Raw genomic sequence first — 55,787 nt, 5'->3', positions numbered from 1 at the left:
CCCGGCGATGATCAAGGCCTTCGTCGTGGACAATGATCGCCTGCGCGTTACCGAAAACCTCGACGACAATGTCGTCTGGGCCGACCTCTTGAGCCCGACAAAGGAAGAAGAGGCCGCCATCGAGAGCTGGCTCGGCGTCGCCATTCCGACCCGCGAGGAGATGGAGGAGATCGAGATTTCGAGCCGCCTCTATGTCGAGGACGGCGCCTATTTCATGACCGCCACGCTGCCGGCCCAGACCGAGATCGACGATCCCCTGATGTCGCCGGTCACCTTCGTGCTCGCCGGCACCAGGCTGATCACCGTGCGCTATCACGAGCCGAAGGCGTTCAAGACCTTTCCGCAGCGCGCCGAGAAGGTGGCGACCGGCTGCACCAGCGGCGACACCATCCTGATCGGCCTGCTGGAGGCGATCGTCGACCGGCTCGCCGATATTCTGGAGCGCGCCGGCCGCGACGTCGAGGCGATCTCGCGCGACATCTTCCAGGCGACCTCGACCAAGGTTTCCAAGCGCAACCGCGACTTCCAGGAACTCTTGAAAGCCATCGGCCGCAAGGAAGATCTTACCTCCTCGATCCGCGACAGCCTGATCTCGCTGCAGCGCCTGGCTGGCTTCTTCGCCCATGCCTCGACCCGCACCAAGATGAGCAAGGACACAAAGGCGCGCATCAAGACGCTGTCGCGCGACGTGCTTTCGCTCGCCGACCATGCCACCTTCCTGTCGCAGAAGATCTCCTTCCTGCTCGACGCCACGCTCGGCATGATCTCGATCGAGCAGAACGCCATCATCAAGATCTTCTCCGTCGCCGCCGTCATCTTCCTGCCGCCGACGCTGGTTGCTTCGATCTACGGCATGAATTTCGACATCATCCCCGAACTCAAATGGCAGCTCGGTTATCCCTTCGCCATTGCCATGATGGTGCTGTCGGCGATCCTGCCCTTCTGGTATTTCCGCCGCCGCGGCTGGCTTTAGGCGCCCCAGGCCCACGCGCCGTCGATGCTGGCGCACCAGAAATTGCTTGACCAAAACCCGTGCGGCCTTCATCCGGGAAACCCCGATCCGTCCTGATCGGTGTTCCGCAACCGGATTTAGACGATGACCGGAAAGACTTGGAGATGACAGGAAAGACCTGGGCCTATGAGGATTTCGTCGAGGGCGCCTCGCTCGACCTCGGCGTGAAGCAGGTGAGCGCCGCCGAGATCATCGAATTCGCCAGTGAATTCGACGCCCAGCCGATGCATCTCGACGAGGAGGCCGGCAAGGCCAGCATTCTGGGCGGTCTGTCGGCTTCGGGCTGGCACACCTGCGCGATGTTCATGCGCATGCTGTGCGATGCCTTCCTGCTCGACTCGACCTCGCAGGGCTCGCCGGGCATCGAACACGTCAAATGGAAGAAGCCGGTTCTGGCCGGCGATACGTTGAGCGGCACGCTCACCGTAGTCGCCAAGCGCCAGTCCAAATCGCGGCCTCAACTCGGGCTTATCACCATGCGCAGCGAACTCTTCAATCAGCGCGGCGAAAGCGTCTTCGAGCTCGAAAACACCGGCATGTTCCTCGCGCGTGACGCCGCAAAAGGCCTGTCATGACCTTGGACGAATACTTCCTGATCGGCGTCACCGTCACGCTCGGTTCGCACACATTCGAACCGGACGACATCAAGGCATTCGCCCGCAAATACGATCCGCAGGTCTTCCATGTCGACGAGGAGGCGGCAAAGACGAGCGTGCTCGGCGGTCTCTGCGCTTCCGGCTGGCACACCGCCGCCACCTGGATGAAGTACAACCTCGAAAAGCGCATGGAGACGGAAGGCGTCCGCTGGACAGGTCCAGGCCCGCAGCCGGAATTCGGCCCCTCCCCGGGCTTCAGGAACCTGAAATGGCTGAAGCCCGTCTATGCCGGCGAGACCGTGACATTCACGCGCACCGCGCTCGCCCATCGCCCGCTCGCCGCGCGCCCCGGCTGGCATTTGCTGACGCTGCTCTGCGAGGCCTCCGATTCGACCGGCGACAAGGTCATCGAGTTCGACAGTGCGGTGCTGGTGAAGGTCGAGTAGTTCGCCCTTTTCAATGCCCCTCGAAGCCGATCAGCGTCCTCACCGGCACGCCGAGCGACTCCAGCTTCTTGCGGCCGCCGAGATCCGGCAGGTCGATGACGAAGCAGGCGGCAAGGATGTCAGCGCCGATCTGCCTGAGCAGCTTGACCGCCGCCTCCGCCGTGCCGCCGGTGGCGATCAAATCGTCGACCAGGATCACCTTTTCGCCCTCGGCAACGCCGTCCTTGTGCATCTCCATCTCGTCCAGCCCATATTCCAGGCTGTAGGCGACGCGTACCGTCTCGTAAGGCAGCTTGCCCTTCTTGCGGATCGGCACGAAGCCCGCCGAAAGCTGGTGGGCGACTGCACCGCCGAGGATGAAGCCGCGCGCCTCGATGCCGGCGATCTTGTCGATCTTCAGCCCGGCATAGGGATGCACCAATTCGTCGATGGCGCGGCGAAAGGCGCGCGCATTGCCGAGCAGCGTGGTGATGTCGCGAAACAATATGCCGGGCTTCGGATAATCGGGAATGGTGCGGATCGCCGAGAGCAGCGTCTCTTCGAGGGAGGATTTCATGGTTCGCACTCCACACTGGCGTAGTCGATGTCTTGCCGCGAAGAGCGAGACCCGTTGGCTTGATCGGGCGTCCGCCCGTTTCGCGCGAGATTATCTGAAACGCAGATTTTCGCGCGTCAATTGTTCGATCGAGGTGCAGCCCATCAGCTTCATGCCGCGTTCGATCTCGACCCGCATCTGTTCGAGCGCGCGTTCGACGCCCGCCTGCCCGGCCGCCGCCAGCGGGAACAGATAGTAGCGACCGACGCCGACGGCCTTGGCGCCGAGCGACAGCGCCTTCAGCACATGCGTGCCGCGCTGCACGCCGCCATCCATGATGACGTCGATCCGGTCGCCGACGGCATCGACGATCTCGGCAAGCTGGTCGAAAGCCGCCCGCGAGCCGTCCAGCTGCCGGCCGCCATGGTTCGACAGGACAATGCCGCTGCAGCCGATCTCGGCGGCGCGCCTGGCATCCTCCACCGACATGACGCCCTTGAGGCAGAACGGCCCCTGCCACAGCCGGACCATCTCGGCGACGTCGTCCCAATTCATCGACGGATCGAGCATCTCGGTGAAGTAGTGGCTGATCGACATGGTGCCGCCGCCCATGTCGACATGCTCGTCGAGCTGCGGCAGCTTGAACCCCTCATGGGTGAAATAGTTGATTGCCCAGGCCGGCTTGACGGCGAACTGCAGCATTCCGGACAGATTGAGCTTGAAAGGAATGGCAAAGCCCGTGCGCTTGTCGCGTTCGCGGTTTCCCCCGGTGATGCTGTCCACGGTCAGCATCATCACCTCGACGCCGATGTCCTTGGCGCGCTGCATCATCGCCCGGTTCAGGCCGCGATCCCGGTGGAAGTAGAACTGGTAGACCTGCGGCCCGCTGCTGATCTTGCGCGCCTCCTCGAGGCTGACCGTGCCGAGCGAGGAGACGCCGAACATCGTGCCGTATTTGGCTGCAGCCTTGGCGACCGCGCACTCGCCCTGATGGTGGAACAGCCGCTGCAAGGCGGTCGGCGAACAATAGACAGGCATTGCCAGCTTCTGTCCCATGACCGTCACCGACATGTCGATCTCGCTCACCCCACGCAAGACGTTGGGAACCAGGTCGCATCTCTCGAAGCTTTCGGTGTTGCGGCGATAGGTGACCTCGTCGTCGGCCGCACCGTCAATGTAGTTGAAGATCGGCCCCGGCAGCCGCTGTTGCGCCATGCGCCGGAAATCGGAAAAATTGTGACAGTCGCGTAGCCGCATCATCGATTTCCAAACATCATGCCGTCAACGATCCTCCCCGTCACAGACGCCGCGTGGCATAGCAATCACATGGCGCCGTGCCAACGGGCTTGTTCAAGCGGCCGGCAACCCCTCGATCGTGAAGCACAGCACGTTTTGAAATGCAAAAGGGCGCCTTGCGGCGCCCTTCGGAACTCGCGGCATGGCGGCTTAGTGCGCCACGCCTTCCCATACCTTGCGCTTGGTCAGATAGACCAGGGCGCCGAACAGCAGCAAGAACACCAGGACGCGGAAGCCGGTCTTCTTGCGGTCTTCCATATGCGGCTCGGCCGCCCACATCAGGAACGCCGACACGTCGCGCGAATACTGGTCGACCGTCTGCGGCGCGCCGTCGTCATAGGTCACCTGGCCGTCGGAGAGCGGCTTGGGCATCTTCAGCGACACGCCGGACAGGAAGTATGGATTGTAGTGCGTGCCCTCGGGGATCACCATGCCGGCCGGCGGCGTCTCGTCGTAGCCGGTCAGCAGCGAATGGATATAGTCGGGGCCGCCCTGCGCATACTGCGTGAAGATGTCGAATACGAAGCGCGGGAAGCCGCGCTCGACGCCGCGCGCCTTGGCCAGCAGCGACATGTCCGGCGGAGCAGCGCCGCCATTGGAGGCAGCAGCGGCCTGCTCGTTGGCGAACGGCGCCGGGAAGTAGTCGGACGGCTTGCCGGGACGGTCGAACATGTCACCGGCGTCGTTGGGGCCGTCATGGATGGTGTATTCGGCGGCAAGCGTCTTCACCTGCGCTTCCGAATAGCCGAGCCCTTCCAGCGTGCGGAACGCCACCAGGTTCATCGAGTGGCAGGCCGCGCAGACTTCCTTGTAGACCTTCAGGCCGCGCTGCAGCTGCGCCTTGTCGTAGGTGCCGAACGGCCCGGCGAAGCTCCAGTCCATCTCCTTCGGCTCATCGATCGGGAAGTGCGTCGGCGCGGCCGCGTTGTGTGCCTCCTCGGCGGCGATCGCCACGGTGCCAACAACCACAAGGCCAAGCAGCGCCAGCGAGGTGAGAATCTTCTTCATGCTAAATCCCCTTAGATTCTCTGCCGCTCAGCCCTTGGTTTCCGGCGCGGCCGTAGCCCCCGCAGGATGATGTCCGCCACCCTTGTTCTTCTCGAGCACCGCCTCGGTGATCGAATTCGGCAGCCTGCGCGGTGTCTCGATCAGCCCGAGCACCGGCAGCGCAACCAGAAAGAAGGCGAAGTAGAACAGCGTCGCCATTTGCGCCATGAAGACATAGCTGCCTTCGGCCGGCTGCGAGCCGAGCCAGCCGAGCAGGACGGCGTCGGCGACGAACAGCCAGAAGAACAATTTGTACCAGGGCCGGTAGACCGCCGAGCGCACCTTGGAGGTGTCGAGCCACGGCACCAGGAACAGCATGACGATGGCGCCGAACATGCACAACACGCCGCCGAGCTTGGAGTTGATCGGACCGATGTTGAAGGTGATGGCGCGCAGGATCGCGTAGAACGGCAGGAAGTACCATTCCGGCACGATATGGGCGGGCGTCTTAAGCGGGTCGGCGATCGTATAGTTGTCCGGATGGCCGAGATAGTTCGGCAGGTAGAAGACGAAATAGGCGAAGAAGAACAGGAACACGATCATGCCGAACGCGTCCTTGATGGTCGCGTAAGGCGTGAAGGCGACGGTGTCGGTCTTAGACTTGACCTCGATGCCGGTCGGGTTCGACTGGCCGACGACGTGCAGCGCCCAGACGTGCAGCACGACGACGCCGGCGATCATGAACGGAAGCAGATAATGCAGCGCGAAGAAGCGGTTGAGCGTCGGATTGTCGACGGCAAACCCGCCAAGCAACAGCTCCTGAATCCAGTTGCCGACCAGCGGGATGGCGCTGAAGAAGCCGGTGATGACGGTGGCGCCCCAGAAGCTCATCTGTCCCCACGGCAGCACGTAGCCCATGAAGCCGGTCGCCATCATCAGCAGGTAGATGATGCAGCCGAGGATCCACAGCAACTCACGCGGGGCCTTGTAGGAGCCGTAGTAGAGGCCGCGGAAGATATGGATGTAGACGGCGACGAAGAAGAACGAGGCGCCGTTGGAATGCAGATAGCGCAGCAGCCATCCCGAATTCACGTCGCGCATGATCTTTTCGACCGAGTCGAAGGCGAGGGTCGTGTCGGCCGTATAGTGCATGGCCAGCACGATACCGGTCAGGATCTGCGAGACCAGCATGATCGACAGGATGCCGCCGAAGGTCCAGGCATAGTTGAGGTTGCGCGGCACCGGATAGGCGACGAAGCTGTCATAGATCAGCCGCGGCAGCGGCATGCGGGCGTCCAACCAGCGTTCGATACCGGTCTTGGGCGTATAGGTCGAGTGTCCCTCGCTCATCGAAATATCCCCTGCCTCAACCGATAAGGATCTTGGTATCGGAAATGAACTTGAATACCGGCACCGCCATGTTCTCCGGTGCCGGACCTTGGCGGATACGGCCGGCGGTGTCGTACACCGAACCGTGGCACGGGCAGAACCAGCCGCCGAAATCGCCTTCCTGGCCGAGCGGGATGCAGCCCAGATGGGTGCAGACCTGCACCATCACCATCCAGGCTTCCTTGCCGGGCATGGTCCGGTTGGCATCAGTCGCCGGGGCATCGGCCGGCAGGTTGGCGTTGCGGGCGATCGGATCCTTGAGCTCGGCGAGGTTGACGGCCTCGCCGTCCTTCATCTCCTGCTCGGTGCGGTTGCGCACCACGACCGGCTTGCCGCGCCATTTGACGATCAGCGACATGCCCGGCGTCAGCGAAGCGACATCGACCTCGACCGAGGCCAGCGCCAACGTCGAGGCATCGGGGCGCATCTGGTCGATGAACGGCCATGCGACGGCGCCCGCGCCGACCACAGCGGCCATGCCGGTGGCGACGTAGAGAAAATCACGACGGTTGGGATCCTGGGTGTCGGTTGCGCTCACGGGTGCCTGATCCTTTCGCCTCGTCCGTGCCGGTGGTCGAGCCTGTTCCCCGCTCATTCACGCCAACCCGACAGCGCATGGCGAACAGGCTAGCGAACTCCTCCGGCATTTGGACTTCGGTTTATGCGTGAAGCCCGTTTTTGTCCAGCGGGGTGGAGGCACAAGGGCAGATTGTCGCGGGGACACGGCGCCGCTTTCCAAAGCACTGTGCCGGCTGACCGCCCGACACAGCGAAACGACCGGAAATCCCGCGCGAAATCCAGGCCCGTGGTCGCCTCGACAGCCGCCGCAGGCCGGGTCTATTCTTCTCCTATGGCGCATATCATAGACCGCGACACATGGGCCGAGGCGCCCGACTGCTGGCAAGGCGAGCTGCAGTGCGGCGCCTTTGGCTCCAACAGCTGCCTGATCTTCAACTATTTGCCTGACGTCGGCGGCGGCCCACGTCTGCACAGCCATCCCTACGCAGAGATCTTCATCATCCGTCAGGGCACCGGACTGTTCACGGTCGGCGACCGGCAGATCGAGGCGTCCGCCGGCCAGATCGTCATCGTGCCGCCGGACACGCCGCACAAATTCACCAATCTCGGCCCGGGCGCGCTCGAGACCACCGATATCCACGAGAACGGCAGCTTCATCACCAAATGGCTGGAGTAGACCATGATCCCGAGCAGAAGGTCAGCGTAGCAAAAAGTGGAGGCCGGTTTTCGGAAAAGATCATGGTCAAACAAAAAGACAGCGCTATTTGGCACCGAGCCTGACCAACACGGCCCTTGGGATATCGTACTCACGGATCACCACGTCGTGCTTGCGCAGGCCGCAGAGTTCGCGCTGGATGAAGTAGCCGTGCACGGCTTCGGCCGCTTCCTTGAGGAGCCTGGGCCGCTGCTCCTTGTCGTCTCCATTCTCACGCAGCTTGGCCAGCGTCTCCTCGACGCGCTGCCCGGCGCGCCCGAGCGCCGCTGCCTTCTCGGCCAGGATTTCATGGCCGAGCGCGTCGAAGGCGGCTTCCCCGGCCGAACTGCCGGTGGACGGCGGGCGCAACGACATCTCAGTCTCCTTTCCTGCCGACCGCGGACTTTGTCTCGAACGTCATACGATGGGTGACGAATTCTTCGCCCTTGACCGGCCCGAAGCCAAGTCCCTCATAGAAAGCGAAGGCTTCCTGCGGCGCCCTTGTGTTCAGCGCGGCGAAATGTCGACGTGCCCTGTCGACAACCGTCTCGACCAGCATTCTGCCGACACCGTTGCGGCGATGCAGCGCGCTGACGAACAGGTGACGGACCCGGCCTTGCTCCCTGCCGTCGAAATAGGGGTCGATGTTCAGCCCACACACACCAACGACTTCGCGGCCATGCCAGACACCAAACAGCGCCTCGCCATGTTTCAGGAACCTGTTGCGGCGGCTTGCCCAGCCATCGGCCAGGCGCACCAGCATCCAGTATCCCTCGAGGCGGCTCTCTTCCATCAATGCGCGGAAGGCTGGCGTCGTCGGCCGCAGCCGCTTCAGCACATAGCCGGTTACCATCGATCCGCCCATGCCCTACTCCGCCGGACGCGTCTCTTCCAGCACGCTTTCCTCGTTGAACAGGAAGCCGCCGGACTGCCGTTTCCACAGCCGTGCATAGAGCCCGTCGAGCGCCACCAGTTCGTCATGCGTGCCTTGCTCGACGATGCGGCCGCCGTCGAGCACCACCAGCCGGTCAAGCGCCGCGATCGTCGACAGCCGGTGGGCGATGGCGATGACCGTCTTGTTCTCCATCAGTCGTGCCAGATTCTCCTGGATCGCCGCCTCGATGTCGGAATCGAGCGCCGAGGTCGCCTCGTCGAGGATCAGGATCGGTGCGTCCTTGAGGAAGACGCGGGCGATCGCCACGCGCTGGCGTTGGCCGCCGGACAGCTTCACGCCGCGCTCGCCAACATAGGCCTCGTAGCCCTTACGGTCTTTGTTGTCGCGCAGGCCGAGGATGAACTCGTGCGCCTCGGCCTTCCTGGCCGCCGCGACCACTTGCGCCTCGGTCGCATCCGGCATGCCGAGCTTGATGTTGTCGCGCAGTGAGCGATGGAAAAGTGCTGTATCCTGGCTGACGACGCCGATATTGGCGCGCAGCGAGTTCTGCGTCACGCCCGATATGTCCTGCCCGTCGATCAGGACCTTGCCGCCCTCGAGGTCGTAGAGGCGCAGGATCAGATTGGCCAAGGTCGTCTTGCCGGCGCCGGACGGCCCGACCAGCCCGACCTTTTCACCCGGCCGCACCACGAGATCGATGCCGTCGAGCACGCCGAACCCTTTGCCGTAGTGGAAAGTGACGTTCTTCACCTCGATGCGGCCGCCGCCCACGACAAGCTCGCCGGCATCCGGCGCATCGGTCAGGCCGAGCGGCTGCGAAATCAGCGCCTTGGAATTCTCCAGCACGCCGAGATTCCTGAGGATGCTGTTGAGCTGCATCATCAGCCGGCCAAGCAGCATGTTGAGCCTGAGCACCAGCGACAGCGTGAAGGCGACCGCGCCGACGGTGATCGAGCCTTCCACCCAGAGATAGATGGCAAAGCCGGCGATCGCCGTTATCATGATGCCCGACAGCGTCGTCAGCGCCATGCGCACGCCGGTCAGCCTGCGCGTGAATGGCCGCAGCGCATCGAGATAGATGTCGAAGCCGTTCCGGATATAGCGGTCGTCGCCATCGGCCGAGAACAGCTTCAGCGTCTGCACGTTGGAATAGGAATCGACGATGCGGCCGGTGATCATCGAGCCAGCCTCGGCGGTCGCCTCGGCATGTTTGCGGATCGCCGGCAGGTAGAACTTGGCCAGAAAGCCGAAGGCGGTGATCCAGATCACCACCAGCAACGCCAGCCTGAGATCGAGGCCGGCGACCAGGGCCAGCGTCGTCACCGTGTAGACGATCATGAACCAGACGACCTCGATGAAGCTCTCCATCAGGTCGCCGGTCGCCTGCCCGGCCTGCCAGACCTTTGTGGCGATGCGGCCGGCGAAATCGTTCTGGAAGAAGGCGTAGGACTGGCGCGAGACGTGGCGATGCCCCTGCCAGCGCACCAGATTGTAGAAACCTGGCGTGATCGTCTGCTCGTCGACCAGCGCCGACAGGCCGACGACGAGGGTGCGGACGACCAGCACCACCGCGGCCATGAAGACGAGTTCGGGGCCGGCGGCGGTCCACAAAGCGTGCCAGCTGCGTTCGGGAAGCTGGTCGAGAATGTCGACCAGCCGCCCGACGAAATAGAACAGTCCGGCCTCGACCAGCGGCGCGATGCCGCCGATGACCAGCATGGCGAAGAAGGCAAACTTCGCCTGCCCGACATAGTGCCAGAGGAAGCCGCCGACGCTGGCAGGTGGCCTGAGACTCGCCGGCTCCCGGAACGGATAGACCCAGTTCTCGAACCAGCGGTAGACGGCAGTCATCATTCGGCGGCTTCACCCTTGGCGCCAATATCGTTGGCGACAGCGTCGTTGGCGGCCTCGGCCGGCCTCTCGTCGAGCAGGAAGCCGCCCGACTGGCGCTGCCAGAGCTGCGCGTAGAGTCCGCCCTTGGCCACCAGTTCCTCGTGCGAACCTTCCTCGATGACACGGCCCATGTCCATGACGACGAGCCTGTCCATCGCCGCGATGGTCGACAGCCGGTGCGCGATGGCGATGACGGTCTTGCCCTGCATAAGCCTGTAGAGGTTCTCCTGGATGGCGGCCTCGGCTTCCGAATCGAGCGCTGACGTCGCCTCGTCGAGAATGAGAATCGGCGCGTCCTTCAGCATAACGCGGGCAATGGCGATGCGTTGCCGCTGGCCGCCGGACAATTTGACGCCGCGGTCGCCGACATGGGCGTCGAACCCCTTGCGGCCGCTGGCGTCGATGAGCCCGCCGATAAAGTCGACCGCCTCGGCCCGCGCCGCCGCCTCGAGCAGCATCTCGTGGGTCGCGTCCGGACGGCCATAGAGGATGTTCTCGCGCACCGAGCGGTGCAGCAGGGAGGTGTCCTGCGTCACCATGCCGATCTGCGCGCGCAGCGAATCCTGCGTCACCGAAGCGATCTCCTGGCCGTCGATCAGGATCTTGCCAGCTTCGAGGTCGTAGAACCGCAAAAGCAGGTTGACCAGCGTCGACTTGCCGGCACCGGAACGGCCGACGATGCCGACCTTCTCGCCCGGCTTCACCGTCAGCGACAGGTTCTCGATGACGCCCTTCTGCTTGCCGTAGTGGAAGCGGATGTCCTCGAAACGGATCTCACCCCTGGCAACGGTGATGTCCTTCGCACCCGGCCTGTCTACGACAAGGCGCGGCAGCGAGATCGAGGCGATGCCGTCCTGCACCGTGCCGACGTTCTCGAACAGGCTCGACATTTCCCACATGATCCATTGCGACATGCCCCACATCCTGAGCACGAGGCCGATGACCACGGCGACGGCACCGATCGTCACCGCCTGGCCGAGCCACAACCACAGCGACAGTGTGGTGACGGAGAACAACAGCAGCGCGTTGAGGATGTAGAGCATGCCGTAGAGCACCGTCACCAGCCGCATCGACCGGTAGACCGTATCGAGAAAGCCGGCCATGCCTTCCTTGGCGAAGGAGGCTTCGCGGCGCGCGTGGCTGAAGAGCTTGACTGTCTGGATGTTGCTGTAGCTGTCGACGACACGGCCGGTCATGGTCGAGCGCGCATTTGCCTGCTCCTCGCCGACCTTGCCGAGCCGTGGAATGAAAAAGCGCAGCAGCCCGATATAGCCGATGAGCCAGACGACCAGCGGCGTGGCCAGCCGCCAGTCGGCGGAACCGACGATGAACAACACGCCGAGGAAATAGACGATGATGTAGTTGAGCACGTCGATGAGCTTGATGACGCATTCGCGCACGGCGAGCGCCGTCTGCATCAGCTTGGTCGCGATGCGTCCGGCGAACTCGTCCTGGTAGAAGGCCATCGACTGCTTCAGCAGATAGCGATGCACCTGCCAGCGGATGCGCATCGGGTAGTTGCCCATCAGCGTCTGCTGGTTGAGCAGAGAATGCAGCCAGACCGTGCCCGGCAGCGCGAACAGGACGATGAAGGCCATGCCGGCGAGCTTCGAGCCTTCGGTCTGCAGGAAGGTTTCGCGATTCTGCCCCGACAGCCAATCGACGATGTGGCCGAGGAAGCCGAACATCCACACCTCGGCAAAGGCAATCGCCGCCACCAGGATCGCGTCCAGGATGATGTAGGGCCAGGCGCCGCGTGTATAATGCATGCAGAAGCCGACCAGCGTCTTCGGCGGCTCGACCGGTTCCGCTGCCGGGAACGGATCGAGCCTTTTCTCAAACCAGCCAAACATCATCATGCTCATAAATCTCTTTTCCGCTCACGCGGCATGAGAACGGACGAAATTCCCGGACTGCGTGGCGCCTGGGACCAGCGATACGGAATCATCTGCGTCGCTGGTCCCGCTTCGCGCAATATAGGGGCTCGCGTGCTTTTCGCCGACAGGCTCGCTTGACGATCCTGACGGCATGCCGCCAGCCCGGTCCTTCGCCCCCGGCTGGATCATCCTGATGATCCGGCGCACCAGCGACGGCCGGCTGGGGTCGGGAACCGCGCGCGAGAAGTCGACATCGGGCAGCATGCCGCGATGCGGACGCCGGCGCGTTTCGGCGTGGACCGCCGACGAATAGGTTTCGCCGATCAGCAGCGCCCAGGTCGCCATCTTGCGCTCGTGCAGGCTTCTTGAACCAGGTATTTTGTAGGGATCGAACATCGGTCCGTCCTCCATGTGCAAATACGATAAAAAGGGTGAAGCAAGCTCGACTGCCGGCATTCGGCCAAAGGCACGGAGGGCGTCGGCGCGCATTGCGTCGGTCAGGGCATGACGGCAAGCGTCGGCCCGGACACGTTCAGGTGGGGCGTCGAGCCCCTTTGGCAGTTTGAAAAACATCGCAAGATTCCTTCGAGAGCCGAAAACTGGGTTCGGCGGGAATCGGTGCGATCAGAGTCTAGAAAGTCAGGAGAATCGTCGTACCGAAACCGCCATCGGGCCTACATGGCCCCAGGAGAGGTGCTGGATGTGCATGGTCATCATGAATTCCCCCTCCATCGGTTCGGGTTGACAATGAGAGGCGTATACTCGACTTCGCAGAAAATGACCACCCGCCAGTCCAGCAATCTTCGAAACCGGGGAATCCCTGTGGCCGATCTGCCACTTATTAGCAAGACGCGGAAATGAACGATCGTCTCCGCATCGCGCTCTACCAGCCTGACATCGCCGGCAACACCGGAACAATCCTGCGCTTCGCCGCGTGCCTCGGTCTCGGCGTCGAAATCATCGAACCGGCCGGCTTCCCGCTCTCCGACAGGACGCTGAAACGGGCCGGCATGGACTATCTCGAAATAGCGGCGCTGACCCGGCATGTCGACTGGCACGCCTTCGAGCAATGGCGCAAAAGTGGCGCGCGGCGCCTGGTGCTGCTGTCGACCAAGGCCGCGACCGCCTACACCGACCTTGCCTTCGCCGATGGCGACGTCCTTCTGTTCGGCCGCGAATCCGCAGGCGTGCCGGATCCGGTCCACGAGGCCGCGGATGCGCGATTGGTGATCCCGATGCAGCCGGGCACGCGCAGCATCAACGTCGCGCTTTCCGTCGCCATGGTCGCGGGTGAGGCGATCCGGCAGTTGCGATAGAATCTGGAGTCCGGCGGCACCGCCGTCCCTGTCGCTGACCTCAGCTGCTTCCGTTATTTTCACCCAGGCGCACATCGCCTTCTCCTCATTTGCCTTGTTCGGATCTCTTCGCTACAAGCTCAACTTAACTTGAGGTCAAGCGGAAAGTGCGAGATGGCTCCGGTAACGGAATTGACGGTCGGCCAGGTGGCGATGCGCAGCGGTGTCGCGGTGTCGGCGCTGCATTTCTACGAGGCGCGTGGGCTGATCCGCAGCCACCGCACGTCGGGCAACCAGCGGCGCTACGGCCGCGACGTGCTGCGGCGGGTGGCGATCATCCGGGTCGCCCAGGAGGTCGGAATCTCGCTGGCCGAGATCGCGGCCGCCCTTCAGTCCCTGCCCGAGGGCCGCACGCCGACGCGCGAGGATTGGAATCTGCTTTCAACGGCCTGGCGCGATAGCCTCGATCAAAAGATCAGTCAGCTGAAGAAGCTGCGCGACGGCCTGACCGACTGCATCGGCTGCGGCTGCATGTCGATCGACAAATGCCCGCTCAGGAACAAGGGCGACCGTTTGGCGAAGCAAGGAACGGGGGCAAGAAGGCTGGTGGTCGAGAGCTAGTCAGCAGCCGGTAGCCGCCTGATCGTGAATTCGATGACATCCCCCGGCCGTTCGAACCAGCTTTCGATCTCGGTCCAATAGGCCTGTTTTGGGAAGCGCTCGAACCATTCCTTGGCCTTGAGGCGCGCATCGGAGCGCGGCAGGACGAAGGTCTCGCGCAGGAAACCGTCGCGCGGCATGCGCTCGCGCTCGGCGCGCGAACGATCGAGCCTTTTCTTCAACCCATCCAGCTTCGGTCTTGCCGGGGTGCGCACGAAACAACTCCTTGCACCTTAATGACACTTGACCCTTGCCCTTAAGAGATTAGGGATCGCGCCCGGAAAAGACGAGTCATTTGTCGGCTGCGACTGGAGACAGCATTTGGAACGACCTGAAATACCCGTGGGGCTGCCGGACGACATCGAACAGAAGAAGATGAAGGCCAGGCTTTGGTTCGAGACGCTGCGCGAGCGCATCTGCGCCGCCTTCGAGCAGATCGAACAGGATGTTCAGGGACCGCTCGCCTCATGGTCGCCCGGCCATTTCGAGAAGACGCCGTGGGAGCGCGACGAAGGCAAGGGCGGCGGCGGTACCATGTCGATGATGTATGGCCGCGTCTTCGAGAAGGTCGGCGTCCACACCTCGACCGTCTATGGCGAGTTCTCGCCCGAATTCCGCAAGCAGATGCCTGGCGCCGAGGAAGACCCGCGCTTCTGGGCAAGCGGCATCTCGCTCATCGCCCACCCGTGGAACCCCAACGTGCCGGCCGTCCACATGAACACCCGCATGGTCGTCACCTCGCGCCAGTGGTTCGGCGGCGGCGCCGACCTGACGCCGGTGCTCGACCGCCGCCGCGTCCAGGACGACCCCGATACTTTGGCCTTTCACCGCGCCATGCAGTTCGCCTGCGAGAAGAACGCCGGTGTCGCCGATCATGCGAAATTCAGGGCCTGGTGCGACGAATACTTCTTCCTGCCGCACCGCAACGAGCCGCGCGGTACCGGCGGAATCTTTTTCGACTGGTTGCATTCGGACGACGACAAAGGTGGCTGGGACGCCGATTTCAACTTCGTCCAGGATGTCGGGCGTTCTTTCCTCGTCGTCTACGGACATCTGGTTCGGGCCAATTTCAATGAGAACTGGACCGATGGCGACCGCGACGAACAGCTGATCCGGCGCGGCCGATACGTCGAATTCAACCTTCTTCACGATCGCGGCACCATCTTCGGCCTCAAGACGGGCGGCAATGTCGCCTCGATCCTGTCCAGCCTGCCGCCGGAGGTAAGATGGCCGTAAAAAATCGGTGAGCGGGGCGTGAGCCGCAATGACGTCCCATTCGCCGAATTCTGGCAGGGAATGTGGCACCACAGATTTCTTTTTCGTCTAATATCCATTTGAAAAAACTGGGTTATTTGTCGTCTCGGGTCGGGAAGCGCCGGCGGTTCGCCCGCGAAACCGCGACTCGACGCAACCGGACGGCCCAAGACGACGCGGATCATCTTCTCGACAAGGATGTCCGCTTTTCCCAGGAGTACTTTGCAATGCGCAAAATCATTGTGTCGGCCGCCGCGGCCGCCCTTCTCGCCTCCGGCTCGGTTGCCTTTGCAGCAGTCAAGCACACCACCGGGACGGTCAAGGCCTTTGACGCAACGGCCATGAGCCTGGTTCTCGAGGATGGATCATCTTTTACGCTTCCCAAGACCTTCAAGGATCCTGGCCTGAAGGCCGGCGAAAAGGTCCGCGTTTCCTGGGACATGAGCGGCAAGAACAAAGTTGCCGAGGCAGTCAAGATCGTGAAGTGATGGCCTGCTCGCCAGAACAAGACCAGCTTTTGTCTGGTCTTGCTCCGGGGTAGCGTAAGAGGGCGGAGCAGCGATGCTCCGCCTTTTTGTTCCTGGCCGGCAACCAAAACCAGGCATTTGTGTTATGGTTGCTCCCCCGAGCATGTCCTGAACCGAAGGTCGGCCCAGCAAGATCGGAACCGGTTTCGGAAGGATCATGCAACGATCAAAGTGCTGGAGCGCCCGTGTCTCAACTGCCGCCCGCTCCAGGGAGGAAAAAGGAGAATCCCATGAAGGAATTCCACTGCGGCTCGCTCGTCCCCGGTTGTGACTGGCATACGCGGGCCGACGAGGAGGCCGAGATCATGCGCCGCGCCGTTGAGCACATGCGCGAGACCCACGGCGAGACGGTGATCCGCGAGACGATGGTCGAAGCGATCCGCTCACGCATCGAGAAAGCCCGCGACGCGGCCTGATCTCAGCTGATCTCAGCTGGCTTTCAAGGCTTCCGCGGCGCGCTCGAGCAGCGCGCCGCGATCAAGCGCAAAACCGGACTCGATCCACTCCCTTTCCAGGTTTTTCAGGATGGCGCCGAGCTTCGGCCCTGGCGCAGCGCCTAGCTCGGTCAGATCGGCTCCCTTGACCGGGAAGTCGGGCCTTTGCCACTTCAGAGCGAAACCAAGCAGGCGCGAAAAGCCGCCGGCGTCGAGGAGCGCTGCATTGTCCTCGACAGCCCGCGCCCGCGCCGAGCCCAGCGCAAGCCGCAGCCGGTCGACAAAGCCCTGGCGATCGCCACGATAGAGCTTTTTCGCCAGATCACCTTCGGTAGCGTTGGGTTCGACAGCGGCCGTCAGCGCCCATTGGCGCAGGCGATCCGCCTCGCCGGTCGAGAATTTCAGCCTCTCGGCAAGCGTTTTCATCCGCGCCGCATCCGGTGGCAGCATCGCTTCCAGCCTGAGCAGCGGGTCCGACGTCCAACCCAGCTCCTTCTCGGTCCTGGTCAGTCCGTGGATGGCGTCGATGCCCCATTTCTCGCTCTCCGGCAGGACGCTGGTGAGAACGCCGGCCTGGCGCATCCAAAGAAGCGCCCGTGACGGATCGGGCGCCGACAGAAGCTTCTTCAACTCGGACCAGACGCGCTCGGCCGAAAGCTGGCCGAGCCCCTCCTTGAGCCGCGCGCAGGCCTTCAGCCCCTCGGCGTCGGGTCGGCCATCACCGTACCAGGCGAAGAACCGGAAGAAGCGCAGGATGCGCAAATAGTCCTCGCGGATGCGCGCCTCCGCATCGCCAATGAAACGCAGCCGGCGCGCTTCGATGTCGGCGATGCCGCCGACCAGGTCGACGACGGTGCCGTCGGCTTCGGCGTAAAGCGCGTTGATGGTGAAGTCGCGCCGCTCGGCATCAAGCTTCCAGTCGCGCCCGAACGACACCTTTGCCCGCCGCCCGTCGGTTTCGATGTCGGCGCGCAGCGTGGTGACCTCATAGGCCTTGCCGCCGGCGACAGCAGTGATGGTGCCGTGCTCGATGCCGGTCGGCACCGTCTTGAACCCCGCCGCTTCGGCGCGGCGCATGGTTTCCTCAGGCACGCAAGTGGTGGCGATGTCAATATCGGCGACGGGCTGGCCGATCAGCGCGTTGCGCACCGCACCACCGGCAATGCGCGCCGCTTCGCCGCCGTCCGAAAGCGCGGCGAGCAGTCGCTGCAGCTGCTTTTCGCCGAGCCAGTCGGCCCTGCCCGCAAGCGACACCGGAGCACTCACGCATAGAGCCTTTCATAAAGCGTGCGGATGATGCCGGCGGTGACGCCCCAGATACGCCGGTCGCCATAGGGCATGTCGTAGAAGAACCATTCGAGATCGTTCCACATGCGGCTGTCCCGCTTGTGATTGGCCGGGTCCATCAGGAAGCGCAGTGGCACCTCGAAGGCGGCATCGACCTCCTCGGAATTCAGCGTCAGCTGGAAACCCGGCCGCACGATGCCCAGGACCGGCGCTATGCGGTAGCCGCTGCCCGCGACATAGTCGGGCATGCGGCCGATGATCTCGATGCGATCCTCGCCAAGCCCGATCTCCTCGAAAGTCTCGCGCAGCGCCGCCGCCTCCGGGCTGGGATCGGTTGCATCGATTGTGCCGCCGGGGAAAGCCACCTGCCCTGAATGGCTACGCAGCTTCTCGGCCCGTTTTGTCAACAAGACCGTCGCATCGCCTTGATGATCGACCACCGGGATCAACACCGCGGCGTCGCGCAGTGGCTTGGCTTGCGTCAGGCGCGGATGGCCGGGATTGAAGCGATGATCGCCAAAATCGTCGCCGGCATGCGCATCCGGCTGCGCGGCGAAGCGCGCGCGAAAATCAGCGGTGGAAAACGGCGCCGGCATCACCTGGTCCATCACACGCTCAGCCGCTTCAATTTATCCGCCGGCATGATCGGATAGACCTCGCCTTTCGAGCGGACGGCAAACATCGTCCTGCCGCCGATGCCGATTTCCTCGCCATGTTCGACCAGCTCGTACATCACCGGCCGCGCCACCAGCGCTTCCAGCCGCCCGCGCACCAGAACGTAAGGTTTCAGGCCGCCGGTGGCGTCCTCGTCGACGAAGCGCAGCGGATTGCCGGGCCCGGCCTCGACCACGTCGCCGACATTGGTGCGGAAGGTGATGACCTGGTCGTCGCCGGCGCCGGAAACGTCCATCTCGACGGCCACGAAGGGCGCGTCGGCGACACGGATACCCACCCTTTCCGCCGGCGTCACCAGATAGGTCTTACCGTCTGCATCCTTGCGCAGAACCGTGGAAAAGAGCTGCACCAGCGGCATGCGCCCGATCGGCGTGCCCAAATAGAACCAGGTGCCGTCGGCCTTGATCTCCATGTCGAGATCGCCGCAGAAGTCAGGATTCCAGCGCTCCACCGGCGCCGGACCCTTGCCGGCGCGCGTCGCCCGCGAGATCAGCGCCTCCAGTCCGCGCGCTTCCCTGGCGGCCGTCAGACTCTCTTCAGCATGTTCGGAGCGTTCCGTCATGGTCACGAAATAGTCACTGTTGTTCCGCTTGTCAGCCTAAGTCTGTGATTTAAATTCAAACGCAGGCGCCATGCGAGGCCGAATCGCGGCATTCTGCGGCACAGACAAGTGCAAGCCGGTATTTCCAACACAAGGATCGATGCGGCCATGAGCGTGATGATCAAGGAAAGCCCGATCAGCGAAAAAGACATGATCGCCGAGGCGGAGAAGGCATTGGCCGACATCTCCAGGATCCGCGACGGCGTTGGCAGGGTCATCTTCGGCCAGGAAGCGGTCGTCGAACGAACACTGGTGGCGCTCCTGGCCGGCGGCCACGCGCTGCTGGTCGGGGTGCCAGGCCTCGCCAAGACCAAGCTGGTCGAGACGCTGGGCGTCGTGCTCGGTCTCGATTCCCGCCGCATCCAGTTCACACCCGACCTGATGCCGTCGGACATTCTCGGTTCCGAGGTGATGGAACAGGACGAATTCGGCAAGCGTTCGTTTCGCTTCATTTCGGGGCCGATATTCGCGCAATTGCTGATGGCCGATGAGATCAACCGCGCCTCGCCGCGCACCCAGTCGGCGCTGCTGCAGGCGATGCAGGAATACCACGTCACCATCGCCGGCGCCCGCCACGATCTGCCGGCGCCCTTCCACGTGCTGGCGACGCAGAACCCGCTGGAACAGGAAGGCACCTACCCGCTGCCCGAGGCGCAACTCGACCGCTTTCTGATGCAGGTCGACATCCTCTATCCGGAAATCGAGGCAGAACGCCGTATCCTGCTGGAAACCACCGGCGTCGAGGATGCCAAGGCCGCGAACGTGCTGCAGCCGGCGCGGCTGAAGGAGATTCAGACGCTGATCCGCCGCATGCCGGTGCCGGAAAGCGTCGTCGAGGCGATCCTCAAGCTGGTGCGCTCGGCCCGTCCGGGCCAGGGCCATGCCGAAACCGACAAGCTCGTCGCCTGGGGTCCGGGGCCGCGCGCCAGTCAGGCGCTGACACTGTGCGCCCGCGCTCGCGCGTTGTATGATGGACGGCTGGCACCGTCGGTCGACGACATCCGTGCGCTGGCCGAGCCGGTGCTGCAGCACCGCATGGCGCTGACCTTCGCCGCTCGCGCCGAAGGCACCTCGGTGCGCGACGTGGTGGCGAAACTGGCAAAAGGCATCTGATGGCGCGCATAGGCGAGGTCCAGGCACCGGTAGCGACGCGCGACGCGCTCGCCCGTGGCCGGTTGCGGGCCTCGCTGGTGCCGGACCTCCTGGTCGAGGCGCGCCGCATCGTCAACACCGTGATCGCCGGCTGGCATGGCCGCCGCAAGCGCGGCATCGGCGAGAATTTCTGGCAGTTCCGCCCCTATGTCGAGGGCGATTCCTCGCGCATCGACTGGCGCCGATCGGCCCGCGACGACCACACCTATGTACGCGACCGCGAATGGGAGGCCGCCCATACGGTATGGCTTTGGGCCGACCCCTCGCCGTCCATGCTCTACAAATCCGCCGGCGCCAGCGTTTCCAAGGAATCGCGCGCGCTGGTGCTGACGCTCGCCATGGCCGAGCTCCTGTCGCGCAGCGGCGAACGCATCGCCTGGCCGGGCCTCACCGATCCGCTCACCGCCCGCAACGGCGCCGAACGCATTGCGGCCCACCTCGCCCATGCCGCCGCGTTGCCGGCAACGCCCGACCTTTCCAGCATCCGCCGCTTCTGCGACATCGTCATCGTCAGCGATTTCCTCGATCCGGTCGAAGAAACCATGGCCTGGCTCGACGTGCTCGCCCGCCACGGCGTGCGCGCCCATCTGATCGAGGTCGCCGACCCGGCCGAAGAAACCTTCCCCTATGCCGGCCGCACCGAATTCACCGACCCCGAGACCGGCGACAAGCTGACCGCCGGCCGCGCCGAAATGCTGGGCGACGACTACCGCCTGCTTTACACCGCCCGCCGCCAGGAGTTGGCCGGCTGGTGCAAGCGGCTCGGCTGGAGCTTCACCGTGAATCACACCGATCGGCTGGCTTCCGAAGCGCTGGTGCGCATTCACATGGCGATGACCGCTGAAAGCAGTTATGCCGGAAAGATCAGCGCATGAGCTGGCTGCCGCTTTCCTTCGGTGTGCCAATGGTGTTGTGGGGCCTGCTGGCGCTGCCGGTGATCTGGTGGCTGTTGCGGCTCACCCCGCCCAAGCCGCAGACGGAAGTGTTTCCGCCGCTGAAGATACTGGCGCGCGTGCTGAAGCGCGAGGAGACCCCGCATCAGAGTCCCTGGTGGCTGACGCTGCTGAGGCTGCTGATGGCCGCCCTTGTCGTCACAGCCCTTGCCGAACCCGTCTTCAATCCGCGCGAGAAGCTACCTGCCGAGGGCTCGGCCCTTGCATTGGTCATCGACAATGACTGGGCAAGTGCGGCCGACTGGGGCAAGCGCGTCGCCACCGCGCAGCGGCTGATCGCCGACGCCAGTTCGAATGGCGTGCCTGTCGTCATCGCCTTCACCGCCGAAAAGCCCAACGCCGAGATCGGACCCTTCGATGCCGCCACCGCGCTCGACCGGCTGCGCGCGGCCAAGCCGCGGCCGATCCCGACCGACCGACCGGCCATCTATGCACGCGTCGCGGCGGCCCTGGAGCGCCTGCCGGGCGCCAGTGTCGCCGTGCTCGCCGACGGCCTGGCGGCACAAGGCGACGAAGCCGCCTTCAACACGCTGCTGTCGAAAAACGCGGCGCGCCTCGTCTGGGCAACGTCCGACAGGCTGTCGCTGACCGGCCTCACGGTCGCCGATAACCAGGTCGACGGCTTTGCGCTCACCGCCATCCGCGCACCGAACGATCCGGCGCCGGCTCAAGTCACCGCCGGTGCCTTCGACGACAAGGGCCGTCGCATCGCCGACGCGACGCTGACCTTCTCGCCGGGCGAATCCACCGCTACCGGGACGATGGCGGTGCCATTCGAGCTGCGCAACGACTTCGCCTCGATCGCGCTCGACGGCGAGCACCAGGCCGGCGCCGTGCGGGTGCTGGACGAAAGCTCCAAGCGCCGCCGTGTCGGGCTGTTGTCGCAGGCCGAGGCCGACCAGGCGCAGCCGCTTTTGTCGCCGCTCTACTATATCCGCCGCGCGCTGCAGCCTTTCGCCGATCTGGTCGAGCCATCGAGTGTCGACCTCGCCGACGCCATCCCGCAGCTTCTCGACCAGAAGCCGGCGATGATCGTCATGGCCGATGTCGGCACCATTCCGGAACAGGTGAAGCAGAGGCTGGTCGATTGGGTCGACAAGGGCGGCACACTGGTGCGCTTTGCCGGCTCGAGGCTGGCCGCCGCCGGCAATGATGACGATCTGCTGCCGGTCAGGCTGCGCACCGGCGAACGCTCGATGGGCGGCGCCTTGTCGTGGACGACGCCGCAGCCGGTCACCGAGTTCCCGAAGTCCGGTCCGTTTGCCGACCTCGCGCCGCCGGCCGAGGTCACCGTCACCAGGCAGGTATTGGCCGAGCCGACACCCGATATCGTCGAGCGTACCTGGGCGACGCTTGCCGACGGCACGCCGCTGGTGACCGGGCTGAAGAAGGGCAAGGGCACGCTCGTCCTGTTCCACGTCACGCCCGAGGCAACCTGGTCCAACCTGCCGATATCGGGCAGCTTCGTCGAGATGCTCAGGCGCATCGTGCAGCTGTCGCGCAACCAGGGTGCGGCGATCGCCAACGCCGAAGCCGCCGCCACTTCGCTGGCGCCCTACCGCATGATTGCCGCCGACGGCGATCTGGTACCGCCAACGCCGGATGCACGACCCCTGGTGCCCGGCGCCGGGCCGCTGCCGGTGACGTTCGAGAACCCGCCCGGCCTCTACGGCTCCGAAACCGGCGTCTTCGCCCATAATTTGCTCGAGGCCGACAGAACGTTCGCGCTGCTGGACCGGCCTCAAGTTTCGTTGCCGGTCACCACCGTCCAGTACGCTTTCGACGAATCGCGCAATCTGAAAGGCGCGCTGGTCGCCGCCGCCCTGGTGCTGATGGTGCTCGACACGCTAGCGGTGTTCTGGATGGGCGGGCTGCTGGCGCGCCGGCCGCGCCGCGCCGCCGCAACGACGGCGGCCGCCGTGCTGATCGCGCTGGGCGCACTCTTTGGCCATGCCGACCTCGCCCTCGCCGACGACGCGAAGCCGGGCGACGCCCAGGCGATCGAGGACATCGCGAAGACCCGCATCGCCTATGTGCTGACCGGCGAGCCAGGCGTCGATTCGATCAGCCGCGCCGGTCTCGAAGGCCTGACCCGCTTCCTGATCGAAAAGACCGCGCTCGAACCCGGAGCGCCGGCCGGCGTCGACATCGCGAAGGACGAACTGTCCTTCTACCCGCTGATCTACTGGCCGATCGACCCGGCAGCCCCGATGCCGAGCCAAGCGGCGATCGCGCGCGTCGATGCCTACATGCAACAGGGCGGTACGGTTCTGTTCGACACCCGCGACCAGTTCGCCAACGGCATCGGCGCCGATTCGACCAGCCCGGCGACGGAGCGGCTACGCGACATTCTCGGCGATCTCAACGTGCCGCCGCTGGAGCCGGTGCCGTCGGACCATGTGCTGACCAAGTCCTTCTTCATCCTGCCCGAGTTTCCCGGCCGCTTCGCCGGCAGTCCGCTCTGGGTCGAGGCCTCGCTCGACGCCAGCAACACCGAGAACCGCCCCGTGCGCGTCGGCGACGGCGTCTCGCCGATCCTGATCACCGCCAATGATTTTGCCGGGGCCTGGGCCGTCGACGAGAATGGCGACCCGCTCCTGCCGACCGTGCCGGCGGACCCGATGCAGCGCATCTATGCGCTGCGCGCCGGCGTCAACATCATGATGTACATGCTGACCGGTAACTACAAATCCGACCAGGTGCATGTGCCCGTCCTGCTCGAACGGCTGGGGCAGTAAGCCATGAACTGGTCGATCAACTTCGAACCGCTTCTGTCCTGGCCGCTGCTTGCCGCCGTGCTGGCGCCGCTGGTGTTGCTGGCGCTGGTCGGTCTGTGGTTTCGCCAGCGCGGCTCGGTCTTCCGCTTCGCCGCTTTGCTCGCGCTCGGCGCCGCTTTGCTCAACCCGGTCTTCCTCGATGAGGAACGCGAGGCCTTGAAAAGCGTCGTCGCCATCGTCGTCGACCGCAGTCAGAGCCAGGATATCGGCGAGCGCACCAAACAGACCGAAGAGGCGCTGGCCGGGCTTCAGCAACGCCTCGGCCGTTTCAAGCAGTTCGACGTGCGCGTCGTCGAGGCCGGCCGGTCCGAGGCGGCCGAGGAGCGCACCGACACCAGACTGTTCGGCGCGCTCGAAGGCGCATTCCGCGACGTGCCGCCCTCGCGCATCGGCGGCGCCATCATGATCACCGATGGCGAGGTGCATGACGCGCCGGCCGGCGAGCCCGACTTCCATGCGCCGCTGCACGCACTGATTACCGGCAACGAGCACGAGAAGGACCGCCGCATACGCTTCGAGAACGCGCCGCGCTTCGGCCTGGTCGGCAAGCCGCTCGATATGAGCTACCGCGTCATCGCCACCGACAATCAAACCGGCCCGGTCGATGTCCGCGTCTCGGTCAATGGCGAGCAGGTGTCGGTCGAGCACGCTACCATCGGCCAGGCGATGCCGCTGCAGGTGACGATCCCGACCGCCGGCCGCAACATCGTCGAGCTCGCCATCGACCCCGTGCCGGGCGAACTGACAGACGCCAACAACCGCGCCATCGCGCTGATCGACGGCATCCGCGAGAATTTGCGCGTGCTGCTCGTTTCCGGCGAGCCGCATGCCGGTGAACGCACCTGGCGCAACCTCTTGAAGTCGGACGCGTCGGTCGATCTCGTCCATTTCACCATTCTGCGTCCGCCGGAAAAGCAGGACGGCACGCCAATCAACGAATTGTCGCTGATTGCCTTTCCGACGCGCGAACTGTTCGTCGAGAGGATCAAGGATTTCGATCTCATCATCTTCGACCGCTACCAGCACCGCGACGTGCTGCCGATCCTCTATTACGACTACATCTCCGAATATGTCGAAAAGGGTGGCGCGCTGCTGATCGCCGCGGGGCCTGAATATGCCGGCGAAAGCTCGATCGCCCGCACGCCGCTGATGTCGGCGCTGCCGGCGATGCCGACCGGAGAGGTCGTCGACAAGGCCTTCTACCCGCGCCTCACCGAGCTCGGCCAGCGTCATCCGGTAACGCGCGGGCTGGACGGCTCGGCCACCGATCCGCCGCACTGGAGCCGCTGGTTCCGCACCATCGGCGTCGAGAACCCCGAGGGCGAAGTGGTGATGAAGGGCGCCGACAACCGGCCGCTGCTTCTGCTCGACCGCAAGGGCGAAGGCCGCGTCGGCATGCTTCTGTCCGACCAGGGCTGGCTCTGGGCACGTGGCTTCGAGGGAGGCGGCCCGCATGTCCAGCTCTATCGCCGCATCGCCCATTGGCTGATGAAGGAGCCCGAACTCGAAGAGGAGCGCCTGACCGCCGACGGGCGCGGCATGACGCTGGAAATACGCCGCCAGACGATGAGCGACGACCCTGGCCCGGCGCAGGTGATCACGCCGTCGGGCAAAGCGCTGATCGTCAGGCTCGAAAAATCCGAGCCCGGCATTTTCCTCGGCACCGTCCAGACCAGCGAGATCGGCCTCTACCAGGTCGGCAATGGCGATCTCACCGCACTTGCCCATGTCGGCCCGATCAACGCACCGGAGTTCACCGACGTCATCTCGACCGAGGACAGGCTGAAGGCGCCGGCGGAGGCGACAGGCGGCAGCGTGCGCCGGCTGGCGCCTTCGTCCACGCTTGACACCCTTGCCGGCGGCGTGGCGCTGCCTTCGATCGTCCCGGTCCGCTCCACCGGTGCGGCCTCCGGCAACGACTGGATTGGGCTCCGCACCACCGACGACAGCGTGCTGAAGGCCGTATCGCGCGTGCCGCTGTTCGGCGGCTTCCTCGGCCTCGGCCTGCTGCTTCTGGCGATGGGCTCAATGTGGTACCGCGAGGGGCGGTAACGCTCTTCACTCTTCCGGTTCAGTCGTGAACAGCAGCGGGTAGCCCTTGGCCTTGCCGGCGTCGGTCGCCCGCGTCGCCTTGGTCTCGGCGACGTCCCTGGTGAAGACGGCGACGACGCAGACGCCGCGCCGGTGCGCGGTGATCATCACCCGTTGCGCCTGGTCTTCGCTCAATTTGAACTCGCCCTTGAGCACGGTCACCACGAACTCGCGCGGGGTGAAATCGTCGTTGATGAGGATGACCTTGTAGAGCTTCGGCCGTTCGGTCTTCGGCTGCGTCTTGGTGCGCGGTGTGGTGGTGGTTTCAGGCATTGGAAACCCGGCAACTGCAAGCGAAAAATCGCCTTCACTTTGTCACGGGCGAAAGCGGTCGTCCATTTTCGATCGGGCAAACAGCAGCGCGATCTCTGACAAATCTATGTGGGTCACTGCCGCAGGCCGTTCAACGGCCATGCCGGCCGAACATGCGTCGCGGCGGGATCTGCCGCATCGTCCCGACAGATGGCGATTCTGGACGGGAACGCGTATCGGGTGCATCGACCCGGCGCTCCATCCAGGCCGCGACCGGCCAGGCGATGAAGCAGATCAGCACCGTGCCCGTCAGCACGATGAGCAGCCAGGTCTGCCCGGGCGTGATGTAGTCCCAGTCGGTGGATATTTTCGGCGCGAACAGTGACGGCTCGGTCCGTCCGCTGGCGGGGTCCGGCACCGGGCTGGCCGAGAGCAGGATCAACACCTTGGCCACTCCGCTGACCACCAGGCCGCCGATGACCATTGAGCGCAAAATGGACGAAAGCCGCTTCATGCGGATTGTCCTACAGGGCCGGCATTGCGATCGGGTTAAAGGATCGCCGGCCGTTGAACCAGTTTTGGCGTGCCGGGATCGGACGTCACCGGTATTCCGGCTCGATCCAGGCCGCTCCAGCCGAATTCCGGCTGGAGCGGCCTTGTCAGGAGAGCTGGCTGTTGCCAGGCCTGGATCAGGACTTCTTGGCTGCCTTCGGCGCCTTCTTGACCGGGCACTTGTGCGTCTTGGTCACTTTGCAGGCCTTGACGGTCTTCTTGGCAGTGACCTTCTTCGGAGCAGCCTTGGCAGGCGCAGCCGCCGGCGCGGTGGTCGAAGCAGCGGGAGCAGCGGTCGTGGTCGCAGCTGCGTTGCCGAGAGCCGGCATCGAGAAGGCGAGAGCAACAGCGAGACCGAGGGCGGAGAGGAGGGACTTGTTCATGGCTTCATTTCCTTTTTATGCGGGTCGGGGTTTGAGCGTCACTGAACCGGGTCGTTCGGTGTCACTCCAAGCAGCTTCAAAGCGTTTGCGAGCATCCGGATTCCCTGTGCCTGCTTCTTGTTGGCGCAGAACCGGGTTCCCTTTCTTTGCAGTGCTTTCGCCGCGGTGACCTGCGTTGCCGCGGCATGGGTTTCGAGGGCTTCGTCAACCTGACGGTTGAGGTCGCTGCAGCGCTCGGCCCGGGTGATCGGCGCCACCTTTGCATCGGAGGCTCCGACCGCGGCCGTGACGAGCGAAATGCCGAGCAACGCACCCATCAAGCTGATCGTGAACCTATGCATTGGTCTTGTCCGTTACTCCGGAGACTTGCGTCGCAGCCGATGACCTGACCGCCACGACACCGTTATGCCCTTGAATTTTTTCGTGAGTTTTTCCGGACTATAGAAATTTGTTTCTGGATTGTTTCTGCCGCATCTGGCTTGGGCTGTGCTATCGCCACTGGCCAACATATGGCCCGAATTCTATCGTGTGGGAGATGATCGAATGACCGCTTGGCCACCAGAAATGACAGGGTTCCCGTGAAATCCGACGCACACATACTGATCGTCGACGACGACAAGGGCATACGCGACCTGCTTCAGGAGTTCTTGCAGAAGCGGGGCCTGCACACGACCGTTGCCGCCGACGGCGTCGAGATGGAGGCCATCCTGCGCCGCATGCAGGTCGATCTCATCGTTCTCGACGTGATGCTGCCCGGAAAGAGCGGGCTGGAGCTTTGCCGCGAACTGCGCGCCAACCACACGACGCCGATCATCATGCTGACGGCCGTCACCGAGACGACCGACCGCGTCGTCGGCCTCGAGATGGGCGCCGACGACTATGTGCCGAAACCCTTCGATCCGCATGAGCTCCTGGCCCGCATCCGCGCCGTGCTGAGGCGCAACGGCGCCGCCGAGCCGCGCCGTCCGACAACCAAGCAGATCTACCACTTCGCCGGCTGGACGATGGATTGCTCGCGCCGCCGCCTGACGGCGCCCGGCGATGTCAGGGTCGAGCTGACGATGGCGGAGTTCAACCTCCTGCAGACCTTCGTCAAAAGCGCGCAACGCGTGCTCACCCGCGACCAGCTCATCGAGCTCTCGGGCGGCGATACCGGCTACAGTTTCGACCGCAGCGTCGACATCCTGGTCAGCCGGCTGCGGCGCAAGATGGAAGACGATCCCAAGACGCCGAAACTGATCCTGACCGTGCGCAGCGGCGGCTATCAGTTCCTGCCCGAAACGACCTCCGAATGAGACGCTTCCTGCCGCAGACCCTGCCTGTCTGGGTACTGCTCATCGTCATTGCCGGCCTGCTGATCAGCCAGATCGCGACACTCTACATCGTCGCACGTGACCGCGACGCCGCCAACGACGTGGTCGATCTCTACCGCCTCAACGACCGCGCCTTCTCGCTGGTGCAACTGATGCACGATGCGACGCCCGAAGAACGTAAGGCGACCGCGTCGGGACTGTTCAACGCCACCTACGCGCTGACCGTTTCGGACACGCCCGCCGTGACCTCCTCGATCGCCGGCGACGACGAACTCGCCGAACTGGAGGACATCCTCGTCGGGCGCCTGACCAAATTCGGCATCACCGACGCGCGCGTGCGGCGCGATCCGGCAACGCGCGAGTCGGATGCTCCCGGCGGCGCGATCATGAACAAGGATGTCGGCCAGGTGGAGCGCGACCTTCTGGTGCTGGCGGCGGATTTCGCCCAGAGCGACAAGCTGACAGCTTCGCTGCGCTTCGCCGACGGGCAGTGGCTGAATTTCACCGAGCCGATCACGCCGGTAGGCCCGATATTGAGCTTCGACAGCCTGCCGCTCTATGCCCTGATCGCCGGGCTGGTGGTGGTGATGTCGATCTGGTCGCTGCGCCGGCTGACCGCGCCCTACCGGATGATGGAAACCGCCGTGACGCGCATCGGCCACGATTTGAAGAGCCCGCCGATCGCCGAGTCGGGCAGCCGCGAGATCCGCGCTGCGGCCAAGGCGGTCAACGCCATGCAGCTCAGGCTGCGCGACTATGTCGAGGATCGCGAGCACCTGGCGGCAGCCCTTGCACATGATCTGCGCACGCCGTTGACCCGAATGCGGCTGCGCCTCGAACTGCTGCGCAAATCGCCGGCCCGCGCGGCACTGGCGCATGACCTCGCCGACATCGAGAGCATTGCCAGCTCGGTCATCGACTTCGCCAAGTTCGAGGTGACTGAGGAGAAGGCCGAGCGCATCGATTTCTGGTCGCTGGTGGAGGCGGTCGCCGACGGCTTCGAGGAGGTTTCGTTCGACCACGACGGCACGCGGCCGCGCGGCCTGATCTGCGTCGCGCGGCCGGTGGCGCTGAAGCGCTGCGTCACCAACCTCGTCCAGAATGCCGTGACCTACGGCAAGAAAGCGCATCTCAGCCTTGTGCGGTCGCAGGACACAATCACGCTCACCATCCGCGACGAGGGACCCGGCATCCCGCAGGCACAGCTCGACACGGTGTTCGGCTCCTTCGTTCGCATCGAGCAATCGCGCAACCGCCAGACCGGCGGCCTCGGTCTTGGCCTGACCATTGCCCGCAACATCGCGCGTGCCGCCGGCGGCGAGATCAGCCTCTCCAACCATCCCGGCGGCGGCCTGCTGACGGAGCTGCGCCTGCCGCTGGCAGCATGAGTCAGTAGGAGGCGGCCTGATCGGCACCGGGGCTGGATCAGTCCCGCGATCCTTGTGATATTGCCGCCCGATCCGGCACCACAGCGCTGCGCGCCCTCTTGGACACGCAAAGGACGCTGTAGAACTTGATTTGAGGAGACCGTCCCATGTTCTACGCCATCCTTGCCTATCACGTCGAACAGACCGTCCAGTCCTGGACGCCTGAGGAGGATGCGGCGCTGATGGAAGACTTGCTCGAGATCAACGCCAGGCTGACCCGCGAGGGAAAACTCGGGCCGGCGGCAAGGTTGGGTGCAACCGCGGCGGCCGTCACGTTGCGCGGCCCAGGCGACGGAATGGTGATCGACGGTCCCTTTGCCGAAACCAAGGAGCAGTTGCTGGGCCTCTATGTCCTCGACTGCGCCAGCCAGGACGAGGCGATTGCAACAGCGCGCGACCTCAGGCGCGTCAATCCCACTGCCGTCTACGAGATCCGCCCGATCATGCTTTATCTCCCCGGCGCGCCGCTTCCCGCAGGTCAGGATTAGGCCACCATCGCGGCTTCCGGCAGTTCCGCGTCTGCAATCGTCAGGAACCGTGTCAGCAGCGCGGCACATTTTTGCGCATGGGTTGCAATGAGGGAGTGGCCGGCGTCCTCGACAATCGTGCTGTGCACATGCGGCAAGGCGTGTTGCAGCATGTCGGTCATTTCCACCATGGCCGGATTGGCCAACCCGCCTCTGACGAGAAGAACCGGGATATCGAGGGCGCTGTAGTCGCGGAGAGAAGCCTCGAAACTGAAAACCGTCAGCCAGTCGATCACGTTTGTCGCGGCAGTCTGCCGGCAATGGGTCCGCACGATTTCGGGAAGCGCTGCAAAGGTGCCTTGACCGCCCCAGAAGTCGATGATGATGCCGGCCGCGTCGGCGTCGCCGGCCGCGACCGCCGCGCTGAACTCCCGACTAAGCCTCAGAACGTCCTGATAGAGGCCTTGCCTCGGCTCGCTGTTGAGGAGCGCGATGGGATTTGCCTCGAAGAGCGACAGGCTCGCCACGTCGATGGTGTTTGCCAAGGCCGCGGCAAGGGCGACGGTCCCGCCGAAGGAATGCCCGACCAGATGCACGGGTCCTCCGGCACGACGTGCCGCCTGCTCGATGATCCGCAGCTGGTGCCGCATGCCGAAATCATTGCGCGAGCGGGTCTCCGCGGTCGCGCCATATCCGCAAAGGCTGGTGCCGATCATCCGGTAGTCAGGCGACAGCCATTTCTGCATCGGCCGCCAGGCCGCATATGTGCTGAAGGATCCCGGAATGAACAGCACGGTCGGTCCCGAGCCTTCTTCCGCATAGTCTATCGCATAGTCCATGGACGACATGCGTCCCTCCTGTGCTACGCCGCTCACGCGGCAAGTTCTGTGCCGAGACGCAAGATTTCCGCGATCAGAAGGTCGAGATCCTCGTACCGGGTTCGGTGATTGGCGATCGCCACCCGCAGGCAATGCTGGTCGTGCACGGTGGTGTCCGAAAGGGCCGCGATGCCTTCCTCCTGGAGTCGCAGCATGATCTCGGTGTTGAACGCCTTCAGGCGCTCGCCGGACAGCCCGTTGGCGCGGTGGCGAAAGCAGACGATGTTGATGCTCACCGGCGCCATCAGCTCCAGCGCCGGCTCGGCCTCGATCAGCCTGGCCAGATACCTGGTTTGAGCGATGTTCTGGTCGATCAGGCGGCCGAATTTTTCAATGCCGTGCTCTCTCAGCGCCATCCATACCTTGAGGGCGCGAAAGCCGCGCGACGTCTGCAGTCCGTACTCGTGCAGCCATTGCCCCTTAGCGAGGCCGCGCGGTTTCGATTCCAGAAATTCTGGCATGACGGCAAAGGCGCCACGATGCGCCTCGGCATCGCGGACCAGCGCGCAGCCCGCCTCGAACGGGGCGTGCAGCCATTTGTGCGGATCGAGAGCGAGGGAGTGGGCTTGTTCGACGCCGGCAACGAGACTTGCATTCTCCGGCGCAATCGCGATCAGCGCGCCGATGCAGCCGTCGACGTGGAACCAGAGATCCTCTTCCGCCGCCAGCCTTGCAAGCGCCTGCAAATCGTCGATCGCGCCGGTGTTGACGGTGCCGGCATTGCCGATGACGCAGACCGGCTTGAAGCCCGCCTTTCGATCTTCCGCGATCGCCGCTCGCAAGGCCGCGATGTCGATGCGCATTGCGGCATCGCTCGGTATGCGGCGAAGCGCCCGGTTGCCGAGGCCAAGCACCTCCATCGCCTTGCGGTGGCAGAAGTGGGTCTGGTCAGAGCCATAGAAACGCAAGGGCTGCGCGATGGCGCCGACGCCGTGCTCGCGCACGTCGATACCCGCCGTGGTATTGCGTGCCACGGTGAGCCCGATGATGTTGGCCATCGAGCCGCCGCTGACCAGCGTGCCGCTGGCCGAGGCGGGAAAGCCCACCATCTCTTTGCACCAGTCGATCACCTGGCTGTCCATCAGGCCGGCGGCATGGTTGCCGCCGCCCAGATTGGAACCCTGGATCGCCGCCAGGAAATCGCCGAGCGCGCCGGTGAAGTTGCTGGAGCCCATATACCAGGACCAGAAGCGCGGATGGATGTTGCCCATCGGATAGGCCATCACGTTGCGGGCGACATCGCCATAAATCTCGGCGATCGGCGCCGGCGAGCGCGGCAGCGGCGAGGTGAAGAAGGCCTTCACCTCGGCCGGCATCTCCCGCCACACCGGGCGGTCGCGAACGTCGCGCAGATGGCCGACGGCATCGTCGACGATCCGGTGCGACAGGGCCTGCATATCGGCCCAGTCCAGAGGATCGAGCGTTTCCTCCGCTGTCGCGCTCGAGGTTTGCGGCATCGCGTCCATTGGTGTCCCCCGCGATCCGCTGTCAGGCGTCGAACTGACAGCTGGGCGTCGAACGCGAAAGCGTGATCTCTTCCCCATCCATCTCCGCCTCGATGCCGTCGAACAGCGGCGTCGTCATGTAGCGTTCGCCGGTGTCAGGCAGCATGCACAGGATCACCGAGCCGGCCGGCGATGTCCCGGCGATCTGGCGTGCCACGGCGAAGGTGGAGCCGCCGGAGATGCCAGTGAATATCCCCTCCTGTTGCGCCAGCGCCTTGGCCCATTTGATGCCCTCGGGTCCGGCAATCGGCATCACCTCGTCATAGTAGCGCTTGTCGATCGCTTCCTGCAGCACATTGGGAATGAAATCCGGGGTCCAGCCCTGGATCGGATGCGGCTCGAAGGCTGGGTGGCTGGCTGCCGGGGCGCCGTTTTTGCCGCGCTCCTGCGGCTTGCCGCTGCCGACAAGCTGCGCGTTGGCCGGCTCGGTGAGCACGATGCGGGTTTCCGGCCGCTCGCGGCGCAGCACGCGCGCCACGCCGGCGACGGTGCCGCCGGTGCCATAGCCGGTGACGAAGCAGTCGAGCCTCGAGCCGGCGAAATCATTGACGATCTCGCGCGCCGTGGTCGCTTCGTGGATGGCCGCATTGGCCTCGGTCTCGAACTGACGGGCCAGGAACCAGCCATTGGCTTCGGCGAGTTCCACTGCCTTCTTGTACATGCCGAAACCCTTCTGGGCGCGCGGCGTCAGCACCACCTTGGCGCCCAGCATGCGCATCAGCTTGCGGCGCTCGACGGAAAAGCTGTCGGCCATCGTCACCACCAGCGGATAGCCCTTCTGCGCGCAGACCATGGCAAGCCCGATGCCGGTATTGCCGCTGGTCGCCTCGACGACGGTCTGCCCAGGCCGCAGCGCACCGCTGCGTTCGGCCGCCTCGATGATGTTGAGCGCCAGCCGGTCCTTGACCGAGGCCGCCGGGTTAAAGAACTCAGCCTTGACATAGATCGTCGCGTGCGCGGGGCCGAGATTGTTGATCCGGATCACCGGCGTATCGCCGACCGTGTCGAGAATGCTGTCGAACAGGCGGCCGCGGCCGGCCGTGGTCCTGATCTTTGACTGATGCAACATGTCTGGCTCTCCTCAAGCTGTCGTCACGAGCCGGTTACAGGCCGGCGGTTTGGGCGGCGCGGTTTCGAGACCTTGCCGCGTTACGGTTCCCGACTTGCCGTCAATATGGCAATGGCGGTGTCCGGCGCCTGGAATTCGCTGCCGGATGCGCCTTGTCAGGTTCGGTGGTAAAACAGCAACCGGTTGGCCAGCGTGGTAGCAAGCGTGGTATTGCCCGTGGAATCCGCTCAAAAGATCCAAAGTGGCGAGGTTGCCGGCCTTTCCGTGCGCCTGCTCGGGCCGCTGACTGTTCTTCGCAGCGGGATTCCCGTGGCATTGCCGGCATCGCGCAAGCTGCGTGCGTTGCTGGCCTATCTCACGCTCACGCCGCATGCCGTCGGGCGCAGTCGCCTGTGCGAGCTTCTGTGGGATGTGCCGAACGACCCGCGAGGCGAGCTTCGCTGGTGCCTCAGCAAGCTGCGCGGCGTTCTCGACGACCCTGATGTCAGCAGGATCGAAACGCAGGGCGACACGGTCGGGCTGCGCCTGGACGGCGTCTCGGTCGATGCCGTCGAGATCGCCGCTGCCGCGGCGGCGGGAATAGGAACACTTGGCCCGGAGCGACTGAAAGCGCTGTCCGACCTGTTCGCCGGCGATTTCCTCGATGGGCTGGAGCTGGACCGCTGTCCGCATTTCGACAGCTGGCTGGTTGCGCAACGCCGCCGGTTCACCTCCTGCCACATCGCTATCCTGGAACATCTGGTCAACACCCTGCCGGCTGGCTCCGACGCCTCTCCCTATCTGGACAAATGGCTGGAGCTCGCGCCCTTCGACGTGCGCGCGCATGTGGCCCTGCTGGAGACCCTGGCCAGGCGGGGCCAGATCGGCCAGTGCGAGGAACACCTTGTTGTCGCCGCCCAGCTGTTTCAATCGGAAGAGCTGGAATTCGCACCCGTGCGCGAGGCATGGCGGGCGATCAAGGACCGGCAGTCGGGTGCGGCGCCAGGCGCGCAGCCGGCGATTGCCTTCGCGCCCCAGGTTCCGATTGCGCTTGCCGAACCGGATGCCGCCGCATCGCGCCGGGCCTCGCTTGCGGTCATGCCGTTTGTCGAGCACACCGGCAACGACGGCGTTCGCGGCGGGCTGGCCGATGGCATGACCCACGACATCATCACCCGCCTCGCCAAGCTCAGGGATTTCTTCGTCATTGCACGTGGGTCGATGTTCGCGCTGGCCGAGAAAAACATCGCCCCGGAGGATGCAGGGCGCCGGCTGAATGTCGATTACGTGGCCACCGGAACCGTCCGCAGCCTGGCGGGACGCGTCATCGTCTCGGTCGAACTCATCGAGGTGCGCACGGCAAGGATCGTCTGGGCCGAGACCTTCGAGCGCAAGCCGGACGACATCTTCATCGTGTTGGACGATATCGGCAACAGCATCGTCTCCTCGATCGCAGCCGAGATCGCCACGGTCGAGCGCAACCGCGCCATGCTGAAGGCCCCCAACTCGCTCAATGCCTGGGAGGCCTATCACCGCGGCCTCTGGCACATGTACCGCTTCACCCGCACGGAGAACGAACTGGCCCAGCAGTTCTTCGGCATGGCCTTGAAGCAGGATCCCACCTTCGCCCGCGCCTACGCCGGCCTCTCCTTCACCCATTGGCAGAACGCCTTCCAGCGCTGGGGTGATCGCGACCAGGAAACCGCGCTTGCCTTCGAAAGCGCCGGCCAGAGCCTGCTGGTCGACGACCACAACCCCGCCGCCCACTGGGCCATGGGCCGCGCGCTGTGGCTGCGCGGCGAACAGGACGGGTCCTTGCTCGAGCTGGAAAGAGCCGTCGACCTCAGCCCGAACTTTGCGCTCGGCCATTATGCGCTGTCCTTCGTGCAATCCCAGTCGGGCGACCCGAAATCCGCGATCGGCTCATCCGACCATTCGCGCCATCTCAGCCCCTTCGACCCGCTGCTGTTCGGCATGATGGGGTCGCGGGCCATGGCGCTGGCCCGGCTCGGCCAGTTCGACGAGGCGGCCGAATGGGCCCTGAAAGCGGCCGCACGGCCCAACGCCCACACCATCATCCTGTCGATCGCCGCGCATTGCCTGGCGCTGGCGGGCCGCCAGGATGAGGCACGAAACTTCGCCGCCGCCATCCGCAAGACGCTGCCGGACTACCGCGCCGACGATTTCATCGCCACCTTCCGCTTCGATTCCGAAGGAGAGGCCCTGTTCCGGAATGGCGCCAGGCTCATCGGACTGAATTGAATCTCCAGGCTGATGAACAACCGGCCGCGCTCTAAGTATTTGTTTTGACGCAATTCCGGACGGAAAACCACCACGCACTTTTCCTGGAATTGCTTTAATGGACGAGCGGTCCGTCCGCCTTCTTCCAGGCGGCGATGCCGCCGTGGATGTGGCGGGCGCTGACAATCCCGGCGTCTTGGGCGGCCTGAACCGCCATCGCCGAGCGTTCGCCGAAGGCGCAATAGAACAAAAGCCGCTTGCCGGTCGACCTGGCGAGCTCGTGCAGCATGCCGCCGGCGGCGATGTTTTCCTGGAGCCGGGGATAGGGCAGATGGATGGCGCCAGGGATGACGCCATGCCGTTCGCGCTCCGCATTCTCGCGCAGATCGATCAGCGCGACGTCGGGCCTGCCGACCAGCGCCAGCGCGACCTCGGCGGTGACCGACCAGCCCCGCCCGGCAATATCGTCCTGATGCAGTCCGACCTTCATGTTGGCCGGCACGGCGACGTCCATCATCTTCGGATTGGAGAGCTTCAGATTGTTCATGATCTCGACATACTCATCCATCGACTTCACCTGCAGACGCGGGTTGAACGCCTTTTCCTCGCCGATGGTCGAGACGGTCTCACCCTTGTAGTCATGCGCCGGATAGATCAGCGTTTCGTCGGGCAGCTTGAGCAGGCGGCCGAAGATCGATTCATATTGCTGGCGCGGGTCACCGTTCTGGAAGTCGGTGCGGCCGGTGCCGCGGATGAGCAGCGTGTCGCCGGTGAACACCCGATCCGGCAGGATGAAGCTGTAGGAATCGTCGGTATGGCCGGGTGTATAGATGACGTCGAGCGCCAGCCCTTCTATGGCGAGCTTGTCGCCATCGGCAAGCCGCATCGACACCACGTCGGCCTTGGTCTGCTCGCCCATCACGGTCACGCAATGCGTTTTGTCGCGCAGCGCGCCGAGGCCGGTGATGTGGTCGGCATGCAGATGCGTGTCCACCGCCTTGACCAGCCTGAGGTCGAGTTCGCTCACGAGCTGGAGATAGCGGTCGACCTTCTCCAGCACGGGATCGATGATCAGCGCCTCGCCGCCCTTGCGGCTGGCGAGCAGGTAGGAATAGGTGCCCGAAACGGAATCGAAGAGCTGTCGGAAGATCATCCCTTGCACCCTACCCGTCCGCGGCACAACCGGCCACGCGAATAGTGTAACACTAGGGCGCGGTTCCGGCACCTGCCAGCCGTACCAAGGTGCGGCCCCCGCCTCGCGGCCGCAACTTCGGCCACTTATTGAACCGCAGGCTTCTACCGCCGCAGCACCGCGCTCAGCACGTCCCTGATGCCGATGGCGCCGACAAAGCGCGACTGATCGTCGAACAGGGCCACGGGTGCGGTCTGCGAGCGGTGCATGGCCAGCATCACCGTCTTGAGCGACGTGCCTGGGGTTGCCCAGAACACCTGAGCGGTCTCCTCTGGCTGGGCTTCGATGTCGGTGCACGACACCCACACCGCCGGCTTGCCGTCGCGTTCCGCCGCCGCCACCAGCCCGTGCTCGTCGATCTTGAAGCGCGTCGTCTTGCGCCGGTCGAGCCAGACCCAGCCGTCGGCGCTCTCTTCGAGGTCGCGGCGATCGCGCATCACGTTCCAGGCGGTCAGCACCGACAGCGGGTTAACATTGGCGATGAAGTCGCGGACATAGTCGTTGGCGGGCCTGAGCACGATGTCCTCCGGCGCGCCGGTCTGCACGATGCGCCCGCCCTCCATGATGGTAATATGAGTGCCGATTTTGAGCGCCTCCTCGAGATCGTGGCTGACGAAGATGATGGTCTTCTTCAGCTCGGCCTGGAGCTGCAGCAACTCGTCCTGCAGCTTGGTCCGGATCAGCGGATCGAGTGCCGAAAACGGCTCGTCCATCAACAGGATCGGCGCCTCGGTGGCGAAGGCGCGCGCCAGGCCGACGCGCTGCTGCATGCCGCCCGAGAGCTCGTGGGCGTATTTCTTCGACCACTGGTCGAGATTGACCAGCTTCAGCTGGCGATGCACACGTTCCTTGCGTTCGGCGTCGGGCATGCCGGCGAGCTCAAGGCCGAGGCCGACATTTTCCTCCACCGTGCGCCACGGCAATAGGCCGAACTGCTGGAACACCATCGCCACCTGCTTTTGCCGCAGCCGCCGAAGCGTCGCCTCATCACAGGTGACGACATCGACCGTGCCGGCGCCGTCCTTGACCAGAACCTGGCCGCGCGACACCACGTTCAGGCGGTTGACGGCCCTGAGCAGGGTCGACTTGCCCGAGCCCGAAAGGCCCATCAGAACAGAAATCTCGCCCTCGTGCACGGTCAGGCTGGCGCCGGCGCAACCCAGCACATTGCCGGTCTTTTCGAGGATCTCAGCGCGGGTGGCGCCGCTGTCGATGAGCGCCAGCGAACCGGCCTGGTCGGCGCCGAAGACGATATCGACGTTCTTGAAATCAACGGCGACGGTCATTTCTTGCCTCCAACGCCAATACGGGTCATTCGATCGAGCACGATGGCGAGCACGACGATTGCCAGACCGGCCTCGAGCCCCAAGTCGATCCTGCGCGAGCCGAGCGCCCGGTTGATCTCAGTGCCGAGGCCGCCGGCACCGATCAGGGCCGCGAACACCACCATCGACAGCGACAGCATGATCGACTGTGTCAGGCCGGCCATGATGGTGGGCAGAGCCGAGGGCAGCTCGACCTTCCATAGGAGTTGTCTTTTGGTGGCGCCGAACGCCTCGCCGGCCTCGACGATCGACTTCGGTACCGAAGTGACACCGAGATGGGTAAGACGAACCGAAGTCGGGATGACGAAGATGATTGTGACGATGAGGCCGGGCGCGTTGCCGAGGCCGAACAGGGTCAGCACCGGGATCAGGTAGACGAAAGTCGGCAGCGTCTGCATCAGATCCAGTACGGGCAGCATGATGCGGTAGACTTTCGGCTTGTGCGCGGCCCAGATGCCGAGCGGCACGCCTATGGCCATCGAGGCGGCGGCGGCGGCAACCACCAGCACCAGCGTCTCCACGGTCTGTTTCCAGAGGTTCTGGTTCAGGATGAACAGCAGCCCGAGGAAGACGGCGACGGCCAGGCCCCTGGAGCGCTGCAGGAAATAGGCGAGCACCGCAATCAGCGCGATGAGCAGGACGGGCGGCAACAGCAGAAGTCCGTCGACTACCCCGTCGAGCAGGAAATTGAGGCTGTTGGAAAAAGCCCTGAAGACGGTATCGAAATTGTCTGTAAGAAAGCCGAAGAAGGCCTTCCCCCACGGACCTATGGGGATCTTGTAGGCGACCAGGAATTTCGAAATCGGATCCATCTTGCCCCTCTATGGCTGCGCCATCCTTGCCGGACGGTCATCTTGTCACAGGATATGAAAAAGGGCAGCCTTTTCCACGATGGCTGCCCTTTTCCGGTCATGCCGGATTCAAAGTCGGCTCAGCCTCCGAGTGCGGTCTTGACCGCCGCGGCGGCATCACCGCCGTCGAAGGTGGTCACGCCGGCGATCCAGGGCGCAACCGCGTCCGGATTCTTCTTCAGCCAGTCGGTCGCGACCGTGTTGGCGTCGCCGCCCTTGAGGATCGCGTCCATCATCTCGCCTTCCATGTCGAGGTTGAACTTCAAATTGGCGATGAACTTGCCTACATTCGGGCACTCGGTGGTGTAGCCCTTGCGCACATTGGTATGCACAGTGGCAGCGCCAAAGCCGCTATCGCCCATTCCGTCGAGATAGGTGATCTTCATGGCGCCCATCACCGGATGCGGCGTCCAGCCAAGGAAGGCGATCCATTCGTTGTTCTTCATCGACTGCTCGGCCTGGGTGAGCATGCCGGCTTCCGACGACTCGACCAGTTCGAAGCCTTCGAGGTTGTCCTTCGGGTTCTTGATCATGTCGAGGATGATGCGGTTGCCGTCATTGCCGGCCTCGATGCCGTAGATCTTGCCGTCGAACTTGTCCTTGAACTTGCCGAGGTCGGTCAGCGTCTTGACGCCGGCGTCCGCGACATAGGTCGGCACAACGATGCCGTAGCCAGCACCGCTGAGGTTCTCACTGATGGTCTCGACCGAGCCGTCGGCGGTGTAGTCCTTGATGTCGGCGGTCATCGACGGCATCCAGTTGCCGAGGAAGACGTCGAGATCCTTGTTCTTCAGCGAGGCCATGGTGACCGGAACCGACAGCTGGATCACCTGAGGCTCGTAGCCGAGCGCGGTGAGTAGCACCGAGGCGACACCGGTCGTCGCCTGGATGTCGGTCCAGCCGACATCGGAAAGACGCACCGCCTTGCAGCTTTCCGGATCTCCGGCAAAGGCAGCGCTCGTGGACAGGAAAGCCGCCAGACCGAGGCCGGCGACGTAGGAATTCATACGCGACATAGATATTCTCCCATTGCGATTCTTTTGGCGAAGCGAAGTAACGGTTTTCATCTCCGCCTTGTTTCGTCAGCCAAACACCATTCTGGTGCGGTTTCAAGCACTAAGGCAATCACGATGAACGGCGCCGGCTGGCCGATCAGCGACACTCACGCCGCTTTTCTGATGGCAGGCGGCTTTTTCAGGGGAATGAGCCACCGCCCCCTCCCCGCGCCGGGACAAGTCGGCTTAAAAGAGCAGGATGGCCAAGCTTTATTTTAACTATGCGACGATGAATGCCGGCAAGACGACGATGCTGCTGCAGGCGTCCTACAATTATCGCGAACGCGGCATGACGACGATGCTGTTCGTCGCCGGCCACTACCGCAAGGGCGACACCGGGCTGATCTCGTCGCGCATCGGCCTGGAAACGGAGGCCGAGATGTTTCGTGACGGCGACGACCTCTACGCCCGCGTCGCCGAGCATCACGACCACACGACCGTGCATTGCGTCTTCGTCGACGAGGCGCAGTTCCTCGAGGAAGAGCAGGTCTGGCAACTCGCCCGCATCGCCGACCGGCTGAACATCCCGGTCATGTGCTACGGCCTGCGCACCGATTTCCAGGGCAAGCTGTTCTCCGGCTCGCGCGCGCTGCTGGCGATTGCCGACGATCTGCGCGAAGTGCGAACCATCTGCCGCTGCGGCCGCAAGGCGACGATGGTCGTGCGCCTCAGCTCGGACGGCAAGGTGGCGAGGCAGGGCGAGCAGGTGGCGATCGGCAAGGACGTCTATGTCTCGCTCTGCCGCCGCCACTGGGAAGAGGAAATGGGCAGGGCAGCGCCCGACGATTTCATCGGCTTCACCAAGGCCTGACCGGTGCGGCGGCCTCTGCCACCGGCTCTGCGGCGGCCGGATCCAGCAACCAATCCGCCACGATGTGCTTGTTTTTGTTAAGGCCTCGGTCCTATAGACCCGTCAGCCAGAACTCTCCGGGGTCAGCCAATGCTTCGAGCCGTTTCGTCCGCCGCTGTCCTTTTCCTCGCCGGCGTTCTTGCCGCGCACGCCGACGGCGACGCGGCACTCGGCAAGAAGGTCTTCAACCGATGCATCGCCTGTCACGAGGCGGCAACCGAGCGCGACAAGGTCGGCCCGCATCTGCTGGGCGTCGTCGGCCGAACGGCCGGTACGGCCGAAAGCTTCCTTGGCCATTATTCGCAGGCCATGAAGGATGCCGGCGCCGCCGGCCTGGTCTGGGACGAGGCGAACCTTGCCGTGTACCTGCACGCGCCCAAGCTGAAGGTTCCCGGCAACAAGATGGCCTTTGCCGGCCTGAGCAACGACGCCGACATCGCCAATGTCATCGCCTATCTGAAGGCCGACCCGAAGCCCTGAGCCCGGCCGGCGGGCAAGATCGCCTTCGCCGGTCCAGCATGCCCACTGCTGTCGCCGAGCCTGCTGCAATCATTTGCCGAATATTGAGGCAGCCGTCCCGTTGGGAATCGAATGCTTTTTTGCCGCTTCTTCCGTCCAAAAGTCCGGCGGCAGGTGAACTGCGCCCGACCGAGCGGGTAGTCAACCCATGAGAATGGTTCGTTTATCTTTCAAGGGAGGATCGAAACCTTTTGTTTTCGCAGCTCCTCTTGTCTTGCGTCTTTCAATCCCCGGATGCTCCACATATATTCGCGCCGACACGAAACCGATGCCGATGCGGGAGGCCCCTATGGCGACATTGCAGAATTTCGATGCCGAAATTGCCAAGACCAAGCAGGTCGTGCAGGACATGCGCTCCAAAATCGAGCAGTCCGGCACCGTGCTCGACACACTGGCCCAGGCCGACAAGAAGATCGGCGATGCCAATTTCGAAATCGAGAACGCCCGCATCGAGGATGTGCTGAAGCAGCAGAAGGTGATGGAAGGCAACATCGCCGACCTGATCATCGGGCTGGAGGACGCCACCAACGTCTTCGGCGCCGAATTCGAGAGCATGAAGAATTACACCGGCTGGGAAAATTTCATCGGCATGTTCTCGGCCCAGAGCAAGCAGCGCATGCGCACCGACCGCGTGCGCAACATGTCGCTGGCCGGCAATCTGCAGGAGTTGCTGGCCAAGTCCGACACCATCGTCGGTATTCTCAAGGCGCAGAAGGAGGTTCTCGACCAGCGTTACAAGACCTCCGAGACCAGCCTGTCGCAGGTTATCGAGCGCCGCAAGACCACCATGTCGAACCTCGAAGCGGTGCAGAAACGCATCGAAGAGGTCAATCCGTTGCTGCTCGACATCGAGAACAAGATTGCCGCTTCGACCAGCCAGAAGGAGCGCACGCAGCTCGAGGGCGAGCGCTCGAAGCTGGCCACCGAATACAATGAGAAGCAGGCCAAGGAGCAGGAATTGCTGGCCGAAAGCCAGACGCTGGAGCGCTACACCTCGATGTTCCAGACCTTCGTCGATTCGCTCAACAACCAGATCGCCGCTCAGTCGACGCTGATCAACAAGCTGACCATCGATACCGAGCAGCGCATCGTGCTCTACAAGGCGCTGGAAGACTCGCTGAAGACCGCCGCACAACAGGACGTCGCCCACAAGATCAACACGCTGGGCAGCCAGGTCGACAACACGGCCGAGGAGACCATGGCCGGCATCGGCGCCGCTTCGCAGAAACACATCGGCGATCTCCTCGAAATGCACGAGAAGAACATGGTGGCGACCGCCGACATCCAGCGCCGCAAGAAGCTCGCCGACGATGCCTTTGCCCGCCGCTTCGACGAGGTGATGAAGAAGCACAATTCGGCCAATTACGTGCAGTCGTAATTGCCGCACGCGTACTGCTCCATAAGGTTGACGGCATGACCCCCGAGAACGAGGCGGCGGCGCGCTATTTCTCCGCCATCACGGCGGCGCTGAGCGGGCTGGAAGTGTTCATGCGCGACGACCGCTCGCCGCTCTACCGGCACGGCACCGTCGCCAAGATCGTCGCCGAATACATTGCCCGGCTGGACAAATCGTTTTCCTGCTGGCGCAACCGTCTCGGCTTCATGGACACGTTCCGCATCTCGCGCGCCGACAGCGGCTATCCGGTGTTCCAGAACCTGCTGGAACTGGAGAACGACCGCCGCCAGGCCGATACGCGCCTTGCCGGCATCCCGATGGCCGGCGAGCTGCGCGAGGAGATGGCCGACTTCATCCTGCGCCACAAGGAATTCCCGCAAGCGCTACAGAAGTCGATGGCCGAGCGGCTCTATCTGGAGGACGTCAAGAGCGGGTCGACCTTCGGCCCGTTCACGCTGGCGCAGACGGCAAAGGTCTCCGTCAACCCGAAGACGCTGCGGCCCTATTATCTGGTTCACTGGGCCAGTTTCGACGGCAGCGCGAACCTGCCGCTGATCTACATGGCGACCGTGGAGGACTCTTCCGAGGACATGATCCGGCAGCTCGTCGACAGCAGCGGCAAGCTGAACGAAAGGGTCGACATTCCGCTGCCGGTGGACGGCCTGCTCAATCCCGAACTCGCCCATCGCTTCGACGATTTCACCGAGAAGAATTCAGCCTACGCGCTGTCGCCGGCGACCATTGCCGTCAACCTGGACAAGGATTTCGAGCCGCTGCATCCCAAGCAGCTGCGCCGCGTCGTGCTCGGCCCGTTCTATTCGGCGGGGATCACCGACAACAACACGACGGTGACGGAGGTGCTGGCCAAGGTGCGCAAGCCCGAGAACGCCTGGCTGCTGACCTGGACAATCCAGGAGGTCTATTCGAAAGCCGAAAAGCCAGGCCGCAAGGGGCTGTTTTCGAGCGAGAAGACGACGCAGGAATTCTTCATCAACACCGACGACCTGGAGGCCGCCCGCCAGGGCGTGTCGAGCTACGAGAACCATGCGCTGATCCCGCACGAAGCCTACCAGGCGCTCTACGCCGCCGGCGAAGCGCAGAAGATCTTCTCCGGCTACAAGGTCCACATCCTGTCCAAAGGACAGGTCATCAGCGACGTCTGACCGTCAACCCACGGAGCATCCTTCATGGACACCGGCCTGACCACGATTTCGGAAGCCGCAATCGAAAAGCATCGCGCCACCGCGCAGAGCTTCATCACCCGCATCGTCGTGCTGGAGGATCCCTCGCGCGAATCCGGAACAGCGCTTGCCGGCACCAACCGCCGATTCGTCTCGACCGTCTCGGTCGGCTCGGTGCGCCGCACCCGCGAGGTCGAGCTGTCGAAAACCGTCGCTGCCATCCATCCCGACGACCAGTTGATGACCATCCAGCAGCACACGCTTTTGTTTCGCGTCCGGCGCGGGCTGGCGATCGCGCTGGCCATATCGGATGTCTTTGCCGAAGGCTCGGACCTCGAAAGCCTGCAAGCCAAGAACGCCCGCGCGCCCCTTGAAGGCGACGAAGCCGCCACCTTCAAGAAGCTTCTCTCGGCCTCGGCCTATATCTCCGCCTTCAGCCTCGCCTCCTATCTGTTCCAGCTGATCGACAGTGACGGCGAGGCGCCGAACGATACCGCGGAACCGGATTTCCTGTTCGACACCCAGCAGGATGCGGTGAAGTCGATCGTCGCCGGCCTCGACAAGGCAATCGCCGGCTCGAAGGACGATGCCGATCTGACGACCCGGGCGCGCGCCTTTGCCCGTGTTGCGATCGATGGACTGCTGGCGCGAAAAAGCCGTTTCGACGGCATCGGTCCATTCGAGAACGCCCATATCCGCATCGACGTCGACGACTTCACCCTCGACGGATTCGATGTCGCGCCCGGCAAGCGCTCCAAGCCACTCGTGATGACCTTCAAGAAGCCGGAAGAGGTCGTCGGCAACCACATCGCCAAGTACCAGTCGGTCAAGCTCGCCAAGATGCTGATGGCCTATGATTTCGAGCGCGAGATGAACCCCTTCGTCGAACTCGGCGGCTTCCTGTTCACCTTCATCGGCGACGGCGCGCCGGGCACCGGCAAGACGACGCTGATCCAGATGATCGCCGGCCTCGTCAACAATTACTGCCAGGTCGCCGGCTATCCCTTCGCCTATGAGAATTTCGGTGTCGACCAGATTTCGTCCTACCAGGGAAAATCCGGCCAGAACTGCCGGCAGTTCATCAACAATGTGCTCAATCCGCGCGTCATCGGCTTCGGCACCGTCGACGACATCGACCAGGTGGCGGCGCGCCGTTCCGACGACCGCGCCTCGGCCGGCCAGCAGGAGATTACCGGTGTCCTGATGGACGCGTTTGCCGGCGCCGGCACCGTGGTGCGCGGCAACTGCTCCTTCGGCATGTTCTCCAACTATCCCGAAAATGTCGACGACGCGCTGCGCCAGCGCGCCGGCGCCCGCTGGCTGGTCGACGGGCCGCAGAGCCGCGACGACTACATCGACATCTTCGTCCTGCTCGCCGGCAAGAACCACAAGATCCCGCTCGGCGACCACAAGCTCTACGCCGCCCAGGAAATCCAGCGTGCGGTGACGGAAGCCTATGAGGAGCATGAAAAGCCGCAGGAAGACGGGCTGATGAAGGTCTACGAGCGCTACATCAAGGAAAGCGGCGCGCCGAAGTCGATGGCCGACATCGGCACCTATCTGCACATGATCAAGGACGCCGAACCACGCTTCACCGGCCGCGCCATCAAGAACGTCACCGACGCCATCAAGATGCGCGCCATGGACATCGAGCTTCCGGACGAGTGGTTTGAAAAGCCGGAAGCCTTCATGCACAAGGGCTACGATGAGAAGAAAGCGATGATCGAGGAACTGCGTGGACCATTCTCGATGGATATGGTCATGCAGGAAATCAACCGTTATGCCGACTCGGAATTCCGCTATTCCGACAAGTCCGACGACGCGGCAGTGACCAAGATGATCCGCGACACAAGGCTGCGCGACCGCGCCGTGCGCGAAATCGAGGAGATGAAGGCCAAGGGAAATTGGAATGCGTGATCTTGGCGCTTCTCCCTTCTCCCCGTTTACGGGGAGAAGGTGCCCGAAGGGCGGATGAGGGGCAGCGCTGTGCGAGGTGGAAACGAGCCGAAGGTAGCGAGGGCCCGTCAGCTCCGGAAAGTCGAGAATGATGCCGAGGAAAAACTGTGGAGCGAACTGCGTGGACGACGATTGAATGGTTACAAGTTCCTTCGTCAACTACCGATAGGCCCCTATTTCGCGGATTTCGCCTGCCGTGAAGCCAATCTGGTTGTGGAAGTTGATGGGAGTCAGCATGCAAATCGTTCCCAGGATCGATTCAGGGACGAAACCATGAACAGCAATGGCTGGTCGGTGCTGAGAGTGTGGCACTCCGACGTCTTGGCAAGCCGCAAGAGCGTATTGGATACAATTGTGGCGATCCTGGACGGCCGACTGGATGAGAAAATGATAGCTGTCGACGCAAAGTTTCTGCCTTCGGCAACCCCGGAGAAAAGATGATGAGCGTTTGCGCCGCCCCTCATCCGCCCTTCGGGCACCTTCTCCCCGTGAACGGGGAGAAGGAAAAATGAGCAAAAAACCCGATCTGCTGCGCGACAACGAGCTGATTTACGGCCGGCTGCTGACGGTTGACGAGCCGCATCTGATCCAGCGCTACAACAAGGCGATGGTCGCCTTCGGGCTCGAAGCCACCAAGCTGAAAAGTTTCCAGATCGACCGCACCGGTTTTTCGCCTGAGGTCGCCGACGAATGCGGCGATTACGACTATCTCGATCCCAACGAAGTCAACCGACGCTTCATCATCCTGACCCCATCGCAGATCGACCTGCCGGTGGTCCACACCGCCTTCTCCAACACCTCGCAGCTAATGTTCGAGTTCATGTCGAAGAACCAGCGCGCCATAGACGCGCTGACCATCAAGGACGTGATCTACGGCGAGATCGAGGATTCGGTTCCCAAGGTCAATGACATCGAGGATCTGCTGTCGATCAATCAGGTCGAGTTCAAGGTGCTGTCGGCCGAAGACGTGCTGGGCAAGGCGGCCGAACTCGGCAAGCTTGTCGACCGGCTGAAGCAGGAACCCGATACCTGGCGCGACAGCGCCATGCTGCAACGCATGGTGGAGCTCGCCAAGATCTGCGGCGACATACGCGAAAACGCGCTGGTGCCCGACCAGGTGATCTTCCGCCACAACGCTTTTTGGACGAGCCATTTCGGCGGCCTCTACGTGTTCGTCGATCCGGATATGACGACTGTCATCGGCGACCCGGCAGCTCCAGGCTTCCGCCGTTCGCGGCCGTGGCAGGTGAGCTATCTGTCGATCAACGACGCCGACAAGGTGTTCAGGTTCCTCGCCGCGACCGGCCGTATCGAATTGCCGCGCGCTTCATGGATCGAGGCCTCCGGCTATCTAGAGCACCGCGCCGAGATGGTGGTGCGCGCGCTGATCCGCGACACCGAACCCGACCGCAACCTGACCGACGTCGACAAGGTCTGGCTGCAGACCTGGATCCACGGCCATGCCGATTTGATCACCAGGGACGGCAATTTTCCGTTCCTCAACGCCGCCAAACGCGAGGTCGCCCAGCTTGGCCACCTCAAGATCGAGGATGTGTTCCCGCAGCAGCGCTTCCTGGTGATCCGGGCGAAGCCCGATCATCCCGATGCCTGGCTGACCAACCAGCTGATCTCGGATTTCGTGCCGCAGGACTTCGTCTCGCGCTACGTCTTCAACAAGCCGGGCTTCTACAGGGACTTCGACGGCTACAGCGACGCCTGGCGATCGCATGTTGTGGACGTTCTGAAAACCACATATTTGAAGGACAAGGTGGCGTTTCGCACACGCCTCTACGGCCTAACTGACTGATGGGGGTGTCATCGCCATGCTTGATCCGATCGTGAATTTCTTCACCCGGATTTTCCAGTGGATCGGCCGCGGCATCGGCCTCGCCATCGGCGCCATCCTGTGGCCATTCCTGTGGGCCGGCCGCTGGTACACGCAGCGCGGCTGGATACTGAAGGCCGTGCTCGGTACGGCGATCGTCATCTTGGTCGGACTGTACGCCTATTTCTTCTGGAACACGCAATATTGGAAGAACTTCAATCCTGCCTATGCGGATGCTTATACATTCGCGCCGCCGGCCGGATCCGGCGAGCAAGTCACCGACGAAGGCGCGGAAGGCCAGGTCAAGACATGTACCAGGTCTGGCATCGTGACGGTTGCGGCGGATTTGATCGATTTCAATGTCAATCAAAACGCCTGGATCTCATCGATGATCCTGTACAAGTTAGGGCTCTTCGGCGTGGACTGGGATCACACACCATTCCTGGACAACAAGGCAGCTTTCCAGCGCGGCGTACACCAGGCTGTTCGACGCACCGCGGTCGAATTGGTTGACACGATCGGCCGAGTGCGCGGCACCAGCCAGATCGATCAAAACCTGCAGGATGCAAGAGGCGCGGTCGAATTCGACGAGGAAACGTGGTATTTCGGCCTTAGGCCATTCGGCCCCAAGACGCCAAGCCCCAGCTTCTACCGCACAGGCATCACGTCGCTTCGCACCTTCAACGACCGCCTGTTGAAATGCGAGGTGGTGTTCAACGCCCGCGCGGACAATCTGGCGAAGTTCGTCGACCGTATAGCCAGTGATATCGGTTCGACATCGGATATCCTCAGCAGACAGTCGCAGACAAACAACAATGGCTGGTTCGATACGCGCGCGGACGACCGATTCTGGTTCGCCTATGGACAGCTCTACGGTTATTACGGAATCCTGAAAGCCACGCGCACTGATTTCAAGGCCGTTATCGACACTCGCGGGCTGGGTCCGCTCTGGGACCAACTCGACCAGCAGTTTCAGGCGGCGCTGAAAATTCGACCCCTCATCATCTCAAATGGTCGGGAGGACGGTTGGATCATGCCATCCCACTTGACCACCATGGGATTCTACATGCTGCGGGTCCGCTCCAATCTCGTTGAGGTCCGATCGGTTCTCGACCGCTGAGCTTGAAACCGCGCCGGCACCGCCGCGAGGATGGCCCCACCTGACGACGATGGGTTTTTATGTGCTGAGAGTCCGTTCCAACATGGTCGAGATCAGCAATGTGCTGACGCAGTAGCGGTTTTGCCGGCATGGGCGGCACTTGTTGATTTGCGTCGTCGCCCCTGTCGCATTCCGTGCATTGTGCGGCTGTTTTGAGACGGCGCGCCGGCGCCCGCTCTGGCTTTTATACGGCGCGACAACCGGGCGCGAAGACCCGAGACAGGTCGACCAAGATTTTTCTCCATGGGAAACATAGTTGCATGAAGGTTGACGCCAAGGCAGCGACAAGGGTAGAACATGCCCGCGCCTGCAGTGCCGGGCCGTTTCGAGCTTGCTTGCGACCAAACTGATTAAACCCGTCCCCTCCATCGTCCAGTCCAGAGGAAAGCCGTCATGGCCGAAGTGAAGTCCGACATCGAGATCGCGCGCGCCGCCAAGAAGAAGCAGATCCAGGAGATCGGCCAAAAGATCGGCATCCCGACCGAGCATCTTTTGCCTTACGGCCACGACAAGGCGAAAATCTCCGCCGAGTTCATCAAGTCGGTGAAGGGCAACAAGGACGGCAAGCTGATCCTGGTCACCGCCATCAACCCGACGCCGGCCGGCGAAGGCAAGACAACGACGACGGTCGGCCTCGGCGACGGCCTCAACCGCATCGGCAAGAAGGCCATCGTCTGCATCCGCGAAGCCTCGCTTGGCCCGAATTTCGGCGTCAAGGGCGGTGCCGCCGGCGGCGGCTACGCGCAGGTCGTGCCGATGGAGGACATGAACCTCCACTTCACCGGTGATTTCCACGCCATCACCACCGCGCACAATCTGCTTTCGGCGTTGATCGACAACCACATCTACTGGGGCAACGAGCTCGGCATCGACACCCGCCGCGTTGTGTGGCGCCGCGTCATGGACATGAACGACCGGGCGTTGCGCGAGATCATCTGCTCGCTCGGCGGCGTCGCCAACGGTTTTCCGCGCGAGGGTGGCTTCGACATCACCGTCGCCTCGGAAGTCATGGCGATCCTGTGCCTCGCCACCGACCTCAAGGACCTCGAAAAGCGCCTCGGCGACATCATCGTCGCCTACCGCCGCGACAAGTCGCCGGTCTATGCCCGCGACCTCAAGGCCGACGGCGCCATGGCCGTTCTCCTGAAGGACGCCATGCAGCCCAACCTCGTGCAGACGCTGGAGAACAACCCGGCCTTCGTGCATGGCGGCCCCTTCGCCAACATCGCCCATGGCTGCAACTCGGTCGTTGCCACCACCACGGCGCTGAAGCTCGCCGACTATGTCGTCACCGAAGCCGGTTTCGGCGCCGATCTCGGTGCTGAAAAGTTCTTCGACATCAAGTGCCGCAAGGCCGGCCTGAAGCCGGCGGCTGCCGTCATCGTCGCCACCGTGCGCGCCATGAAGATGAATGGCGGCGTCAAGAAGGAAGACCTCGGCAAGGAGAACATCGAGGCGGTCAAGAAGGGCTGCCTCAACCTCGGCCGCCACATCGAGAACGTGAAACAGTTCGGCGTGCCCGCGGTTGTGGCGATCAATCACTTCACCACCGACACCGACACCGAAATCCAGGCGATGAAGGATTTCGTCGCCTCGCTCGGCGCCCAGGCGATCCTGTGCAAGCACTGGGCCCAGGGCTCGGCCGGCATCGAGGATCTGGCGAAGAAGGTGGTCGAGATCGCCGAGTCAGGCGCCTCGCAGTTCTCGCCGCTCTATCCCGACGAGATGCCGCTGTTCGAGAAAATCAACACCATCGTCAAGCGCATCTATCGCGGCGACGAGGCGATCGCCGACAAGTCGATCCGCGACCAGCTGCACGGTTGGGAACAGGCCGGCTACGGCAATCTGCCGGTCTGCATGGCCAAGACCCAGTATTCCTTCTCGACCGACCCGAACCTGCGCGGCGCGCCGACCGGCCACACCGTGCCGGTGCGCGAAGTCAGGCTGTCGGCCGGCGCCGGCTTCGTCGTCATCATCTGCGGCGAAGTCATGACCATGCCCGGCCTGCCCAAGGCACCGTCCTCGGAAAAGATCTTCCTCAACGAGACCGGCCAGATCGAAGGCCTGTTCTAAGGGTGGACCACATGCAGCAAGGAGCGCCGCAGCCAATGCGGTGCCCCTTCTGTTTGCGGATCGTGCTGACTTAAGCGGCGTTGCGCGCCAGCGCCCGCTGGTTGGACGCATAGATCGTGTCGCGCTCCGGCAGCGCGCCCGACGTCAGGCAATCGATCCACTCGGCGGTCTTGAGCACCGCCGCGAAGCGCGATTGCAGGATGATGCTTACCACGCGATGGATGTCCTCGGCCGAGGCATAGCCGGCGCTGTTGGCATAGGGCACCGAGCCGGTGGCGTCGGAGAGGAACTCGACTGCAAAACCCATATGCACGGCGTGGATGATGGTCGAGAGATCGCAATTGTGCGTCATGTAGCCGACAACCGCGATCGTATCGATCGCGTTGGCACGCAGCCATTCCTCGAGGTCCGTGCCGGTGAAGGCGGAGGGCAAGGTCTTTTCGACATAATGGTCGCGGCTTCGTCTGGCGATCTCCGGATGCAGTTCGCCACCATGGCTGCCCTTGGCGAAGATCGGCGATGTCTCCGGCGCCATTTGCTTGACGACCACGACCTTCACGCCGGCCCCGGCGGCCGCGTCCATGGCGCGCGCCACGTTGACGACGCTGTCGCGGAACGGCGGATGCTGGATGGCGAGGTTGCCGCCGTCATAGTCGTTCTGGACATCGACGACGACGAGCGCGCGGCGCGGCGGCTTGCTGTTGGCTGCTGCAGACATGGTGTTTTCCTTTCGGGCTTGGATCTGATTGGGCGAGGATAGGCGTGCCGCCGATCCTCCAAAAGTGTCCCGGTTGACATCGTTCGAAAGAATCGGGACAAATTGCTTTTCAGCCAAAGGTGTCCCATGGCAGATCCGATCATCGCCGCCATCGCTTTCGACGGCATCAGTCCATTCCACCTCTCCGTGCCGTGCCTGGTGTTCGGCGCAGACCGCACCAGACTTGGCCTGCCACGCTTCGACTTCCGCGTCTGTGCGATGGAACAGGGCGCAATCCATACCGATGGCGGGCTGAGCATTTCCGTTCCGCACGGGCTCTCCGCCCTCGACGAGGCCGATATCGTCATCGTCCCAAGCTGGAAGGATCTCGAAGCGCCGCTTCCCGCCGTGCTGACGGACGCGCTCACCCGCGCCCATCGCCGCGGAGCGCTGATCGTCGGGCTCTGCCTCGGTACCTTCGCCATCGCCGCCGCCGGCCTGCTTGCGGGACGGCGGGCGACGACGCACTGGGCCTATACGGACCAGTTGCAGGCACTTCATCCCGACATCATCCTCGACGCGGATGTGCTCTATGTCGACGACGGCGACATCGTGACATCGGCCGGCGTCGCCGCCGGGCTGGATTGTTGCCTCCACATCGTACGCGCCCGCTATGGCGCGGAATTGGCGCTGCGGCTCGCCCGCCACATTGTCCTGTCACCGCACCGGCAAGGTGGACAGGCGCAGTTCATCGAACGTCCGGTGGCGAAAACGCCGACCGCCGACCGCTTCGCGCAGGCTCTCGACCAGGTGCGCAAGACGCTCGGCGAAAAGCACAGCCTCGACAGCGTCGCCAATGCCGCCGGCCTCACCCGCCGGACGTTCACGCGCCGTTTTCAGCAATCGATCGGCACCAGCTTTGGCGACTGGCTGGCCGACCTGCGTGTGGCGCTGGCGCAAAGGCTGCTGGAGGCGACCGACAAATCGATGGATATGGTGGCCTTCGAGGCCGGTTTCGGCAGCGCCACCTCGCTCCGCCAGCATTTCGCGGCGCGGCTCAGAACCTCACCGATGCAGTACAGGCGCGAATTTTCAAAGATTGCTCAGGGCGGGCCCCACGCCGCGGCGCTCTGAGCGGCAGTCGCCCAGGAACCGCTCAGCGCTGCTTGATCGACCGCGCCGGATTGCCGACCACGGTCGTATTGGCCGGCACATCCCGCGTCACCACCGAACCAGCACCGACAATGGCGCCCTCGCCGATGCTGACGCCGCCGAGGATGATCGCGCTGCCGCCGATCCAGGCGTTGTCGCCAATGGCGACCGGCTTTGCGATCTCCAGCCCTGCCTGCCGCCCGGCCGCCTCTCTGTGGTGCTCGGCGCAATAGATCTGCACGTTGGGGCCGAGCAGCGTCCGCTTGCCGATGCGCACCGTTGCCGTATCGAGAATGGTGCAGCCGGCATTGAGGAATGCGCCGTCGCCGAGAAAGACGTTGAAGCCGTAGGCGCAGTGGAACGGCGCCTCGATCCGCGCGCCCTCGCCCGTGCTTCCAAGCAGCGCCCTCAGGCTTGGCCCGAGGTTTCCACGTTGCCCCGGCGGGAGCGAATTGTGCTCGAACAAAGCGTCGCGCGCGATGACGCGCAACGCCTCCAGTTCGTCATCCAGGCACGTATACCATTCGCCCGCCGCCATTTTCGTGCGCTCGCTTCCGGCCATGGCGGTGTCTCCTGTCTCTGCGTCGTGTTCGTTGTTTTACTAAAGTACAGAAGCGCCGGCACTGACTCTGGTCAAATGTTCGACCTATGCTAGCTTGCGCCGGCAGGGCTCTCGCGGCCCTGATATCGAGGGGGGTCAATCATGCTTTACCTGCTTGCACTGCTGATCGGCGTCATTGCCGGTCTGCGCGCCATGACCGCGCCTGCCGCGGTTGCCTGGGGCGCCTATCTCGGCTGGCTGCCAGTGTCAGGCACCTGGGCGAGCTTCATGGGCCACTGGGCCGCCGTCGGAATCTTCACCATCCTGGCCATCGTCGAACTGGTAACCGATCAACTGCCGTCGACGCCGAGCAGAAAAGTGCCGCAGCAGTTCGGCGCGCGCATCATCGCCGGCGCCTTCGCCGGCGCGGTGATCGGCGCGACCGGCGGCGTTACCATCGGCGGGCTCATCGCCGGCGCCATCGGCGCGGTGATCGGCACGTATGGCGGCGCCGAAGTGCGCGGCCGGCTGGCCGCTGCGTTCGGCAAGGACCCGCCCGCCGCTTTCATCGAGGACGCGGTGGCGATCATCGGCGGCCTGCTCGTCGTGGCGGCCGTGGCATGACGGCAAAGACCTTCGACGCCATCATCATCGGCGCCGGACAGGCCGGTACGCCGCTCGCCGGCCGGCTGAACGCGGCCGGCATGAGCGTGGCGCTGGTCGAGCGCAAGCTGGTCGGCGGCACCTGCGTCAACACCGGCTGCATTCCGACCAAGACCATGGTCGCCAGCGCCTATGCGGCGCATCTCGCCCGCCGCGCTGCCGACTATGGCGTGACGCTCGGCGGTCCCGTCGGCGTCGATTATAAAGCGATCAAGGCGCGCAAGGACAAGGTGTCGGGCGCTTCCCGCACTGGGCTCGAGACCTGGATCGCCGGCATGGACAAATGCACGCTTTATCGCGGCCATGCGCGCTTCGAATCCGCCAACACCGTGCGCGTCGGCGACGACCTTTTGACCGCGCCAAAGATCTTCCTCAACACCGGTGGCCGCGCCTCGGTGCCGGACCTGCCCGGCATCCACGACATCGACTATCTGACCAATTCGTCGATGATGGATCTCGAAATATTGCCGCGCCATCTCGTCGTCGTCGGCGGCAGCTACATCTCGCTCGAATTCGCGCAGATGTTCCGCCGCTTCGGCGCAGAAGTCACCGTCATCGAAAAGAGCCCGCGCCTGACCGGCCGCGAGGACGAGGACGTCTCGGCCGCCATCCTGTCCATCCTCGAGAATGAGGGCATCACCGTCCACACCGGCGCCGACGATATCGGCTTTGCCAGGCAAGGCGACGACATTGCCGTGACCTTCTCTGCCGGCAAGGCGCCGGCGGTCGGCTCGCATGTGCTGCTGGCGCTCGGCCGTACCCCCAACACCGACGATCTCGGCCTAGACAAGGCCGGCGTCGAGGTCGACAGGCGCGGTTTCGTCGTCGTCGACGACCAGCTGCGCACCAGCGTGCCCGGCATCTGGGCAATGGGCGACTGCAACGGCAAGGGCGCCTTCACCCACACCTCCTACAACGACTACGAGATCGTCGCCGCCAATCTGCTCGACAACGACCCGCGCAAGGTCAGCGACCGCATCGAGGCCTATGCTCTCTACATCGACCCGCCGCTCGGCCGCTGCGGCATGACTGAAGCGGCGGTGAGAAAATCCGGCCGGCGCGCTCTGGTCGGCCAGCGGCCGATGACCCGTGTCGGCCGCGCCGTTGAAAAGGGCGAGACGCAAGGGTTCATGAAGATCCTGGCCGATGCCGACACCGGAGAAATCCTCGGCTGCGCGGTGCTCGGCCCCGGCGGCGATGAGGCGATCCACTGCGTGCTCGACCTGATGTATGCCAAGGCGCCCATCTCGACGCTGGCACGCGCGATGCATATCCACCCGAACGTCTCGGAACTTCTGCCGACCATCGCCCAGGATCTGAAGCCGTTCGCTTAGAGCAATTCCAGGAAGAATGTGAAACGGTTTTCCTGGAATTGCTCTAGGTCCAATCGACATTCAGGATTCAAATTTGCGTTGAGGCATGATTCATAGGCTTCCAGATT

At 63.7% G+C, this 55,787-nt stretch carries 56 protein-coding genes; 29 read left to right on the top strand and 27 right to left on the bottom strand.

The window, feature by feature from the left end; genetic code table 11:
• Positions 1-7 precede the first annotated feature (7 nt).
• The 3 genes from corA (at position 8) to DH08_RS35250 (ending at position 2,054) form a co-directional block, all read left to right on the top strand.
• Positions 8-973 (top strand): magnesium/cobalt transporter CorA, encoded by a 966-nt coding sequence (gene corA, locus DH08_RS35260; protein WP_192183873.1) that lies wholly within the window; start codon positions 8-10, stop codon positions 971-973.
• 143 nt (positions 974-1,116) lie between these two features.
• A complete protein-coding gene (locus tag DH08_RS35255) occupies positions 1,117-1,587 on the top strand; it encodes a MaoC family dehydratase (protein WP_192183793.1) in 471 nt (156 codons plus the stop codon).
• Positions 1,584-2,054, top strand: a complete 471-nt coding sequence (locus tag DH08_RS35250) for a MaoC family dehydratase (protein WP_192183792.1) — start codon at positions 1,584-1,586, stop codon at positions 2,052-2,054. The genes DH08_RS35255 and DH08_RS35250 overlap by 4 nt, the downstream gene beginning before the upstream one ends.
• Positions 2,055-2,064: 10 nt before the next feature.
• Here the strand turns inward: DH08_RS35250 and DH08_RS35245 are convergent, their stop codons facing one another.
• The 5 genes from DH08_RS35245 to petA all read right to left on the bottom strand — a co-directional run bounded on the left by DH08_RS35245 (position 2,065) and on the right by petA (position 6,799).
• On the bottom strand, positions 2,065-2,610 hold the full coding sequence (locus DH08_RS35245; protein WP_006202565.1) for an adenine phosphoribosyltransferase: 546 nt from the start codon (positions 2,608-2,610) through the stop codon (positions 2,065-2,067).
• A gap of 90 nt (positions 2,611-2,700) precedes the next feature.
• Positions 2,701-3,846, bottom strand: coding sequence for an alpha-hydroxy acid oxidase (locus tag DH08_RS35240; RefSeq protein ID WP_192183791.1), 1,146 nt, complete (start codon positions 3,844-3,846; stop codon positions 2,701-2,703).
• Between the two features lie 189 nt (positions 3,847-4,035).
• A complete protein-coding gene (locus DH08_RS35235; RefSeq protein ID WP_192183790.1) occupies positions 4,036-4,893 on the bottom strand; it encodes a cytochrome c1 in 858 nt (285 codons plus the stop codon).
• Positions 4,894-4,920: 27 nt separating this feature from the next.
• Positions 4,921-6,222 (bottom strand): cytochrome b, encoded by a 1,302-nt coding sequence (locus DH08_RS35230; RefSeq protein WP_192183789.1) that lies wholly within the window; start codon positions 6,220-6,222, stop codon positions 4,921-4,923.
• A gap of 16 nt (positions 6,223-6,238) precedes the next feature.
• Positions 6,239-6,799: a ubiquinol-cytochrome c reductase iron-sulfur subunit gene (petA, locus tag DH08_RS35225; RefSeq protein WP_192183788.1), complete on the bottom strand. Its 561-nt coding sequence runs from the start codon at positions 6,797-6,799 to the stop codon at positions 6,239-6,241.
• 312 nt (positions 6,800-7,111) lie between these two features.
• Between petA and DH08_RS35220 the strand changes: the two genes are divergently transcribed.
• Positions 7,112-7,456, top strand: a complete 345-nt coding sequence (locus tag DH08_RS35220) for a cupin domain-containing protein (RefSeq protein ID WP_192183787.1) — start codon at positions 7,112-7,114, stop codon at positions 7,454-7,456.
• An 84-nt stretch (positions 7,457-7,540) separates the two neighbouring features.
• Here the strand turns inward: DH08_RS35220 and DH08_RS35215 are convergent, their stop codons facing one another.
• From DH08_RS35215 to DH08_RS35195, 5 genes are read right to left on the bottom strand one after another with little or no spacing between them, the layout of a single operon-like run.
• The gene (locus DH08_RS35215; protein ID WP_192183786.1) at positions 7,541-7,849 is read right to left on the bottom strand and encodes a DUF6665 family protein; all 309 of its coding nucleotides are present in this window, start codon (positions 7,847-7,849) and stop codon (positions 7,541-7,543) included.
• A gap of 1 nt (position 7,850) precedes the next feature.
• Positions 7,851-8,339, bottom strand: a complete 489-nt coding sequence (locus tag DH08_RS35210) for a GNAT family N-acetyltransferase (protein ID WP_192183785.1) — start codon at positions 8,337-8,339, stop codon at positions 7,851-7,853.
• A gap of 3 nt (positions 8,340-8,342) precedes the next feature.
• Positions 8,343-10,223: an ABC transporter ATP-binding protein gene (locus tag DH08_RS35205; protein WP_192183784.1), complete on the bottom strand. Its 1,881-nt coding sequence runs from the start codon at positions 10,221-10,223 to the stop codon at positions 8,343-8,345.
• Positions 10,220-12,121 carry an ABC transporter ATP-binding protein gene (locus DH08_RS35200; protein ID WP_282595075.1) on the bottom strand — a complete coding sequence of 634 codons (1,902 nt, stop codon included), beginning with the start codon at positions 12,119-12,121 and terminating at the stop codon, positions 10,220-10,222. Before DH08_RS35200 ends, DH08_RS35205 begins: the two co-directional genes overlap by 4 nt.
• A gap of 21 nt (positions 12,122-12,142) precedes the next feature.
• Positions 12,143-12,535, bottom strand: coding sequence for a hypothetical protein (locus tag DH08_RS35195; RefSeq protein ID WP_246801237.1), 393 nt, complete (start codon positions 12,533-12,535; stop codon positions 12,143-12,145).
• Positions 12,536-12,996: 461 nt separating this feature from the next.
• Here DH08_RS35195 and DH08_RS35190 point away from each other — a divergent pair, with 461 nt between their 5' ends.
• Together DH08_RS35190 and soxR are read left to right on the top strand one after the other, a co-directional pair.
• On the top strand, positions 12,997-13,455 hold the full coding sequence (locus tag DH08_RS35190; protein ID WP_192183782.1) for a tRNA (cytidine(34)-2'-O)-methyltransferase: 459 nt from the start codon (positions 12,997-12,999) through the stop codon (positions 13,453-13,455).
• Positions 13,456-13,608: 153 nt separating this feature from the next.
• Entirely contained in the window at positions 13,609-14,055 is a 447-nt protein-coding gene (gene soxR, locus DH08_RS35185) for a redox-sensitive transcriptional activator SoxR (RefSeq protein ID WP_192183781.1), read from the top strand.
• Here the strand turns inward: soxR and DH08_RS35180 are convergent.
• Positions 14,052-14,309 carry a hypothetical protein gene (locus DH08_RS35180; RefSeq protein WP_120014714.1) on the bottom strand — a complete coding sequence of 86 codons (258 nt, stop codon included), beginning with the start codon at positions 14,307-14,309 and terminating at the stop codon, positions 14,052-14,054. The two genes, soxR and DH08_RS35180, sit on opposite strands and share 4 nt — an antisense overlap.
• A gap of 106 nt (positions 14,310-14,415) precedes the next feature.
• Here DH08_RS35180 and hemF point away from each other — a divergent pair, with 106 nt between their 5' ends.
• From hemF to DH08_RS35165, 3 genes are all read left to right on the top strand, one after another.
• Positions 14,416-15,330: an oxygen-dependent coproporphyrinogen oxidase gene (gene hemF, locus DH08_RS35175; RefSeq protein ID WP_192183780.1), complete on the top strand. Its 915-nt coding sequence runs from the start codon at positions 14,416-14,418 to the stop codon at positions 15,328-15,330.
• A 62-nt stretch (positions 15,331-15,392) separates the two neighbouring features.
• Entirely contained in the window at positions 15,393-15,836 is a 444-nt protein-coding gene (locus DH08_RS37260) for a DUF1344 domain-containing protein (RefSeq protein WP_345892492.1), read from the top strand.
• A gap of 269 nt (positions 15,837-16,105) precedes the next feature.
• Positions 16,106-16,291, top strand: coding sequence for a DUF1059 domain-containing protein (locus DH08_RS35165; protein WP_006202582.1), 186 nt, complete (start codon positions 16,106-16,108; stop codon positions 16,289-16,291).
• Between the two features lie 12 nt (positions 16,292-16,303).
• On the opposite strand, the gene DH08_RS35160 is transcribed toward DH08_RS35165, so the two are convergent.
• The 3 genes from DH08_RS35160 to DH08_RS35150 are packed head-to-tail and all read right to left on the bottom strand — an operon-like array spanning position 16,304 to position 18,833.
• Entirely contained in the window at positions 16,304-17,575 is a 1,272-nt protein-coding gene (locus DH08_RS35160) for a tRNA nucleotidyltransferase/poly(A) polymerase-related protein (RefSeq protein ID WP_192183779.1), read from the bottom strand.
• Positions 17,572-18,204: a CoA pyrophosphatase gene (locus DH08_RS35155; protein ID WP_192183778.1), complete on the bottom strand. Its 633-nt coding sequence runs from the start codon at positions 18,202-18,204 to the stop codon at positions 17,572-17,574. The genes DH08_RS35160 and DH08_RS35155 overlap by 4 nt, the downstream gene beginning before the upstream one ends.
• A complete protein-coding gene (locus DH08_RS35150; protein ID WP_192183870.1) occupies positions 18,204-18,833 on the bottom strand; it encodes a DUF1285 domain-containing protein in 630 nt (209 codons plus the stop codon). Before DH08_RS35150 ends, DH08_RS35155 begins: the two co-directional genes overlap by 1 nt.
• A 147-nt stretch (positions 18,834-18,980) precedes the next feature.
• Between DH08_RS35150 and DH08_RS35145 the strand changes: the two genes are divergently transcribed.
• Genes DH08_RS35145 through DH08_RS35130 form a run of 4 tightly spaced genes read left to right on the top strand, consistent with a single transcriptional unit; the run spans position 18,981 to position 25,806 of the window.
• The gene (locus tag DH08_RS35145; RefSeq protein ID WP_192183777.1) at positions 18,981-19,985 is read left to right on the top strand and encodes an AAA family ATPase; all 1,005 of its coding nucleotides are present in this window, start codon (positions 18,981-18,983) and stop codon (positions 19,983-19,985) included.
• Positions 19,985-20,899 (top strand): DUF58 domain-containing protein, encoded by a 915-nt coding sequence (locus tag DH08_RS35140; RefSeq protein WP_192183776.1) that lies wholly within the window; start codon positions 19,985-19,987, stop codon positions 20,897-20,899. Before DH08_RS35145 ends, DH08_RS35140 begins: the two co-directional genes overlap by 1 nt.
• On the top strand, positions 20,896-23,715 hold the full coding sequence (locus tag DH08_RS35135; protein ID WP_192183775.1) for a DUF4159 domain-containing protein: 2,820 nt from the start codon (positions 20,896-20,898) through the stop codon (positions 23,713-23,715). The genes DH08_RS35140 and DH08_RS35135 overlap by 4 nt, the downstream gene beginning before the upstream one ends.
• Before the next feature lie 3 nt (positions 23,716-23,718).
• Positions 23,719-25,806, top strand: a complete 2,088-nt coding sequence (locus DH08_RS35130) for a hypothetical protein (protein WP_192183774.1) — start codon at positions 23,719-23,721, stop codon at positions 25,804-25,806.
• Between the two features lie 6 nt (positions 25,807-25,812).
• On the opposite strand, the gene clpS is transcribed toward DH08_RS35130, so the two are convergent.
• The 4 genes from clpS to DH08_RS35110 form a co-directional block, all read right to left on the bottom strand.
• Entirely contained in the window at positions 25,813-26,118 is a 306-nt protein-coding gene (gene clpS / locus DH08_RS35125; RefSeq protein ID WP_120014723.1) for an ATP-dependent Clp protease adapter ClpS, read from the bottom strand.
• Between the two features lie 130 nt (positions 26,119-26,248).
• The gene (locus DH08_RS35120) at positions 26,249-26,611 is read right to left on the bottom strand and encodes a hypothetical protein (protein ID WP_192183773.1); all 363 of its coding nucleotides are present in this window, start codon (positions 26,609-26,611) and stop codon (positions 26,249-26,251) included.
• Positions 26,612-26,786: 175 nt separating this feature from the next.
• Positions 26,787-27,032 carry a hypothetical protein gene (locus DH08_RS35115; RefSeq protein ID WP_120014725.1) on the bottom strand — a complete coding sequence of 82 codons (246 nt, stop codon included), beginning with the start codon at positions 27,030-27,032 and terminating at the stop codon, positions 26,787-26,789.
• Between the two features lie 38 nt (positions 27,033-27,070).
• Positions 27,071-27,373, bottom strand: a complete 303-nt coding sequence (locus DH08_RS35110; RefSeq protein WP_192183772.1) for a hypothetical protein — start codon at positions 27,371-27,373, stop codon at positions 27,071-27,073.
• Positions 27,374-27,610: 237 nt separating this feature from the next.
• On the opposite strand from DH08_RS35110, the gene DH08_RS35105 reads away from it, so the two are divergent.
• From DH08_RS35105 to DH08_RS35095, 3 genes are all read left to right on the top strand, one after another.
• Positions 27,611-28,327, top strand: coding sequence for a response regulator (locus tag DH08_RS35105; protein ID WP_040582875.1), 717 nt, complete (start codon positions 27,611-27,613; stop codon positions 28,325-28,327).
• Positions 28,324-29,733, top strand: a complete 1,410-nt coding sequence (locus tag DH08_RS35100) for an ATP-binding protein (RefSeq protein ID WP_192183771.1) — start codon at positions 28,324-28,326, stop codon at positions 29,731-29,733. Before DH08_RS35105 ends, DH08_RS35100 begins: the two co-directional genes overlap by 4 nt.
• 146 nt (positions 29,734-29,879) lie before the next feature.
• Entirely contained in the window at positions 29,880-30,260 is a 381-nt protein-coding gene (locus DH08_RS35095; protein ID WP_192183770.1) for a YciI family protein, read from the top strand.
• Here the strand turns inward: DH08_RS35095 and DH08_RS35090 are convergent.
• Genes DH08_RS35090 through DH08_RS35080 form a run of 3 tightly spaced genes read right to left on the bottom strand, consistent with a single transcriptional unit; the run spans position 30,257 to position 33,691 of the window.
• On the bottom strand, positions 30,257-31,087 hold the full coding sequence (locus tag DH08_RS35090; protein WP_192183769.1) for an alpha/beta fold hydrolase: 831 nt from the start codon (positions 31,085-31,087) through the stop codon (positions 30,257-30,259). The two genes, DH08_RS35095 and DH08_RS35090, sit on opposite strands and share 4 nt — an antisense overlap.
• A gap of 23 nt (positions 31,088-31,110) precedes the next feature.
• Positions 31,111-32,583 (bottom strand): pyridoxal phosphate-dependent decarboxylase family protein, encoded by a 1,473-nt coding sequence (locus DH08_RS35085; protein ID WP_192183768.1) that lies wholly within the window; start codon positions 32,581-32,583, stop codon positions 31,111-31,113.
• Positions 32,584-32,605: 22 nt separating this feature from the next.
• Positions 32,606-33,691, bottom strand: coding sequence for a PLP-dependent cysteine synthase family protein (locus DH08_RS35080; protein WP_192183767.1), 1,086 nt, complete (start codon positions 33,689-33,691; stop codon positions 32,606-32,608).
• 210 nt (positions 33,692-33,901) lie between these two features.
• On the opposite strand from DH08_RS35080, the gene DH08_RS35075 reads away from it, so the two are divergent.
• Positions 33,902-35,932: a tetratricopeptide repeat protein gene (locus tag DH08_RS35075; RefSeq protein ID WP_192183869.1), complete on the top strand. Its 2,031-nt coding sequence runs from the start codon at positions 33,902-33,904 to the stop codon at positions 35,930-35,932.
• A gap of 94 nt (positions 35,933-36,026) precedes the next feature.
• On the opposite strand, the gene DH08_RS35070 is transcribed toward DH08_RS35075, so the two are convergent.
• From DH08_RS35070 to DH08_RS35055, 4 genes are all read right to left on the bottom strand, one after another.
• Positions 36,027-37,064, bottom strand: a complete 1,038-nt coding sequence (locus tag DH08_RS35070; protein WP_192183766.1) for an MBL fold metallo-hydrolase — start codon at positions 37,062-37,064, stop codon at positions 36,027-36,029.
• Positions 37,065-37,207: 143 nt separating this feature from the next.
• Positions 37,208-38,389 (bottom strand): choline ABC transporter ATP-binding protein, encoded by a 1,182-nt coding sequence (gene choV / locus DH08_RS35065; RefSeq protein WP_192183765.1) that lies wholly within the window; start codon positions 38,387-38,389, stop codon positions 37,208-37,210.
• Positions 38,386-39,240 (bottom strand): choline ABC transporter permease subunit, encoded by an 855-nt coding sequence (gene choW / locus DH08_RS35060; RefSeq protein WP_006203525.1) that lies wholly within the window; start codon positions 39,238-39,240, stop codon positions 38,386-38,388. The genes choV and choW overlap by 4 nt, the downstream gene beginning before the upstream one ends.
• A gap of 119 nt (positions 39,241-39,359) precedes the next feature.
• The gene (locus DH08_RS35055; RefSeq protein ID WP_192183764.1) at positions 39,360-40,295 is read right to left on the bottom strand and encodes a choline ABC transporter substrate-binding protein; all 936 of its coding nucleotides are present in this window, start codon (positions 40,293-40,295) and stop codon (positions 39,360-39,362) included.
• A 238-nt stretch (positions 40,296-40,533) separates the two neighbouring features.
• Between DH08_RS35055 and DH08_RS35050 the strand changes: the two genes are divergently transcribed.
• From DH08_RS35050 to DH08_RS35010, 9 genes are all read left to right on the top strand, one after another.
• Positions 40,534-41,145 carry a thymidine kinase gene (locus DH08_RS35050; protein WP_192183763.1) on the top strand — a complete coding sequence of 204 codons (612 nt, stop codon included), beginning with the start codon at positions 40,534-40,536 and terminating at the stop codon, positions 41,143-41,145.
• Positions 41,146-41,274: 129 nt separating this feature from the next.
• The gene (locus tag DH08_RS35045; RefSeq protein ID WP_192183762.1) at positions 41,275-41,664 is read left to right on the top strand and encodes a c-type cytochrome; all 390 of its coding nucleotides are present in this window, start codon (positions 41,275-41,277) and stop codon (positions 41,662-41,664) included.
• Positions 41,665-41,992: 328 nt separating this feature from the next.
• On the top strand, positions 41,993-43,081 hold the full coding sequence (locus DH08_RS35040) for a hypothetical protein (RefSeq protein WP_192183761.1): 1,089 nt from the start codon (positions 41,993-41,995) through the stop codon (positions 43,079-43,081).
• A 35-nt stretch (positions 43,082-43,116) separates the two neighbouring features.
• Positions 43,117-44,262: a hypothetical protein gene (locus DH08_RS35035; protein WP_192183760.1), complete on the top strand. Its 1,146-nt coding sequence runs from the start codon at positions 43,117-43,119 to the stop codon at positions 44,260-44,262.
• A gap of 24 nt (positions 44,263-44,286) precedes the next feature.
• Positions 44,287-46,197: an ATP-binding protein gene (locus DH08_RS35030; RefSeq protein ID WP_192183759.1), complete on the top strand. Its 1,911-nt coding sequence runs from the start codon at positions 44,287-44,289 to the stop codon at positions 46,195-46,197.
• 69 nt (positions 46,198-46,266) lie between these two features.
• Positions 46,267-46,677, top strand: coding sequence for a DUF559 domain-containing protein (locus DH08_RS35025; RefSeq protein ID WP_192183868.1), 411 nt, complete (start codon positions 46,267-46,269; stop codon positions 46,675-46,677).
• Between the two features lie 67 nt (positions 46,678-46,744).
• Entirely contained in the window at positions 46,745-48,043 is a 1,299-nt protein-coding gene (locus tag DH08_RS35020) for a DUF6638 family protein (RefSeq protein ID WP_192183758.1), read from the top strand.
• Between the two features lie 16 nt (positions 48,044-48,059).
• Positions 48,060-49,181, top strand: a complete 1,122-nt coding sequence (locus DH08_RS35015) for a DUF2333 family protein (RefSeq protein WP_192183757.1) — start codon at positions 48,060-48,062, stop codon at positions 49,179-49,181.
• A gap of 432 nt (positions 49,182-49,613) precedes the next feature.
• Positions 49,614-51,293, top strand: coding sequence for a formate--tetrahydrofolate ligase (locus DH08_RS35010; RefSeq protein ID WP_192183756.1), 1,680 nt, complete (start codon positions 49,614-49,616; stop codon positions 51,291-51,293).
• A 70-nt stretch (positions 51,294-51,363) separates the two neighbouring features.
• Here the strand turns inward: DH08_RS35010 and DH08_RS35005 are convergent, their stop codons facing one another.
• Positions 51,364-52,011: a cysteine hydrolase family protein gene (locus tag DH08_RS35005; protein ID WP_192183755.1), complete on the bottom strand. Its 648-nt coding sequence runs from the start codon at positions 52,009-52,011 to the stop codon at positions 51,364-51,366.
• A 126-nt stretch (positions 52,012-52,137) separates the two neighbouring features.
• On the opposite strand from DH08_RS35005, the gene DH08_RS35000 reads away from it, so the two are divergent.
• The gene (locus DH08_RS35000) at positions 52,138-53,124 is read left to right on the top strand and encodes a helix-turn-helix domain-containing protein (protein ID WP_192183754.1); all 987 of its coding nucleotides are present in this window, start codon (positions 52,138-52,140) and stop codon (positions 53,122-53,124) included.
• Between the two features lie 22 nt (positions 53,125-53,146).
• Here the strand turns inward: DH08_RS35000 and DH08_RS34995 are convergent, their stop codons facing one another.
• A complete protein-coding gene (locus tag DH08_RS34995) occupies positions 53,147-53,704 on the bottom strand; it encodes a sugar O-acetyltransferase (RefSeq protein ID WP_192183753.1) in 558 nt (185 codons plus the stop codon).
• A gap of 141 nt (positions 53,705-53,845) precedes the next feature.
• On the opposite strand from DH08_RS34995, the gene DH08_RS34990 reads away from it, so the two are divergent.
• Both DH08_RS34990 and DH08_RS34985 read left to right on the top strand, forming a co-directional pair.
• Positions 53,846-54,307 carry a DUF4126 domain-containing protein gene (locus DH08_RS34990; protein ID WP_192183752.1) on the top strand — a complete coding sequence of 154 codons (462 nt, stop codon included), beginning with the start codon at positions 53,846-53,848 and terminating at the stop codon, positions 54,305-54,307.
• Positions 54,304-55,680, top strand: coding sequence for an FAD-containing oxidoreductase (locus tag DH08_RS34985; RefSeq protein WP_192183751.1), 1,377 nt, complete (start codon positions 54,304-54,306; stop codon positions 55,678-55,680). The genes DH08_RS34990 and DH08_RS34985 overlap by 4 nt, the downstream gene beginning before the upstream one ends.
• The last annotated feature ends 107 nt before the right edge of the window (positions 55,681-55,787 follow it).

The organism is Mesorhizobium amorphae, assembly GCF_014843845.1.
Lineage (GTDB): Bacteria > Pseudomonadota > Alphaproteobacteria > Rhizobiales > Rhizobiaceae > Mesorhizobium > Mesorhizobium amorphae_A.
The sequence above is the reverse complement of the archived record's forward strand: the minus strand, read 5'-3'. Positions and strand labels throughout refer to the sequence as shown.

Excerpts from the sequence above, each read along its gene's own strand:
- corA (WP_192183873.1), top strand. The coding sequence starts at position 8 with ATGATCAAGGCCTTCGTCGTGGACAATGATCGCCTGCGCGTTACCGAA.
- DH08_RS35255 (WP_192183793.1), top strand. The coding sequence starts at position 1,117 with ATGACAGGAAAGACCTGGGCCTATGAGGATTTCGTCGAGGGCGCCTCG.
- DH08_RS35250 (WP_192183792.1), top strand. The coding sequence starts at position 1,584 with ATGACCTTGGACGAATACTTCCTGATCGGCGTCACCGTCACGCTCGGT.
- DH08_RS35245 (WP_006202565.1), bottom strand. The coding sequence starts at position 2,610 with ATGAAATCCTCCCTCGAAGAGACGCTGCTCTCGGCGATCCGCACCATT.
- DH08_RS35240 (WP_192183791.1), bottom strand. The coding sequence starts at position 3,846 with ATGCGGCTACGCGACTGTCACAATTTTTCCGATTTCCGGCGCATGGCG.
- DH08_RS35235 (WP_192183790.1), bottom strand. The coding sequence starts at position 4,893 with ATGAAGAAGATTCTCACCTCGCTGGCGCTGCTTGGCCTTGTGGTTGTT.
- DH08_RS35230 (WP_192183789.1), bottom strand. The coding sequence starts at position 6,222 with ATGAGCGAGGGACACTCGACCTATACGCCCAAGACCGGTATCGAACGC.
- DH08_RS35220 (WP_192183787.1), top strand. The coding sequence starts at position 7,112 with ATGGCGCATATCATAGACCGCGACACATGGGCCGAGGCGCCCGACTGC.
- DH08_RS35215 (WP_192183786.1), bottom strand. The coding sequence starts at position 7,849 with ATGTCGTTGCGCCCGCCGTCCACCGGCAGTTCGGCCGGGGAAGCCGCC.
- DH08_RS35210 (WP_192183785.1), bottom strand. The coding sequence starts at position 8,339 with ATGGGCGGATCGATGGTAACCGGCTATGTGCTGAAGCGGCTGCGGCCG.
- DH08_RS35205 (WP_192183784.1), bottom strand. The coding sequence starts at position 10,223 with ATGATGACTGCCGTCTACCGCTGGTTCGAGAACTGGGTCTATCCGTTC.
- DH08_RS35200 (WP_282595075.1), bottom strand. The coding sequence starts at position 12,121 with ATGATGATGTTTGGCTGGTTTGAGAAAAGGCTCGATCCGTTCCCGGCA.
- DH08_RS35195 (WP_246801237.1), bottom strand. The coding sequence starts at position 12,535 with ATGTTCGATCCCTACAAAATACCTGGTTCAAGAAGCCTGCACGAGCGC.
- DH08_RS35190 (WP_192183782.1), top strand. The coding sequence starts at position 12,997 with ATGAACGATCGTCTCCGCATCGCGCTCTACCAGCCTGACATCGCCGGC.
- soxR (WP_192183781.1), top strand. The coding sequence starts at position 13,609 with ATGGCTCCGGTAACGGAATTGACGGTCGGCCAGGTGGCGATGCGCAGC.
- DH08_RS35165 (WP_006202582.1), top strand. The coding sequence starts at position 16,106 with ATGAAGGAATTCCACTGCGGCTCGCTCGTCCCCGGTTGTGACTGGCAT.
- DH08_RS35155 (WP_192183778.1), bottom strand. The coding sequence starts at position 18,204 with ATGGACCAGGTGATGCCGGCGCCGTTTTCCACCGCTGATTTTCGCGCG.
- DH08_RS35150 (WP_192183870.1), bottom strand. The coding sequence starts at position 18,833 with ATGACGGAACGCTCCGAACATGCTGAAGAGAGTCTGACGGCCGCCAGG.
- DH08_RS35145 (WP_192183777.1), top strand. The coding sequence starts at position 18,981 with ATGAGCGTGATGATCAAGGAAAGCCCGATCAGCGAAAAAGACATGATC.
- DH08_RS35140 (WP_192183776.1), top strand. The coding sequence starts at position 19,985 with ATGGCGCGCATAGGCGAGGTCCAGGCACCGGTAGCGACGCGCGACGCG.
- DH08_RS35135 (WP_192183775.1), top strand. The coding sequence starts at position 20,896 with ATGAGCTGGCTGCCGCTTTCCTTCGGTGTGCCAATGGTGTTGTGGGGC.
- DH08_RS35130 (WP_192183774.1), top strand. The coding sequence starts at position 23,719 with ATGAACTGGTCGATCAACTTCGAACCGCTTCTGTCCTGGCCGCTGCTT.
- clpS (WP_120014723.1), bottom strand. The coding sequence starts at position 26,118 with ATGCCTGAAACCACCACCACACCGCGCACCAAGACGCAGCCGAAGACC.
- DH08_RS35120 (WP_192183773.1), bottom strand. The coding sequence starts at position 26,611 with ATGAAGCGGCTTTCGTCCATTTTGCGCTCAATGGTCATCGGCGGCCTG.
- DH08_RS35115 (WP_120014725.1), bottom strand. The coding sequence starts at position 27,032 with ATGAACAAGTCCCTCCTCTCCGCCCTCGGTCTCGCTGTTGCTCTCGCC.
- DH08_RS35110 (WP_192183772.1), bottom strand. The coding sequence starts at position 27,373 with ATGCATAGGTTCACGATCAGCTTGATGGGTGCGTTGCTCGGCATTTCG.
- DH08_RS35100 (WP_192183771.1), top strand. The coding sequence starts at position 28,324 with ATGAGACGCTTCCTGCCGCAGACCCTGCCTGTCTGGGTACTGCTCATC.
- DH08_RS35095 (WP_192183770.1), top strand. The coding sequence starts at position 29,880 with ATGTTCTACGCCATCCTTGCCTATCACGTCGAACAGACCGTCCAGTCC.
- DH08_RS35090 (WP_192183769.1), bottom strand. The coding sequence starts at position 31,087 with ATGTCGTCCATGGACTATGCGATAGACTATGCGGAAGAAGGCTCGGGA.
- DH08_RS35085 (WP_192183768.1), bottom strand. The coding sequence starts at position 32,583 with ATGGACGCGATGCCGCAAACCTCGAGCGCGACAGCGGAGGAAACGCTC.
- DH08_RS35080 (WP_192183767.1), bottom strand. The coding sequence starts at position 33,691 with ATGTTGCATCAGTCAAAGATCAGGACCACGGCCGGCCGCGGCCGCCTG.
- DH08_RS35070 (WP_192183766.1), bottom strand. The coding sequence starts at position 37,064 with ATGATCTTCCGACAGCTCTTCGATTCCGTTTCGGGCACCTATTCCTAC.
- choV (WP_192183765.1), bottom strand. The coding sequence starts at position 38,389 with ATGACCGTCGCCGTTGATTTCAAGAACGTCGATATCGTCTTCGGCGCC.
- choW (WP_006203525.1), bottom strand. The coding sequence starts at position 39,240 with ATGGATCCGATTTCGAAATTCCTGGTCGCCTACAAGATCCCCATAGGT.
- DH08_RS35055 (WP_192183764.1), bottom strand. The coding sequence starts at position 40,295 with ATGTCGCGTATGAATTCCTACGTCGCCGGCCTCGGTCTGGCGGCTTTC.
- DH08_RS35050 (WP_192183763.1), top strand. The coding sequence starts at position 40,534 with ATGGCCAAGCTTTATTTTAACTATGCGACGATGAATGCCGGCAAGACG.
- DH08_RS35045 (WP_192183762.1), top strand. The coding sequence starts at position 41,275 with ATGCTTCGAGCCGTTTCGTCCGCCGCTGTCCTTTTCCTCGCCGGCGTT.
- DH08_RS35040 (WP_192183761.1), top strand. The coding sequence starts at position 41,993 with ATGGCGACATTGCAGAATTTCGATGCCGAAATTGCCAAGACCAAGCAG.
- DH08_RS35035 (WP_192183760.1), top strand. The coding sequence starts at position 43,117 with ATGACCCCCGAGAACGAGGCGGCGGCGCGCTATTTCTCCGCCATCACG.
- DH08_RS35030 (WP_192183759.1), top strand. The coding sequence starts at position 44,287 with ATGGACACCGGCCTGACCACGATTTCGGAAGCCGCAATCGAAAAGCAT.
- DH08_RS35020 (WP_192183758.1), top strand. The coding sequence starts at position 46,745 with ATGAGCAAAAAACCCGATCTGCTGCGCGACAACGAGCTGATTTACGGC.
- DH08_RS35015 (WP_192183757.1), top strand. The coding sequence starts at position 48,060 with ATGCTTGATCCGATCGTGAATTTCTTCACCCGGATTTTCCAGTGGATC.
- DH08_RS35010 (WP_192183756.1), top strand. The coding sequence starts at position 49,614 with ATGGCCGAAGTGAAGTCCGACATCGAGATCGCGCGCGCCGCCAAGAAG.
- DH08_RS35005 (WP_192183755.1), bottom strand. The coding sequence starts at position 52,011 with ATGTCTGCAGCAGCCAACAGCAAGCCGCCGCGCCGCGCGCTCGTCGTC.
- DH08_RS35000 (WP_192183754.1), top strand. The coding sequence starts at position 52,138 with ATGGCAGATCCGATCATCGCCGCCATCGCTTTCGACGGCATCAGTCCA.
- DH08_RS34995 (WP_192183753.1), bottom strand. The coding sequence starts at position 53,704 with ATGGCCGGAAGCGAGCGCACGAAAATGGCGGCGGGCGAATGGTATACG.
- DH08_RS34990 (WP_192183752.1), top strand. The coding sequence starts at position 53,846 with ATGCTTTACCTGCTTGCACTGCTGATCGGCGTCATTGCCGGTCTGCGC.
- DH08_RS34985 (WP_192183751.1), top strand. The coding sequence starts at position 54,304 with ATGACGGCAAAGACCTTCGACGCCATCATCATCGGCGCCGGACAGGCC.